The sequence below is a fragment of the Streptomyces sp. NPDC028368 genome (genome assembly GCF_055565615.1).
In genome coordinates, this window is sequence record NZ_JBVHTY010000004.1 from 1 (window position 1) to 55,917 (window position 55,917).

Genomic DNA, 55,917 nt, shown 5'->3' on the forward strand with positions numbered 1-55,917 from the left:
CGACCTGACCGACCGAGCGGTCACCGCGCCGGCACAGCTCGACGATCTCGGCCTTGAACTCCGGCGTGAACGAACGGCGAGGCCGAGGCTTCTTCTTCCCCATGCTCTCCATGATGGACATCCTCCCGGGGCAGAACCCCTGATCTCAGATGTCCGTCAAAGCGCATCAAGCCCAGTGGAACCGTCGATGCCTGCGACGTCGCAGTGACGGCTGGAGCAGTCTGGCAAACGCGCTCCCCACTGTGGAGGCGCTTTCGTACCGATCTGCGGGCTCGTGTGGTCGAACAGGGGTCCTGTTTGGGTGTCCTCGGGACGGTCGGCGCATGAAGGCAGGGCCTCTCGGTAGCTCGGGGTTGCGAAGCTGACCAAGCACCAGGAGGCTCTGCGGTCGCAGTTCTGCGCGTTCGCGCCCGTGGGGTCCAACTCGCATTTTCCGTCGTGTGATTGTCTCGCGCACGTGTATGGCAACGCAGCGGACCGGCCGAGACGCGTACGGCGGTATCCGTCGGACATGACGAACGCGGAGTGGGCGGTGGTCCGGCCGCTGCTGCCGGTGCCGGGCTGGATGCGCGGCCGGGGCGGGCAGTCAGAGGTGTTCTGCCACCGGTCGATGCTCGATGCCATCCGCTACCTGGTGGACAACGGCATCAAGTGGGGGGCGATGCCCGGGGACTTCCCGCCGTGGGGCCGGGTATATGCGTTCTTCCGCGGCTGGCGCGACCAGGCCCTGGTGAAGGATTTCCACGACCGGCTGCGCGCCAACGTCCGCGAGCGTCTGGGGCGGGATGCGGAACCGACCGCCGGCGTGATCGACTCGCAGTCGGTCAAGGCGGACGCCGTCGTCGGCGCGGACAGCCGCGGCTTCGACGGCGGCAAGCTGGTCAACGGCCGCAAGCGGCACGCCGTGGTCGACACCCTCGGCCTGCTGCTGGGCGTGATGGTCACCGCCGCTGATGTCGGCGACCGCACCGCCGCCCAGGTGCTGCTTGAGCGAGTGGCTGCCGTGCATCACCGGCTGGCCCTCATCTGGGCCGACGGCGGCTACACAGGCAGTCTCGTCGAGCACTGCCTGGCCACGCTCGCCCTGGTCTTGGTGATCGTCAAGCGCAGCGACGACACGCGCGGCTTCGTGGTGCTGCCCAAACGGTGGATTGTCGAGTGGTTCTTCGCCCACCTGATGCGCACCCGCCGCCTGACATGCGACTTCGAGCGGCGCACCACCAGCGCCGAAGCGATGGTCTACTGGTCGATGATCCTGCTCATGACCCGCCGCTTGGCCCGGCCGCGCCCGCAGCGAGCGTGAACCGGCCCGGCGCAGGCTCGGCGAGCCAGCCGCGCGCGACCAGGCGTTTCGCCTTCGATCGCAGTGCCTCCACCCGCGCCGGCACCACGTCCATGCCGAACCCTGCGGCCATCTCCTGGCAGTTCAGCGGCCTTGACCGAGCCGGGACCGGTCCGCGAGCGCCTGCAGGATGCGCTGGTAGTCCACAGACAACGCCGACCAGGCCAGCCCTTCACGCCACACCGGCACCTGCGACTTCGGCTTCGCCGCATCCCCAGGCGCCGACTGCGCGTCCGCATCCCGCGGCTCCTCGGTGACTGCCGTATCGGAGGCGTTGCCGCCGCCCGGAGCCAGCACCGTATCGACCCGCCTGCGGGCGATCGCCCACTCCTGCCATTCCTGCTCGGCCTCGGCCAGCTCGGTCTGGATGCGGTCGGCCTCCTCCCGCAGCCCGTCGACTCGACGACGAGCGGCGAGCTCGTGCTGTTCCAGCAGTCCGACAACCGACGGCATCCGCGACCTCCAAGGGAGCGACAACACGACAGGCCACCACTCCCACGGAATCACCGACTCTATGCCTCACCAGCGAAAACGCCGTCCCAGGTTCGGTACGACAACAGCTACTGAGGTGGATGAGCTGGGAGGATCCGTTTCTGCTTTCCCGGTATCGAGTTCACGGGCCCGCAGGTCGGTCAGGCAGGCGTGGGCGGCCATGGCCAGGGTCGCCGGGGATTGCTGAACCCCCGCCGTACCCGCGCTGGCGCCAGTGCAGCACGCTCGACATGGGGCCGGGGGCTCTGGCGAACGCGGAACGGCGCGACTCACGCGGTGCATCCGACTCGGGCCTCGAAACCTGTTCCATCCAGACAGTCCCCAGGTGACGTCCCGTAGCGGTCAATGCTCCAACCTACGGATTGGCGGCGGTCAGGATGGATTCCGCGACGGAGGTGCGTGCGTACAGCACCGATCGTCCGGCTCGATGGGCGCTGACCAGGCCCGCGTTACGGAGCGCGGTCAGGCTTTGAGAGACGCCTGCGGGGGAGAGTCCTGTGCGGCCGGCCAGTTCGGTGGTGGAGGCCGGGCTGGCGAGTTCGGTCAGCAGCAGGGTGCGTGAGCGGCCGAGTACGGCGGCGAGGGCGCCCGTCCCGGTGGTGGGCCGTGACTCCCACAGGGAGCCGATGCCGCGTGCGGGGTAGGCGAGTTGCGGCGGGTCCGGCGGTGTCACCCGGGTGAGCGGGCCTGACCCGGTGAAGACCGAAGGGATCAGCAGGAGTCCGTGGCCTGCTGTCTGCCGGGAGAGGTCCTTGGGCCGGCGGAGCAGTCGTAGCGTGTCGTTGTCCCAGCGCACCGAGGTGTGCAGATCGTTGAGGAGGTGGGCCGCGCCGCGCTCGGCGACCTGCCGTGCCCGGTGGGCGACATCTGCGTCGAGCACCGCCCGGATCCGCGCCCAGTAGGGGGCGAGCGCCAGGTCCCAGTAGGTTTGGATCTCTTCCGCGACGCGGGCGAGGTGAGCTTGCGGCTGCGCGTACAGGGCGCGTGCTTTGGGGCCGAGACCTCCTCGCTGGAGCCTGAGGTGGTCGAGGTCGTGGCGTACGCGGTCGGCGTGAGCGGCCGCGATGCCCTCGAGCTCGGCCGCCAGTGTGGGGGCCGGTCCGGAGGGCGTCGGGTTGAGGAAGTCGGGGACGTAGCCGGACGGGGGGATCAGCTCGGCGAGCCATCCCCGGCCCAGCCCGGTGGCCGCGACGCGTGCCCGTACCTGTTCGATCCAATGCTGGTGCACCGGGTGGACGGATCCCGAGTTCAGCAGCCGGAAGCTGGGCCCGACCTCCCACATGGGCGAGACAGCAAAGCGCATCTGCGCCAGATCCCTTGCCGAGAACAGCAGTTCCGCCACGACGCCCCCGAGGATTCATCTATGCCTGAATAAGTGGAGGCGATCTTACGAGGGACAGATCATTCCGACATGACCTCAGACATGACCTCAGACATGACCTCCGAGATGAGCTCCGACATGACCTCAGAGCCGATCAACGCGGCGGCATCAGGCACCTGGAAGCTCGGAGACCTGGTGGTGAACCGGATCGGCTTCGGCGCGATGCGCCTGCCGCAGACTGGTGAAGCGCTTATCCCGGGCGCCGTCCCGCGCGACCGTGACCAGGCGATCGGCGTGCTCCGCCGCGCGCTCGAGCTCGGTGTGAACCACATCGACACCGCCGCGTTCTACTTTTCGCCGCTGCGCTCCGCCAATGAACTGATCAACCGGGCCCTGGCCCCCTACCCGGACGACCTGGTCATCACCACCAAGGTGGGGCCGGGGCGGGACTCCTCGGGCCAGTGGCAGCCGCATGCCGTCCCCGAGCAGTTGCGCGGCCAGGTCGAGGAGAACCTGCGTCAGCTTGGCCGCGGCCACCTGGATGTGGTGAACCTGCGCATCGTCGGGAGCGCTTCGATCGCCGAGCGCTTCGGCGCGCTCGCTGAACTGCGTGCCGCCGGCCTCATCCGCCACCTGGGCATCTCCAACGTCAACCCCGCACAGCTCGCCGAGGCCCAGGCCATCGCGCCAGTGGTGTGCGTGCAGAACCAGTACGGCATCGGGGTGCGGCCCGACCAGGACGCATTCGTCCAGACCTGCGGGGAGCAGGGTGTCGCCTTCGTGCCGTTCTATGCGGTCGCCGGTTCCGGGCGCGAGGCCGGGGCCAGCGGCAATGACGACCCGAAGATTCTGGCCGTCGCCAAGGCGCACGGGGCAAGCCCAGCCCAGGTCCGGATCGCCTGGACACTGCACCGCGGTCCGCACGTGCTGGCCATCCCAGGGACCGGCAACCCGGACCACCTGGCATCCAACGTGGCCGCCGGCGCGCTACACCTCATCGAGGACGAACTGGCCATCCTCGACTCCCTGCACCACAGGACCGCTGAGTAAGAGATCGCCTCAATTGCTCTGATCAATTGCTCTGATCACTGGAGGCTGTCCCGTAGGGGGTTGGCTTGTGTTTGTGTGGGGTTGTCCTGGAGCCGGCGGGGAGCGTGTCGCCTGTGGGTCCCACAGGTGCACGCTGTCGGTCCTACGTCGTGCCGTTGTCGAGGCTTACCCCAGCAGCCAGCTCGCGGAGGTCGCGGACGGCCAATGGCGCAACTCCACCTGGAGCGAAACCATCACCGGAACCAGCGTCGAGCGCGGTGAGACCAAGATCGGCGTGGTCGGGTTCAGCCTGCCGGACACGGAGAACGCCATGTCGTTCCAACTGTGCGGTCCCACGAAGGAAGCCGAAGTGGACGCCGACCGATTCGCCTGTGTCCCGGTCAAGGCCTCGGACCGGACCGCGAGTTGACGAACGAGTACCCGAGCCGAGGCCGCGTGCGCCCCGCCCGTGCCTAGAGGTTGTCCCGTCCCGTATGGGGGTGGGAGTTATCCGGTGAGGGCGAGGTTGTGCAGGCGGGCGATGCCGAGCGCGGCCTGATGGACGCCGTTGCCCTTGAGCCGACAGTCCTGCAGGAGCCCTTGAGTCGACAGTCCTGCAGGACTTTCCAGTTCTTCAGCCGGGACAGTCCGTGCTCGACGGGCACGAACTCGCCGGTGGACCTTGTGCTCTGCTTCCTGTTCCTGCTGGAAGCTCAGGTGCTGTTGGCCTCGTTGTTTGCGATGCGGGATCAGCAGCTCGGTGCCTTGATAGCCGTCGTCGGCGATCAGCGGGGCCCGCGACAGGCACGGTCCACTCCGGACTCGGTGAATGCCCGGCGGTCGTTGCGACTACTGGGCAGCGGAACGTCGATGGCCGCCATCAGGCGGCTGTTGGCGTTGATGACGACCTGCGGGTTTGTCGAGTACCAGTAGTTCTTGCTCGAGGCCGCGAACGGCGGGCCGGGGAGATCGCCAGCGGTGGCTTCACCTGGCGGCAGCTGCCGGCGCTCTCCGGCCCGTCCGGTCCCGTCCGGACTGACCACGCCGCTGGGCCGCCACCGCTGGACCGTAGAGCGGACGGTGAGATGGCTGTCCGTACAGGCGTACCTGGAGCGACTCGACGAAGCTGCCGCTGCCTTGGCGTCTGGCAGTGGTGACGAGGTGGAAGCCGTAGGTGTCCATCCGACAGGCGGTCGCCTGGGCGTTTTACCGACATGATCCGGCACCGTCCCGGCCGTGTACGCGCGCTTGCTGATCTTGCTCATCAATCGGTTGATTCATCAACGCCATGGCGGGTTGCCGGTTGCGGCGGCGCGGGATTCGGGGCGAGAAGCGGAAACAGCCTGGTGACCGCAGCCACCGCCACAGTGCCCTGGGGGCGTGCGGCCGGGCGGTCGTCCCGGTCGCGGTAGTTGGCGAGCAGATGGCGGATGGACGTGGCGAGTTCGGACATCTCTGCTGGGGTGAGGTGAAGCACGGCGCTGAAGGATTCGTCCTGCTGCCACTCGGCCGGCGCCTGGTCCCGGTGGGCCAGCCAGCGCTGGTAGCTCTCGTCTTCCAGGCCGCGCGCGAGGGCGGCGAACTCTTCTTGCTCTTCCTGGTCGGGCTGGTGGGGAGACTCCCACCGGAGCTGCCACGGCCGTGCCCGGCCGCCTTGGTGGGCTGCTTCTTCGATGAGGCCGTACCGGGCGAGCTGGCGTAGGTGGAAGGAGCAGAGGCCGGAGCTGTAGCCGAGGCGGGCGGCGGCCTCGGTGGAGGTGATGGTGCCGACTTCGGCGAGCAGGTCCAGCAGGGCGACGCGCACCGGGTGGTCGGGGAGGGACTGCCGGGCGCCGTCCGGCAGGGGGCCTGTGGCTGCGGTTTGACGGTTCTCATCGCTCACTTTGCAAAGAGTGCTACTTTGCAAAGGACTTGGCAAGCCGTCTGGGGCAGGCTGGCGCCCTTACCCGACGGATGAAGCGTTTACGGAAGGCGTTGATGACCCATGGCTGTTCGGTTCGGTGACACCTCGCAGGACCGCCGGGTGCGTGTGCAGGGTGAGCCCGTCGAGTCCTACCCGCGGCTCGCGCCGGAGGTGGGCCAGGGTGCGGTGCGCCGGATTACTGTGGTGGGGGAGGAGATTCTGCGCCGCCGGTGCCGGGAGGTCACTCAATTCGGCACACCGGAGCTGTCGAAGCTGATCGACGACATGTTCGCCACCAACCACGTGGCGGAGGGTGCGGGGCTCGCTGCCAACCAGGTCGACGTGGACCTGCAGTTGTTCGTGTGGGACATCACAGACGAGTGGGGCGTCCGCCACGTCGGGCACATCGCCAATCCGGTCCTGGACGAGGTGTCGGCCGAGCACCGCAGGCTGGTGGAGGAACCCGAAGGGTGTCTGTCCGTTCCCGGTCCCTACCGAGTGGTGCCCCGCCTCGACCGTGCCGTCGTCCGGGGTCGCGACAAGGACGGCGAATCGCTGGTGATCGAAGGCAGGGGCTACTTCGCCCGGTGCCTGCAGCACGAGACAGATCACCTTCACGGTCACCTGTATCTGGACCGGCTTGCCCAGAGGGAACGGAAAGCGGCCCTCCGCGAGATGGGGGCCTCCCAGGACGAGGTATTCGCCCGGCGTGCCGCCGTGGCGAAGAGACTCGGCAAGTGACTCGCGTTCTTCCGCACGCACAGGCGCGGCCGCCGGAGGGGACTCCGGTGCCAACTGCTCCAGTTGGCCACTGAGGCTGTGTCTGTTCGTCCGCCTCCTCCGCCTCCTCCGCCTCCTCCGCGTCCTCCTGGCGTGGATCGTGCCGAATTCGTGGTCGTCGTTATGGTGCCGGCCAGTGTGATCTCGGGGTCGTGGGCGACCCGGTGGTACCGCCGTGGCCCCGCGCTCGGCTGACGAGAACGGGGCCACGTATCGGGATGGGGCACAGGGCGGCCGCGGCGCTGCGCAGGTTCTTGGCGGCCAGGGCGAGCCCTTCGGTCTGGGAGTAGGCGGCGTCCTCGTGCTCGATGTTCACGGCCATGCCCGGGGCGATCTCGGCGAGGGCGCGCAGGAACTCGGTCCAGTAGGCGACGTCGTGTCCGAGGCCGACGGCGACGAACTTCCATGCCGGGTTCTCCGGCCAGGTGTTGCACCAGAATCCGAAACCGGTGGGCACCTTGCCGGCCGCGTCGGCGGGCACGCGGGTGAACGGCGTGTCCAGCACGCCACGGATGTCGGCGCCGGGGCAGAGCGTCGCGTCCTTCGCGGCGGCGCGGAACACCAGCGGGCCCAGCCACTTGATGGAGGCCACGAAGTCCATGCCCTGTCACATCAGGTGCGAGGGGTCCATCTCGGAGCCGATGTTCGTCGTCCCGGCCTCGTCGACGAGCCGCTTCAGGGTGACCGGGGAGAACACCGGGTTGATCGCCACCGACCGGCGCCGCGGCTACCGCACCGCTATGCGGCGTCACGGCCTCGATGGCCGCATCCGGATCCTGCGCGGCGACCACACCGAAGCCGCGGGCGCACGAGCCGTCCGTCACTTGCTCGACGGGGGTGACGTGCCCACCGCCGTCGTCGCCTCCAACGGCCAGTGCGCCATTGGCGTCCTGGCGGCCTTCGCCCGAGCCGGGGTCGCCGTTCCGGGCGATGTCTCGGTGGCCGGCTGCGACGACGACAGCCTCTCCAGGCTGAGCTGCTCCAACCTGACCACCGTCAGCCAGGGCGCAGAGGGGCAGGCCCGGTACGCGGTGGCCGCCGCTGTCGAGCGCCTCGACCAGGGGCGCACCGAACCCCTTGAGGTCGCACTCACCCCGCACCTTGGCGTTCGGCCGACGGGACGCCCAGCGGTCAACTCGCCCTGTTTGCCGACGGGAGCCCTTCCGCTTGGGGGCGCCCTGCCAACGTCGCTCCTTAACTGCCGGGCGGCGGTGGGGTGTTCGGCATGTCGCCGGGGCATCTCCCCGACGAGACGATCGATCGTAGGAGTGAACAGCGCAATTCCTGCCCGATTTCGGGCAGAAAAGTGGATGTTCTACGACTCCCGGCCTATGGTGATCGTCCATGATCCCCATAGACGCATTGTGGACTTTCTCCCTGATGGTGGGACTTCTCACCCTCACTCCCGGGCTGGACACCGCGCTCGTGCTGCGCACCGCCGCGCTCGGGCAACGTCGTCGTGCCTGGGGCGTGGTCCTCGGAATCCAGAGCGGCACACTGGTCTGGGGCGCGCTCACCTCACTCGGTGTCACCGCACTGCTGACCGCGTCTCACCTCGCCTACGAGACACTGCGCTGGGCCGGAGCCGCGTACCTGGTGTGGATGGGTGGCAGGCTGTTGTGGGCCACCTGGCGCCGCTCGGTGGACGAGTGCCCGCAGTCGACCGGGAGCGGGGCCGAGGCCAAGACCGGGAAAGGCGCAGGCCACACCCTGCTCGGCGGCTGGCGTCAAGGCATCACGACCAATCTTCTCAACCCGAAGATGGGCGCCTTCTACGTCGCGGTGCTCCCGCAGTTCATCCCCGCCGATGCCCCGCATCTCGCTGCGGGCATGCTCCTGGCCGGTGTGCACATCCTCCTGGCCGTCATGTGGGCCGGTGTGCTGATCACCCTCGCGCACGTGCTCCGCGACCGCCTGCAACGGCCCTCGGTGCGCCGCTCTCTCGACCGCATCACCGGTACGGTCATCGCCGCCTTCGGCCTCCGCCTCGCGCTCGGGGAGTGAGGCGGAGACCGAAGGTGGCGAGAGGGGAGACCGCACGCCGGCGTCTCGATGACCTCCGGAACGCGAACGGTCGCGTCATGAGGCTGGTGTGCGCCTCTGCCGGCCGCGCCGACAACCTCTGAACGGGCAACCAACTCAGGCAACCAACTCAGTCAACCGGCTCAGGCAACCAGCTCACCCGAAGGGAAAGGACGCATACATGGGCTCGCTCCCCACCAGCACGGAGGCCGTGGTCTTCGACTGCGACGGCCTGCTGGTCAACACCGAAGTCTGCTGGACCGTCGCGGAAACGGCCATCTTCGCCGCGCACGGCCACCCCTTCGGCCCCGAACAGAAAGCGCTGGTCATCGGCCGTACCGTGGAAGCCGCGGGAGAGGCCATGGCGGATTACTTCGCACGGCCCGGAGCCGGTCCCGAACTCGCCGCCGAACTCCTCGGAAGAGTCCGCAAGGAGCTGGCCCGGGGCGCCGCCGCCCTCCCCGGGGCAGCGGAGCTGGTACGCGCCTGCCGGGCAGCCGTGCCCATCGCCGTCGCCAGCAACAGCCCCCGGGAACTGCTGGACACGGCACTGGGTTCGGCTGGTCTCGCCGAATACTTCCCCCACTCGTTCGCCGCCGACGAGGTGCGTTCCCCCAAGCCCGCACCAGACCTCTACCTCATGGCATGTGAGGCACTCGGTGTGGCCCCGAAGCATTCCGTCGCCTTCGAGGACTCGGCCACGGGCATCTCCTCGGCGCGTGCTGCCGGGCTTTACGTCGCCGTCGTTCCGTCCCTCCCGGGTGCCAACCTCGACCACGACTGGCTGGGAGCCGGCCTGGGCGAACCCGAATTGCTGGACTGGGCAAGGGAACTGAGCAAGGGAAATGAGAAAGGGAATTGAGCAAGGAAAATGGGATAGGGAACTGGGGGCATGACGCTGTCTGCTGACCCGCCTCTTTGAGGGCACGGGCGGAGGCGGCTCGCCCACGCTCGACCAACTCGCCCTCGCCAGGCTGATCGAGGCCGGCCGCTTCGACCGGCACCTGCGCCGGATGCGGACCACGTATGCGGCGCGGCGCACCGCCCTGCTGGCAGCACTCGCCGAACACGCTCCCGGGGTTGGCGTGACCGGTCTGGCCGCCGGTTTCCATGCGGTCGCCCAGCTCGACGCATCGGCCGACGAGCAGGACGTCATCGCCGCCGCCCGTGCCCGGTCCGTCGGCCTGTACGGAATGAGCACCTGCCGCTCCTCGCACCGGACCGAGCCGGCACAGCTGGTCCTGGGGTTCGGCAACGTCGGCGAACGCGCCATCGCGGCAGGCATCACGGCCATCGCCGACCTGCTGAGGGGCCGGTAGTCCCCGTCACCGGTCCGCCCGAAACCCAGTGACCGCCGGCCGACCTCGTCACCAACTCACCACCGCAGTAAGGATGTTATGGACATCATCGAGGAAGTAGCCCACTCCGGTGCTCGTGTCACCGAGGCCCTCGACACGCTGACCGACGCGGAGGCGCGGGCGCCCTCGGCGCTGTCCGGCTGGACCCGCGGACACGCCACGTCGACCTGAACATCGGTTACCGCACCGCCGACTGGCCGAGCACGTACGTGACATGGGCCCTCGACGACACCGTCGCCGGGCTGACCGCACGCAGCTTTCCCGTCGCTCGGATAGAAGCCACCGACCTCGCCCGATCTTGGGCACTGTCCCCGACCGGGCCCCACATCACCGGTGCCGGCCACGCCCTTCTCGGCCGGCTCAGCGGCCGCGCGACCGGCACCCCTCTCCTATCCGACCGTCCCCTGCCGAACCCGCCCAACTGGCCGCTGCCGCTTGCTCCCGGCTGGGTCTGAGCGTCGCCACTTCCCGAGCTGTGCTTGCGCGGCCCGATCGCCGCGGCCCCTCACCGAGATGCGCAGGCAAGCTCGGTCAGAGGGCCCGGGGGTCAGTCCGTTGCGGTGTTTTCCGCGCGGGACAGGGCGACTTCGAGTACGACCAGCAGTGCGTCCCGGACCGAGCCTGTCTTGCGTGCATCGAAGACGATCAGCGGTACGTGGTCGGAGACGTCCAGCGCCCACCGCACCTCGTCGAGGCTGTGGTGGATCTCGCCGTCGAACGCGTTGACGGCGACGGCGAACGGGATGCCCTTGTGCTCGAAGTAGTCGACCGCGGCGTAACAGTCGTCCAGGCGGCGGGTGTCCACGATCACCAGACCGCCGAGAGCTCCCTCGACCACGTCGTCCCACATGAACCCGAACCGGTCCTGGCCCGGCGTGCCGAACAGGTAGAGCTTCAGCGTCGGGTCGATGGTGATGCAGCCGAAGTCCATGGCGACCGTGGTGGTGGTCTTGCCGGGGGTGTGGGAGAGATCGTCCACGCCCGCCGCGACCTCGGTGATGGCGGCCTCCGTGGTCAGCGGCCGGATCTCGGAGATCGAGCCCACGGCCGTGGTCTTGCCGACGCCGAAGCCGCCGGCAATGACCAACTTGACCGGCAGCGGCGGCTGTTCAACCGCTGTCACGGAGTGTGTCCCGTGAGTCGGGGACGGCACGGAGACCATCAATAACCCTTCGCAGTACGGAAATGTCCTGGGTTGCCCTGGCGTTCGGGACATGGATCGCCAGATGTCCGGCGGCGCGCAGGTCCTCCGCCAGCACCCGGACCACGTTGAGGTGGAGGCGCAGCCGCGCGGCCAGTTCCGCCACCGACTGCGGCCGCCGGCAGGCGGCGACGATGTCGTGTTGTTCGAAGGAGAGCGAGTCCAGGACGGAGAGCCCGGACGATGTCGCCACGACCTGGGTCTCGACCGGGAGCGGTGGGCCGGCGCCGCCCCCCGCCACCCGGCCGGCGGTCAGCAGGAAAGGCCGGATCGCGGGAGCGCGGCCGGCCGGCTCCGACGGCCCCGGGGCTCCGCCCTCCCCCAAGCTCTCGGCTCGTCCTCCACTCTCGGCTTCGCTCGAGCGGGGGGACCCCCATGAGCAGGGGGGACCCCCAGCCTCGTTCGATCCTGATTCACCGGCGGCCATCATGATCCTCTTCTCGGCGCCTGCACCCCTGCCTCCGTGGTGTGGGACGGGTCAGCGGGCCGGTGCGGCGCCGGCGTTGTTCTTGAGCTGCAGCACAAGCTGGGGGGTGAGCGCGCTCCCGGCCCGGTTGGCGAAGAGGGTCATCTCGTAGGCGATGTTGCCGAGCTTCGCCTCCTTGGAGGTCACCACGCCGAGAACGGCACCGCAGCCGATGGCGGACACCAGTACGTGGCCGCCCTCCAAGTCGATGATGACCTTGTTGAGGCCGCCGAGGCCGTAGTTGCCGGACGCACCGGCGGCCAGACTCGTGATGCCCGACACGATCGCGGCGAGCCGCTCGGAGTCGGCCTGCTCGCGCAGTTGGGAGACGGCGATCAGCAGGCCGTCGGAGGACACCGCGATGGCGTCGACGACGCCGGCGGTCTGGGTGGCGAACCGGTCGAGCAGCCAGGTGAAGTCGGCCGCGGCGGCTGTCAGATCCATGGGCTCGTCCCGCTCGGAACTGCTCTTACCTGTCGGCGTCGTCACTGCCCGACTCCTTCCGGGGTTGCTGGTGTGGCGATGGGGCTGAATTGCTCGGGGCAGGAGCGCTCTCTCGCTCCGCCCTGTGTACGGCGGCCTCGAATTCGTCGAGTTCCGAACGGACCGCGTCGGCGTCGACAGGCCGGCGCACGTCCTGGGTCTCCCGGTCGGCCGTTGGGGTGGTCATATCGAGCGTCGCACCCCGTACCCGCCGTCGCAGCGGCCGGCCGGACTGTGCCGGCCGCGGCTCGACCGCGGGGGCGGTCTGTTCCCCGTCCGTACGGCGCGGGAGGCGCCGGGGCAGCTCGCCTTGCCGGGAGGGGGCGGCGGGCCGTCGTTCGAGCGTGACGGCGGGGGCTCGCACCGGCAGGGGTGTGGCGGAGGCCGGCGCGGGCTCGGGTGCGGGCGCGGTGGACTCCTGCTCGGGCGTTGCCGGATGCTCGGCCTCGGCCTCGGCCGCGTCCGCTGCCCCGGACGGTGTGGCGGCGGGGCTCACGGCCAGCAGCAGCGCGGAGGGAAGCCAGACAGTGCCGGTGACCCCGCCGCCCGGTGTACGGCTCAGGGTGACCCGTATGCCCGAGCGCCGGGCGAGGTTTCCGACCACGAACAGGCCGAGGACCTTGGTCGGTACGAGGTCGAGCCGTTCCCGGCGGACCAGCCGGGCGTTCTCCTCGTCGAGGCGTTCCGCGGTCATGCCGAGGCCGTGGTCGATGACCTCGATCAGGGCTCCACCGTCCGAGGTGACGTCGGTGCCGGGCCGGACGACCACTTCGACGGGCGTGTCGGACGGGGAGAACGAGACCGCGTTCTCCAGCAGTTCGGCGAGCATCAGCGTCAGGTCGTCGACGATGTCGGGCCCGACGGTGACCTCCGTCTCGGACCGCAGGGACACCCGCTGATATCCCTCGATCTGGCCGAGCCCGGCCCGGATGACGTTGACCAGGGCGGTCGGCCGGGCCTCCACCTCGGGGTCCCGGATTCCGGCGAGCAGCATCAGGCTGTCGGCGTTGCGCTGGAGGCGTACGGCGATGTGGTCGATGCGGTACATCCGCTCCAGGACGTCGGGGTCGGTCTCCTCGCGTTCCACGGCGTCGATCAGCATGAGCTGGCGTGAGGTGAGGTTGCTGACCCGGCGTCCGACGTTGCCGAACATCTCGGCGACGTTGCGGCGGCTGAGCACCTGCCGCTCCAGCAGCGCCGCGGCGGTGACCTGCACCTGGTTGAACGCCTCGGCCAGGTGGCCGATCTCGTCGTGGACCGGGACGGGGATGGGCCGCGGCTGCAGCGGGGTGCTGTCCGGCGACTCGTCGTCCTCGACTCTGGCGAGCTCCTCGCCGGCCACGTCGACCACCTGCTGGGCGGCGCCGGTCAGGGCCGCCAGGGGACGCACGACCGAGCGCCGGACCAGGACGGAGAAGGTCAGCCAGGAGGCGAAGCCGAGCAGGGCGAGGCCGAGCATCGCCAGCGCGTTGTCCAGGGCGCTGCGGGAGAGACCGTCGGCCCGCGCGGCGATCTGGTCGATCAGGGACCGGGTGATGTCGAGGCGGGCCTCGGCCTGCCGGGTCCCAGCGGTGATCGCCTTGCGCAGCTCGTGCGGGGTCTGGCCCTGCAGCGAGCCCGGATCGATCTGGAGCTCCGCGAACTGGGCCTCGATGCCGTTCTCCTCGGCATCTCGCTCGATTCCGCCCAGGCGCAGGACCTGGTCCGGGTCGGCGATCCTGCCAAAACGCTCTGCCTGTTCCTCGTAGACCTTGTGGGCACCGACCGCACGGGTGTACTCGGTGAGCGCGTTGGCATCCCGGGTCTGGGCGGAGAACACCCCGCTCTCGAAGGCCGCGTGGGCGGCGTCGGCGCGCAGTACCGTGTCGAGAAGGTTGGTGACCGAGGACGACGAGGTGCCGACGTAGCGGTCGAGGCCGATGCCGTCGATCAGGTAGCCGACCGCGGCGGCGTACGCGGGGTCGATCGTGGCGGCCGGAACCGAACCCCGTTCGACCTTGTCGCGCAGCACGGCAAGGCCCCGGATGTACTCGAGGGCCCGCGCCTCTTCCTTCGGCAGGCCCGCCCCGAACGCGGAATGCACGGCGGTGACCTGCTCATCGGTGTCCCGCTGCGTCTGACGGTAGACGGCGGTTGACGGCAGGGCGGCGCCGGGCCGGGCCGACTCCTGCTCCACGGACAGCAGGAGCGCCTGCCGGTGTTCCGCCTGTACGTCGTTGATCAGCCTCGTGACCTGCTCGCTGTCGCGCACCAGCTCCGCGCTCCGGCCGGCGTCCGCGGCCTTCTGCATCTGAGAGGTGACGCCGACGCCAAGAAGGATGCCGACGACGGCGACAGGCGCGATCACCAGAACGTTGAGTTTCCGCCGGAACGGCCACCGGTCCAGAAGGGCGCCCGCCTGCTGACGGAACCGCGGCCGCAACGGTGAACGCCGGGACGGGTCCAGTTCGTGTTGTGGCGGGTCCACTGTGTCCACAGACACCCAGGCCTCCTTACGACGTGCTCCTGAGCGGTGACCGAGGTGGTGTTGTTGCCGACCGCCGACGAGGGGGGAGCGTGACGCTCGCGAATTCGCCTTACATGCGAACATCGCGAAGTTTACTCGCAAATGTGAGCGAAAAGATTCCGCCACACGTCCAACCGGCCGCGAACATTACCGCTTGTGCACGCGCATGCAACACATGACCGTCAATGGCCAAGCGGTATTCAACTCTTTGTCACGTTTGGCCCGTTACTCGTTGCCGTGTGGCGTGCCGGTTGATGAGCGGTGTCCGTAGGGGAGCGGGCGGGGGCCGGCTGGTTCCTCGCCGAGCCCGGCGACGGCGGCGTAGGCCGTACGTCCGGAGGTGGATGCCCCGCGGAGCATCGCCACCCGTAACCTGTCTCCCCCCACCCCAACCCGTATCCTCATCCTGCCCTGCGAGGAGACCCGTGCACCCCACCCGCAAGGCGGCCGTGACAGCCGCCGCACTCCTGGTCATGGCCACCGCCGGCTGCGAATCCGGCGCAGGCACCACCGCATCCCACAGGAGCTCCTCCAAACCCGGATGCCCCACCGCCCTCTCCAGGGCCGAGCAAGCCGTCAAGAAGGCCGAGGCGGTCAACGCACCCTGGAAGGGCCCCACCACCGGACCCAAGGCAGTCCACGGCAAGACCATCGTCTACATCGCCCAGACCCTGACCAACCCCGGCGTTGCCGGAGTCGCCCAAGGCGTCCAGGAAGCCGCCAAGATCGTCGGCTGGCACGCCCGCACCCTCAACGGCCAGGGCACGCCCGGCGGCCTCCGGGCCGCCTTCAAGCAGGCCCTCAGTCTCAAGCCGGACGGCATCGTCATCAGCGGTTTCGATCCCGGGATCGCCGCAGCGGACGTCAAAAAGGCCAATGCGGCGGGAATTCCGCTGATCGGCTGGCACGCCACCGCCGCTCCCGGCCCCAGTAAAGATCCGCAACTCGTCAGCAACATCACCTCCCGGGTCGAGGACGTCGCGAAGATCAGCGCCGACTGGATCATCGCCCGTTCCAACGGCCACGCGGGCGTCGTCCTGTTCAGCGACACCTCGATACCCTTCGCGAAGCGCAAGTCCGATCTGATCAAGAAGGAACTCGCCACCTGCTCCGGCACCAAGCTGCTGAGCTACACCAACATCCCCATTCCCCAAGCCAACAGCCGCTCCATCGGCGAAGTCCGCTCCCTGCTGTCCCGTTTCGGCCGCAAGTGGACCTATTCCGCCGCCATCAACGACCTGTACTTCCGCCACGCCGCCCCGGCCCTGCGCGCCGCAGGCAAGGACGGAGCCGGTGCCCCGTTCAACATCGGTGCCGGTGACGGTGACCCGTCGGCCTTCCAGCGCGTCAACGGCAAGGACTTCCAGGCCGCCACCGTGCCCGAGCCCCTCTCCGAACAGGGCTGGCAGATCATCGACGAGTTCAACCGCGCCTTCGCCGGCGCCCCGGACAGCGGGTACGTCGCCCCTGCCCACATCGCCACCGCCACCAACAGCGGCGGCGCGCTGTCCTGGGACTCCGAGGGCTACCGCCAGGCCTACCGCAAGATCTGGGGCGACTGACGTGCCCCCTGTGGAAGCCCGTGCCCGTGCTCAACAACGATCAAACTCGGTTGCCGGAGACCTGAGTTCTCGTGACGGCCGTAAGGCTAGACGGAGTGACGGGTGCGACGAGACAGAGCTTGACTGACGACTTTTGCGACGACGGTGGGATGGAACAGTACGGCGGGCGAGGCCACCATGTTGGCCACCCGCGCGAATCGGGACCACACCCGTGCGTCGCGAACAGATACCTCGAAGAGGTGCTTGTTGTACCAGTGGGCGATCCGCGCCGTGATGGGCTGGTGGTGTCGGTTCCACATGAGGTCCGAATTGCTCGACAAAGTCCATGGCGTCAGGACAATGCGCGCCACCGCGCGCTGAAATCCCTTGCTGAGACCATCAAGGCCGTTCCCGAGCCGCCTGTGTTTGGTCAGCGTGCGGTGGAGGAGTTCGGCTTCCAGCGCGGCAACGGTCAGGCCCTGCCCATAGACGGGGTTGAACACGCAGACCGCGTCACCGATGGCGATGAGGCGGTCCGGCCAATCCTTGACCTTGTGGTAAAGACGCCACTGGTTGTTGATATTGGTGTAGCGATAGGCCGGCTCTTGGCTGGTGCGGCCTTCGATCTGCTCGGCCAGATGACGATTCTTCAGGCTCTTCGCGAAATCCAGGTAGGCGCTGTGCTCGGTCGGTGGCATCTGGTCTTCGAACCCGAATAACGAGCACAGCCAGCGGTTCCGCTCCACCGCCAGGACGACACCACCCCGGGGGGTATGGGGCGCAAACGTCATCTGGTAGGCGATGTTGAAGCCCGGGTGACTCTCCTCCGGCCGGTCGAATTTCCTTGAGGTGTACGTGATCTTCGCCTTGACCACGCGCTTCTCGGGCACGGAAAGACCCATCTCCGTGAGCCAATTGTCCAAAGCGCTGGACCGCCCCGAGGTGTTGACCACCAGGTCCGCTACGAGTTCCGTTGGCTGCTCGGCGCCCTCCGTCCGGTACAGCACCCGATTCGCTGTGCCGGGGCTGCTCATTTTCAGGCCATCGCACCGAGTGGAAGGAAGGAGCGTCACTTCAGGCAGAGCGAGCACCTTGCCGCGCAGGCGCCGCTCCAGTTCATCCCGGGTGAACGTCTGGACCTCTACGCCCGTCCGATTGCGCGGGGCGAACCCGGCGGGCAGGAGAAAACTGATGTGCTCTCCGTAGTCGAAAACCGGTGCTCCGATGTCTTGCAGTTCCGCGCGGAGACCTGGGAAGAATTTCTCCAGGACTTCCGCGCCCTTCGCCAGCATGGCGTGGGCGTGATAGCCCTGCGGCGCATGCGGGTGGGTACCCGTGCGCTCGTCCACCGAGTCCTGTTCCAGGATGACCACTTCAGAGAAATGATCGGCCAGTACACGGGCCGTCACGAGACCGGCGTACCCTCCACCGATGACGACGGCCTTCCCCCATTTACCACCGCGCTGGACAGCTCTGTTCTTCACAGGCACATCTCTCCTCCGACGAGCATGCCACCCCGCTGCTTGGTGGCAAGACTCGACTTGATCCGTTTGCCGTGGGCGCTGGTGAGGTACCCCGTGACCGCTGCGTCGTACGTCGGCAGCGGGGGCGCACTGCGGCACGACCGGGGTGCGCGACACCACGCTCCACGCTCACTCGGCGCCGCGCGACAGGCCTACGCGTCAAGGAGCGTCCGCCTGACGCTGACTGGCGCGATGGGTTATCCGCCCAGGCTGCGGATCAACCGAGCGGTTGCGCCGCAGCCTCCTCCTCACCGCAAACGTTCTCGGACCGATCTGACCTCCGGATCGCCGTGCGAGCTCGGGGAGGCGGTGTGCTGACCGATGGCCTGGGCGACGTCCTCTGGGTGCGTCAGCTGGGGATGGTGGCCCGCGCCGGCGATGACGGTCACGGTGGCGCGCGGGAGCGTGTCCAGCAGGGCCTGTCCCTCGGGGGTGAGCGGATCGTGGGAGCCCACCACGACGTGCACGCGCCCCGGATACCGCTGCAGCTTGGCCCCGAGGTCGTCCCGCCACTGCGGCTTCGCGGTGGCGGCCAGGAGCCGGGCGGTGGTGCCCGCGACGGTGCCGCGACGAAGATCCGCCACACTCGATCGGAGTGCGCTCGCGTGCGCCGTGGTGCCCGTGAGCCGCTCGGCCAGCGCCTCGGGGCGTACGTGGCTCAGGTACCAGCGGGTCAGGGACACCCACCGAGCAGCGCGAGCCGGATGCGCCTGCAGGAAGAACGGCGATACGAGCGTGAGCTGATCCACCGCGCCGGGATGGGCGGTTGCGGCCTCGACGGCGGCCGCGGCGCCGATGGAGTGGCCCACCAGGTGACGGGCACCGGACTCGGTCACCAGGGTGGTCAGCCAGGATGACCAGTCGTCGCGGCGTCCGGCGCTGATCCCCAGGCCGGGCAGGTCGACGGCGCGGGCGCGACCCAGTGCCGCGATGACCGGCGCCCACGTGTCGGCGTTGACCGGCAGACCCGGTAGTACCACCGTGGGTGCGCCCGGTTCGCCGAGCTCGAACGTCCGCATCCCGCCAGGAGCGATGAACCGCCTGCCGCCCGCGGGGGCGTCGCCGAAGCGGTGCGCCGCCAGGTGGTCGGCCCAGCGGCGGATCGTCTCCGTGGTGTCCGGCATGGTCAGCCCGTGACGGGCGGCGAAGGCATGCGCCGAATCGGTGGGGTACCGGTCGCTCGACAGGAACGTCAAGGTCTCCGGATCGGCCTTGGTGAGCCATCGGGGCAGGCGCTTGACCAGGGGCACCGGGATCCGCGCACGGGGTGCCTTGACCCGGTAGTGCTCCGCGACAAGCTCGAGCACGCCGGGCAGCGCGGGCGTGTCGTCGTCCAGCAGCCAGTACGCGGTGCGCTCGGCGGCCTCGTCGACTGGAAGCTGGGCCATGAACCGGGCGAGGTAGTCGGCCGCGATCACCGGGACGAACGTCCGCGCGTTCCCCGGCACCGCCGCAAGCGAGCCCTGCCAGAGGTCCTTCACACTGGAGGCGAGCCCCAGGTACTGGTCGGACTCGCCGGTGACACTGTCACCGATCACGCTGGCCGGGTTGACGACGGACCAGGGAACGCCCAACTGCTCTGCCTCGGCCCGGAATACGGCGTCACCCTCGACCTTGGATGCCTCGTAGGCGCCCAGCGACCGGTAGGCCGCCCGTCTTTGCTCCTCGCTCCAGCGGGCAGGGCCGTGCCCTCCCACGCGGTACCCGGAGACATGAACCAGGCGGCGCAGGTGCGGCAGTCGCGCCGCGAAGGCGACCACCGCGCGGACGCTGTCGACGTTGGCGCGACGGGCCTCGTCCGCCGGCATCCCGAACCGGTAGGCACCGGCGCAGTTGTAGATCTCAGTGATGGTGATGTCGTCGCTTTCGCCCTCGATCAGCGACCGCTTGGCGAAATCGACCCGGAGGTCGGCGGGAGCCTTGTCGTGCCCGTGCTCGGCCAGCCACCCGGCGAGCCGCCGGTAGGACTCGTGGCTCCGGCTGGCCGTGCTCACCCGGACGCCGGCCTGGCCGAGTGCGAGCACCAGGTGGCGTCCGATGAAGCCGGTCGCGCCCAGCACCAGTGCGTGCCGGTCCGCCGCGCTCATGCCGAGGCCTCCGCATCCTGGTCCAGCAGGACGGCGAGCGCCTGGGCGGCGCAGTGCAGCGGCTCGGTGGATTGCTGGGCACGCGACACGATCACCGCTCCCTCCACCATGCTGACCACGGCTGTCGCCATGGCACGGGCGGCGGGACGAGGACGGCCGTGCGCGACGAGGTGCTCGGTCACCGGCGCGATCCACGACTCGAAGGCGTTCGCGCAGGCGTCCCGCAGCCGCTCGCTCTGCGTACCCATCTCCAGCGTCACCACCGAGACCGGGCATCCCAGTTGGAAGCCGCTGTCGTCGAGCATCCCGGCCAGTACGTCGATCACGCGGCGCACCACCTCGCCCGGTGTGGCCGTCTCCAGCGCCGAGTCGGCGACGAGAGAGCCGAACCGCGCGGCCGCGAGTTCGATGGCCTTCTCGCCGAGCGCCTCCTTCCCCTGGGGGAAGTGGAAGTACAGCGATCCCTTGGGGGCGCCCGCGTGCTCCACCACCGTGTTGAGTCCCGTGCCGCTGTAGCCGTGCCGCTGGATCAGTTCGAGCATCGACTCCGCCAGCCGTGTACTGGTCTTGGCTCCCTTGGTTTCAACCATGGGCAAATAATAGACCGGTCTACATATTTTTCAAGGGGTGTGGTCCGCGTCGTGGCGAGATTGACGCAGGAGTCGTACGGGCGGAAGCGGGGAGAGGCGGCCCGTACGGCGCGGTCGGACATCCCGGCGGAAGAGCCAAGAGGGGAACGGCGCCTCGGGCAGGCCTCAGTTGACGTCCGCGGGCGGGGGCGGAAGGCGCAGGTGTGCGAGGTCGTCGGGGGCGGGGCTGGTGTGGGGCCACAAGGGGGTGGTCTCGGGGTCGGCTGCCGCGGGGGCATCGGTCAGGCGCATGCGTTCACGCAGCCTGCCGTAGAAGTCGGTCGGCCCGAGTCGCGCGACACGCAGGCGCTGGGGAGCCGCGTAGACACCGATCCAGTCCCCCGGATCCAGGACGCCGCGCAACTGGCCGTCGACGCTCACCGCCACGCGGCCGGAATGTCCCAGGACGCGCAGCGCGACGGCCTCGTCGGGTGCGACGACTACCGAGCGGTTGAAGGTCATGTGCGGAGCGACGGGGGTGAAAACGATGGCGTCGGCTCCGGGGGAGATGACGGGGCCGCCGGCGGCGAAGCTGTAGGCGGTGGATCCGGTGGGTGTGGCGACCAGGACGGCGTCGGCGGAGTAGGAGGCGAGCAGTCGGCCTGCCAGGTACACGCCGAGGGAGACCTGCCGGTCGCGCGCCAGTTTCTCCAGGACGATGTCGTTGAGGGCCGTCACGTTCAGGGCCACCCCCCAGTCCAGGGCGACGGCACACTCGTTGCGCACCTGCGGAGGCGGCAGCGCGGGGCCCCGGCCGTAGCGCAGGAGGGCCTCCATCCCCTCGGGGAGTGCCAGCGGACAGGACGCTCGCATCGTCAGCATCAGGCGGGTCTCGACGTCCACTTGGCCACGATGGACGGCGTCCAGGGCGCGCTCGACGTCCTCGGCCGGGACCTCGGTCAGGAAGCCGAGGGTGCCCAGGTCGACACCGAGGACAAGCGCGTCGTTCTGTGCAGCCAGACGTGCTCCGCGAAGGAAGGTGCCGTCCCCGCCGAGCGTGACGATCAGGTCGGGGCTGCCGGCGGCGTCGACCTCCTCCCGCGCATCCCGCCGTTGCTCGTCCTGACTCCACACGTCGATGGCGACGCAGCCGACGTCCTGGCGTTCGCACCACCGTCGGACGACGTCGGCGGTCGCCACGGCGCCGGGACGCCCCCCGTGGACGACGACGCCCACCCGTTGCACGCTCACGCAGCGTCCTCTCCCTCCGGGGCCCTGTTCGCCCGCCGCTGTGGGAACACACGGTCCGGGCCGTGCCCCGAAGACCGATTGCCTCGTATATGGGAGTTTTGTGGCATTCTCGGGGCATCTTAACGGGCGACCTGATCTCCATTGGGGCGGCAGCTCATGCCAAGCGGCGTAATTTCCCGTCGGGCAACCCGCAATCGTGCTGCCGCCTGCCTCACTCTTCAGCGGTCTCCCTCGGGGCGGATGCCCGTTCGTCGGCGCCGTGAGCAGCGCTCTGCGAAGCGGGAGAGATCCCCGGGGCGTCTCGTCGGGGCCCTTCATCACCAGGAAGTTCTCCTTGATGATGCCGGGTGCGTCGCTCTTCTCCACCGGCTTCACCACAGGCCACTTGTCCAGGCACGCGTCCGTGCACGCCGACTTCATCGGCCACGCCGAGTCCTTTTATCGCCCACGTAGCGGTACACCGGCCAGCCGCCCTCCTTCGGATCAGTGGCGGTTCCAGGGCTCCAGGGTTGCGGGAGTGGGGCCATCGGGGCGGACGACGATGCCGTACGCCGCCGCCGTCGGGGTGGACTGGAACGCCACGGTGTGGGCCGGCAGCAGGTGTTCGAGCAGGACGGTCGCTTCGCGGAGCGCGAATTGCAGGCCGAGGCAGGCGCGGGGGCCGATGCCGAAGGGAAGATACGAACCCTGATGGGTGGGGCGGCCGGCCGAGGCGGTGAAGCGCTGCGGGGCGAAGCGCTCGGGGTCCGGCCACAGGTGGGGATCGCGGTGTGTGAGATACGGGCAGACCAGGATGTCGGTGCCCGCCGCTACGGCGTAGCCGGCGAGGGTGTCGTCCTCGGCGGCGTGGCGGGGCAGGAGCCAGGCGGACGGATAGAGCCGGAGCGTTTCATGGATCAGGGCCTGGATGGCTTGGCGGCGTTGCGCGGATCCCTCGCCGCCGGCGGCGAGAGCCTGTTCGCGGGCGGCGGGGTTGTCGTCGAGGAGCAGATAGAGCCAGGTCAGGGTGGTGGCGGTGGTCTCGTGCCCGGCTACCAGAAGCGTGATCAGCTCGTCGCGGATCAGCCGGTCGGTGTACTCGGGGCGTTCGGTGGCGGCATCGACAAGGACGTGCAGCAGGCCCGGACCGTGGGGACCGACGGCCCCGCTGCGGGCGGCCTCGATGGCGTGCCGGGCGACGGCGTCGATCCGGGCAAGGTCGGCGGCAACGGCGTCCTGCGCGTCGGAGGCATCGGCAGGCAGAGTGGGAAGGGCGGCTACCACCGCCGCCACAGAGGCCAGTTCGCGCTCGGTTCCGTCATCGAGGGGGTACCCGGTGAGGGAGCGCCAGATCGTGTCCAGGGCGAAGCGGTGCATCTCCCGCCCGACATCGAAGGTCTGCCCGGTGCGGGCGTACCCCGACCAGCGCCCGGCGGTGGTCCGGGCGGCCTCGGTGATCCGCTGTTCGTAGCGGCGCATCCCGGGACCGGTGAACTGGGACTGCAGCAGGCGGCGTTGCCGCTTCCACGCCGCGCCGGTGGCGGCCAGCACGCCGTCGCCGATCAGCAGCCGGGCGCGGTGCGAGCGCTTGACGTACCGCTCCGGTTGCCGGGCGAGTACGTGGTGGACCGCCTGCGGGTCGGTGACAAGGACGGTGGGGTGCGGCCCGAGGCGGAACGCGGCGATGCCGCCGGTCTGTTCGCGCACCTGGGCCAGCAGATCGACCAGTTCACCCCCACGGGAACGCCATCGCTCCATGAGCGCGGGCTCGGCTTCGGGGACCGGCCGCCCCGCTCCGGGAACGTGCGGGAGGGGGCCGGGGCTGGCTTCGGTGGCCACAGTTCGCTCCTGGTCAACTGCTGGGCTTGGCCCCTGACGGAGGGCGGGCAGCACGTACTGTATGAGAACAGACACAGTTGGTGACAGCCCGCCGCGGCAGGGGCGGCGCCTGAGCGCGATCCGGCAGCGTGCTCACGCGCCGGTCGGCACGGCTGCGCTGCGGAAAATCTCGCCGGCCGGCAGGGCGGTCCAGGGACCCTGTGACTTCGCTGTGGTGTTGCTGGGTCCTTTCCTCGTTCACGCCACTGATCCTTGGCTCCGCGCCGGCACCACCCCTTCGTCCTCCTCTGTGCTGAGCAGGCGGCCGGCTCCCTGGGCCGGCAGGTGACCGCTCTCGCTCTGCCGCTGCTCGCCGTCACCCAGATCCTCATCACCGGAGCCGGCAGCGGCATCGGCCAGGCCTTTGCGCGCCAACTCGCAAGCAGGGGTGACGACTTGGTGCATGGCCGACTGGCCCTGCCACCCTCTACTGGCCCAGGACGTGGCCAGGGCAGTGGAATGGACCCTGAACCAGCCCCCACACGTACGGATCCCGGAAATCCAGCTCGACCCGACCGATGCGGTGTACTGATGCCGTCCAAAGTGGCGATCGATACGGGAACAGGACGGCAGCGGGATGGGAAGAAGGTGCACCCTCGAGGTGAAAAGGTATGAGGCGCTGGTTCCACGGATCCGGGGGAAGCGTGCACGTGGCACGGCGTTGATGCCCGTCACCGCACTGCTGGCCCTCTCACTGGGTGCCACCTGTCTGGTCATGGTCCAGGCTCAGCCGGCGGTCGCGAGTGGCTTTCGGTCGGGGCCGGTGACGCCTCCGGTCCGTACGCCGGGGTCCGTCATACCCGCGCCTGCGAGCATCAGGATCGCTGAGGGGCAGGTCGGCGAGGTCGGGCCCGGTGGGGTCATCACCTACCCGAGCGTGACCAGTTGCCTGACGGTGACCGTCCGCCTCGAGGGCGGTGGAAAGGTGGGCGCGCACGCCAGCTTGTTCCAGGTGCCGGGGGAGTACCGGTCGGACCGGATCCTCGCTGCGGTCAAGCGGCGAGTCGGGGCGCGAGAGGTGCGCGCGGTGGAGGTCAGGGGCGCCGTCGGAGCCTGGGACCCGAGCTACTTCACCAAGGCGATTGAGAGCTACGCGGAGGGCGAGCAGGTACCTGTACCCAGTCAGCCCGACCCGGACGGCCTGGCCACGGTGGTGGCGGACGAACTCGGGGTGCCGCGGGAAGAGGTGACGGTCGTCGATCTTCCCGACGGCGACCAAACGGTGGACTGAGCCGACTGCCGCAGCCCGGTGGACGGGTGCTGCTCGGTGCTACGCCGGACGGGCGCCTGGCCGCGGTCAAGGTGGTGCGCTCGCAGTTCGTGGAGGACGACGGATTTCGTAACGGCCAACTGTGGAGCATTGGCTCACGCAACACTGGCAAATGCCCGTGCTGCGGGGCCCGATCGAGTCGCTCTGAGCCCACGTAGTGGTTGGCCCGGAAGTCCTTCGGGGGTTTGCTTCGGAGCCGGTGTTGTGTCGGGAGCCTGGTCAGATATGCGGGGCAGGCCCCGTCATAGGCCCGGGGCCCGCCCCGGGGAGATCCGGGATGTCCCCGGGGCAGGGTCGGTGATCCGTACGGTCGACGCTATTGAGGCGAACCCTCGAGGGGAATCTCCAAGCGGTGGGTGCTCTCTGTGTCACCGCAGGTCAGAACCAGAGTGAGCGTCAGGGATCGCGCCGTGGGAGCAGGGCAGGGCGCCAGGCTGAGCGAGCCCTCGGTGAACCGCCCGTCCGGGTCGGTGCCGAACGCGCCTCCGTGGTCCAGATACTCCTGTCCCGCGTCGTCAACTCCCTCGACGGAGAAGAAGGTCGGCGGACCCACTGCCGCGAGCGAGCCGTCCGGTTCGTCCCGCCACCTTTCCGGCAGGGGCGGCGTGATCCGGTAGTCGAGCCGGATCGCTTCCGCGGTCGTCCTGAGGCGATGGATGGTCATCTCGTGTTGCCCGTTCAGGACGGAGAGGCTCATGGCCGCCTCCGCCGGGATGCTCCCGTGCCTGCCCTTGCCCTTGCCCATGGCTCGCTCCCCATGCTGTCCCTGGCTCAGCTCGAACCCTTGGGGGGAACCTTGCAGGTGATGTACCGCGTGGCACCGGCCCGGGGGTTGCTGTTGCTCTTGATGAGCCAGAAGAACGTGATCTTGTTCTTGGTCCTGATCGTGTATTTCCTGGCGCTCCCCTTGCGGTTGTACTTGTTCATGCTGGCGTGGAAGTCATAGGTGCTCACCCTGGAGTGCGGCCCGTAGGGGGAGTTGATGGCGTGATTGTTCACCCAGGCGTTGGGCATGGAGACGGTCACGGCCGGACCCAGCTTGGCACGCGACCTGGCGGTCAGCTTGAAGCTCCAGCGAACCGTGCCGCCCGGAGTCCGGTCCCAGTCGACATTGGCGACGGTGTGCTTCCAGACACCGGTGCACTTCTTGTCGGCCGCCGTGCGGGCATGGATGCCCTCGGCGCGTTCCGTCACACGCTTGTACGTGGCCTCCGGGCTCTCGCCTGCCGGAACGGAGATGTACTCGCCGATGTCGTCCCCGCTGGCGCTGGCGCTGGCGCTGGCGCTGGCGCTGGGACTGGTGCTGGCGTCGGTGTCGGCGTTCGCGGGAGTCACTCCGCCCATCAGGAGTGAGGCACCGACTGCGGAGCAGAGTATGAGTGATCGGCGCTTTGTGCCGAGGCTGAGCATGTGTGACCGTCCACCGCTCCTGTTCATTCTCGAGCCTTGAATGGGGCTCGAGATCCGTTTCCGTTGTCGCATGAGGGGAGGCTCTGCGGGGTATGGCGAGTTCCCTTGCGTACATCAAAAAGGCGCTAGCCGGCAGCTCGTCCAGGTCGGAGGTGGTGAACTCAACCAGGAAGCCCAGAGCACCGCCGCGGCCGTAGGTGTGGTTGACGCGCATGGCCCGGGGCCGGCCTGGGGCCAATGTGGGATGGCGGCGGCAGTGGGCTCCGATGGAGGTTTCCGAAGAGACACCGTGCTGATCGTGGACGGCACTCTGGTGCCTACCCGCGATCACGCCATCGCCGAGCAGCCTGAGAACTACCGCTATTCCACCGTCCACCAGGTCGTCATCGACGCCGACAGTCGCCTGAGGTCATGGTCGGTCGGCCACTGCCCGGCAACCGCCACCACTCCGGCGACTGGCAAGAGTCCGGCGCCAAGGCCCGCCGTCGCAATACCACGACGATGGACAGCGGCATCCCACCGAGCCCGATGGCGCTGGCCATGGTGCTGCCGATTCGGCGGTTGTGCATGTCCATGCCCCCTTAGGGCCACGCGATATGACGCCTGCGACTGTACGCCTCGGGACTCGTGTGCACCGTCGTTCCACGGATAGGCGTCGTCAGATGGAGGACCAGGCTGCCAACGGCAAGAAGAAGGGCCGTTGGGGCGGGCGGTTTGTCGCCCACGACGCCGAGCTTTACCGGCAGGGGATCACGGTGGAACGCGCGGCATCAACCGTTGAAGGCGGCGAGGGCGAGACGCTTGCCGATACTCGATGCGGCACTGCTGCTGGATGAGGCCGTACCCACCCCGTAGGCACCGCGCCGGTTCAGGTCGGGGGAGGCGAAGACCCCGCTTATGTAGCCGAGGTCACTGCCCGTCTTGCCCCACAACACCGAGCCGTCGGGCAAGGGGAAGGACATCAGGCCGATGCTGTAGCAGGCAGAGCCCTTGTCGGGACCTATGTTGCAGTTGGAGCCGTCTGCGTACGGGAGCAGCTTGCCGTCGGAGCCCCGGGGCAGTGCGCGAAGCTCGGCGGCCTGGGCAGGGCGCAGCAGACGGCCGTCGAACAGACCGGTGATGAAGCGGTCGAGGCCGGCGGTTGTGGAGATCATGCTGGAGGGATTGCCGCCCTGCTCATTGACGTCGACCAGCTCGCCCTTGCCGTTGGGCACGTATCCGGGCAGGTACGGACGGGGTATCCGCGTGTTGCGGGCCGGCGCGGAGGTGTCGTTCATCTTCAGCGGGGCCAGGACGCGGGTGGTGATCTCCCGCTTGAGGGAGTGGCCGGTGAGCTCCTCGATGAGCTTCCCGGCGACGCGGTAACCGAATGAGTTGTACTCCTGCTTGGTGCCGGGCGCGAAGCGTGGGCCGGGCCAGGGCCTGCCCGCGGGCCGGAGCGTCTGCTGGATCACCTGGTCAAACGTGTAGTAGTCGAAGCGGTTATCGATCACCTCGTCCTGGGACGGCGTGGGTGCACCCTCGAAGTCCTGGGGCAGCCCGCTTGTGTGGTTGAGCAGCTGCCGCACGGTGATGGGCGCGAAGGTGTCCGGCAGCAGACCCGGCATGTAGTGCTGCACCGTCCCGTCGAGGTCCACCCGGCCCTCGGCCGAAAGCTGCAGCAGCACGACCGCTTCAAATGACTTGGCGATGCTGCCGATCCGGAAGTGGGCCTTTTCCTTGACCCGCGTACCGGTGACAACGTCCCCCGATGCGCCCTGCCACGTCTGCCCGTCCTTGCTCACCCGTGCCACGGCACCCGCTGCCCCCTCGCCCGGGTGCACGGCGATCGCCTCCTGCAATGCTCTGGGGTCCAGGTCCGTAGGCGCCTTCGCCGCCTGCGCGGGGCCGACCGCGCCGAACGCCATGGTGCAGGCCGTCAAGGCGGCCACGGCAAGGGCCATGGAACGGCGGTGCATGCGGTCTCCAGCCGGGAAAGAAACAGGGGCGGGTGCTTCGGGAACTGCCAACGACCCTCGCACCCCAAGATCGTCGGGTCATCAGGGGCACCCCTGAGCCACCCCCGAGAAGCCCCTGATGAGGCATCAGGGGCCCGGCCCGGGTCCGAGACGTCCCCACACCCCGCAGCTCAGCTCCCCGCGGTCCGTCACAGCATGACGTGCTTGACCTGCGTGTAGTCGAGCAGGCCGGTGGGGGAGAGGTCGCTGCCGTAGCCGGAGTGGCGTACGCCGCCGTGCGGCATCTCCGACACCGTCGTGCCGTGGGTGTTGACCCAGACGATGCCGGTGTGCAGTGCGCGGCTCGCGCGCATGGCGCGGTCGTGGTCGCGGGTCCAGACGCTCGCGGCGAGTCCCTGGGGTACGTCGTTCGCCATGTCGATGGCCTCGGACTCGTCGGTGAAGGGCTGGACGGTGACCACCGGGCCGAACACCTCGCTCTGTACGATCTCGTCCTTCTGCCGCGCCCCCGCGACCACCGTCGCCTGGTGGAAGTAGCCGGGCCGGGCGAGGGCCGCACCGCCGGTGACGACCTCGGCGTGATCCGGGAGGCGCTTCAGCAGGCCGTGTACGGAAGCCAGTTGGGCAGCGGTGGCGAGCGGGCCGAAGTCGGCGTGAGCGTCGTCGGGGGCTCCGGGCAGGCGCCGTGCTGCCCGATCGGCGAAGGCCGCCACGAAGGCGTCGTGGATCCGGTGATGGACCAGGATCCTGGTGGCGGCCGTGCAGTCCTGGCCGGCGTTGTAGAAGGACAGCGACGACAACTGCTCGACCGCGTCGTCGACATCGGCGTCCTCGTGGACCAGCACCGGTGCGTTGCCGCCGAGTTCCAGGTGGAGCCGCTTGAGGTCGGCGGCAGCCGCGGCGGCGATCTCCTGTCCGGCGCGGACACTTCCGGTGACGGCCACCAGCCGGACATGCGGGTGGGCGACGAGGGAGCGCCCGGTGTCGCGGTCGCCGCACACGACATTGAGCACGCCGGGCGGCAGATGCTCGGCGGCCAGCCGGGCGAGGAGCATGGCCGACGACGGCGTGCTGTCGGACGGCTTGAGGACGACGGTGTTGCCGGCGGCGAGCGCGGGGGCGATCTTCCACACGGCCATCATCAGTGGGTAGTTCCACGGGGTGATCTGGGCGCAGACGCCGACCGGCTCTCGCCGCAGGACGGAGGTGCGGCCCGGCGTGTATTCGGCGGCGGCGGTGCCCGGCAGGTTCCGGGCGGCTCCGGCGAAGTACCGCAGCACGTCGACGATCGCGGGCAGTTCGTCCGCCAGGAACAGGGCGCGCGGCTTGCCCGTATCGGCCACTTCGGCGCTCGCCAGCGCGTACGCCTCCCATTCCAGGGCGTCGGCGATGTGCAGCAGCGCGGCCTGACGTTGCGCCGGAGTCGTCGCCGACCAGCCGGACAAGGCCTTCTGCGCTGCTCGGCAGGCCGCGTCCACGTCCTCGGGGCCGGAGAGCGGGGCCGTGGCGTGCGGGAGGCCGGTGGCCGGGTCGACCAGCCTCAGCGTGGCGCCGGAGGCGGCCGGCACCTCCTTGCCGCCGATGTGGTTGAGGACGGTCGTGAGGCGGTCGGTATCAGCCACGGTGCAGCGCCTCCTCGGCGGCGGCGCGGCCGGTGCGGACGGCGCCTTCCATGTATCCGGCGACCCATTGGTCGGAGCCGCAGACGTAGAACGGCGGTTCGTGGGTGCCGTGCAGCGGGCCGACGGCGGTGACCTCGCCCGGCGGCCACTGGGTGACGTAGCCCTGCGTCCACGGGTCGCTGCCCCACAGCCGCAGGTAGCAGGTGGTCGGCCGGTGTGCCTCGTCGCCGAACATGGCGGCCATCTCGGAGAGGAGCTCGGGGGTGCGCAGGTGGGGCGGGGTGCCGAGCAGGACGCCGTAGCGCTCGGGCGGTATCAGCGCCGACAGGATGCCCTCGCTCTGGGGCCAGGTGCTGCCGAGCACGCCCTCGGACTCGGACAGGCCGTTCAGCCCGTCGGCGCGCCAGAAGGGACGGTCGTAGACGGCGGCGAACTTCGCGGCCGTCGCGTGGCGCTGGCGGTGCAGGGAGGCGAGCCGGGCCTCGCTCACGCCGCTGACGGCGACGGCGCGCAGGGGGCCCACGGGAAGGGCGCTCACCACGGCCCCGGCGGTGAGGACCTCACCGGTGACCAGGCGCACCGCGCAGCGGCCGGGGCGTATGTCCAGGGCGGCGGCGGGGGAGCCGAGCCGGATGCGCGGGCCCAGCTCGCGGCCCATGACCTCGGCAAGCGTCGCCGATCCCGCCGCCGGCCGCAGTCCCTCCCAGTCGTCGTAGTCGTAGTCGCCGGTGCCCGAGCCGGGGACCGCCGCGCTCTTGCGCAGCGCTGCCAGCAGCGAGATCCGCTCGTAGGAGCCACCGGCCAGGGCGAGTTGGCCGATGTCCCACAGGCGGACCACGGCGGGCGTGGCGTGCCGGGAGCGCAGCCAGTCGGCCACGGACAGCCGGTCCAGGGCGCTCGCCTCCGGATGCGACCACGGGTCGTCGGGATCGACGCCGGCGGCCAGTGCGGTGAACTCGGCGCCGAGCCGCTCGTGCAGCAGCGCGTCGCCGGGGCCGAACCAGTGCGGAGGATCGCCGGCCGAACGGCCCTCCGGCGTGGCGCGGGTGATGCGGCCGGGTTCCTGGACGTAGCTGGGGACCAGTTCGAGGCCGAGTTCCTTGGCGAGTTGGAGGTAGGCGGTGTGCCCGTGGCCGACCACCTCGCCGCCCAGCTGGACGGTACGGCCGTCGGGTGTCCGGGTCTGCTCGACCCGGCCGCCGACGCGGTCCCGGGCTTCCAGGACGAGCACGTCGGTGCCGGCGGCCGCCAGATCCCGGGCGGCGGCGAGCCCGGCCAGCCCGGCGCCGAGCACGATCACGTCGTGATGCATCAGCTTCGCTTTCGTCTGTGCGGCAGATTCGTCCGCTGCAGGATTCGGTACGCGGGTGCGGGTGCGGGTGCGGGCGGTCAGGCCAGGACCAGGCAGTGCTCGGGACGCCACCCGAACTCGACCGTCTCGCCGCCGCCCCAGCGGTCCTCCATCCGGGCGCGGTCGGTGTTCTGCTCCAGGACGGACAGCGTGACGCCGGGGGCGAGTTCGATGAGGTAGGTCGTGGTCGGGCCGCTGTAGACGGTGTCGCGGACGACGCCGTGCAGCTTCGACATGCCCGGCTCGAAGTCGGACAGCCAGATCTTCTCGGGGCGCACGGACACGCTGACGGCGGTGCCGTCGACGATGCCGGACCGGGAGCCCACCGGCAGCGCGGGCCCCTGGTCCAGGGCGACCTCACCGTCGCGGTAGGTGCCGGTCATCAGGTTGGAGGTGCCCATGAAGGAGGCGACGAAGCGGCTGGCGGGGTGTTCGTAGATGTCCTCGGGGGTGCCGCACTGCTCGATGTGCCCCTGGTTCATCACGGCGATCCGGTCGGACATGGTCAGCGCCTCGTCCTGGTCGTGGGTGACGAAGACGAAGGTGATGCCCACCTCGCGCTGGATCTGCTTCAGCTCCACCTGCATCTGCCGGCGCAGCTTCAGGTCGAGGGCGGCCAGCGGCTCGTCGAGGAGCAGGACGGCGGGGCGGTTGACGAGCGCGCGGGCGAGGGCGATGCGCTGGCGCTGGCCGCCGGAGAGGGTACGGGGTTTGCGGTCGGCGAGGCCGTCGAGCTGGACCAGCTCCAGCATCTCGCCGACGCGCTGTCGTATCTCGGCTTTGCCGACGCCCTTGCGCTTGAGGCCGAAGGCGACGTTGTCGGCGATGCTCAGGTGGTCGAACAGCGCGTAACTCTGGAAGACGGTGTTGACGTTGCGCCTGTTCGGCGGCAGTGCGGTCACGTCCTCACCGGCGAGCAGCACCGAACCCTCGGTGGGGTCGCTGAACCCGCCGATCATGCGCAGTGTGGTGGTCTTGCCGCAGCCGGAGGGGCCCAGCAGGGAGAAGAAGTGTCCGGCCTCGATGTCGAGGTCGAGGCGGTGGACGGCGTAGGAGTCCGCGTACTGCTTGGAGACGCCGTCGAGCCGGACGGCGGGGGTCGCGTCCATGAGGGTCACTCTCCGGAGAGGATGTCGAGGCCGCCGCGGCGGCCGAAGAGGCGCGGGATGAACAGAGCCAGGGCGATCAGGGCGATGGATCCGGCGAGCATCAGCGTGCCGACCGCGTTGATGGTGGGCTGTACGCCGAAGCGGATCGCCGAGTAGATCCGTACCGACAGCGGCTGGGGATCGACGCCGGTGGTGAAGTAGGCGAGGACGAAGTCGTCGAAGACGAGTGCGAAGATCAGTACGGCGGAGGCGAGCACGGCGGGCAGCAGGGCCGGCAGCGTCACCAGACGGACCGCCTGCCAGCGGGTGGCGCCGAGGTCCATCGCGGCTTCCTCCACCTCCGGGTTCAGCGCGGCGACCCGCGACCGGAGGACGACCGTGACGTAGGAGATCGAGAAGGTGATCTCGGCGAGCATCACCGTGCCGGTGGACAGGGTCACGCCCAGGCCCTTGAACAGCAGCATCGACGCGACGCCCGTGACGATCTCCGGCGTGATCAGCGGCACCAGCATGATCAGGCCGGCCAGCGAGCCGAGCCGGGTGCGGCAGCGGACCAGGCCGAGTGCGAGCGCCACCCCGAGGACGACCGAACCGGCCATCGCCACCAGCGAGATCCGCAGGCTGGTGCCCAGCGACGAGATGAGGACGTCGTCGTGGACGAAGGCGTGGTACCAGCGCAGGCTGAACCCGCCGAACACGGTCAGGGACTTCTTGGAGTTGAAGGAGAACAGGGCCACCACGGCGATGGGCAGGTAGAGCAGCGCGAAGAAGAGCCCGGTGACGGCGAGGAGGATCCGGGGTTTGCGGTCGGCTCGGCCGCGCCGTGCGCGGGTCCGGGCGGCCGGGCGGGCCGGACGGGCCGGGGTGGTGGCGGAGGGCCGGCGTAGCAGGGTCATCGGCCGGCCTCCGCCTCGTCCTTGCGGGTGCGCCGCAGATAGCCGAACATCCCGATCAGCAGGACCAGCATCAGCAGCATGGTGAGCGCGGAGCCCAGCGGCCAGTTCTGGCCCTGGAAGAACTTGTCCTGGATGAGGTTTCCGATCATGATCTGGTCCGGTCCCCCCATGAGCTGTGCGCTGACGAAGTCGCCCATGGCGGGCAGGAAGACCAGGACGAGTCCGGCCGCCGCGCCCTGCCGGGTCGCGGGCAGGGTGACGAAGAGGAACGTGCGGAACGGGCCGCCGTACAGGTCGCGGCCGGCCTCGATGAGGGAGCCGTCCAGCCGTTCCACCGCCGCGTACAGCGGGATGATCATGAAGACGACGAAACCGTAGACGAGTCCGGCGACCACGCCGATGCCGGTGTTGAGGATCTTCGTGCTCCCGTCGGCCAGTCCCACCGCGCGCAGCACGCGCAGCACGGGCCCGTCGTCGGAGAGCACCACCGACCAGCCGTACATCCGTACCAGGTAGTTGGCGAAGAACGGCACCACGATCGCGGCGATCAGCGCGTGTTTGTAGCGTCCGCCGTACCGGGCGATGGTGTACGCCACCGGGTAGGCGATCAGCAGGCAGATCGCGCAGGTCAGCAGGGCGTAGCCGAGGGATCGCGCCAGGACCTCGGTGTAGGCGGGGTCGGCGAGGGCACGTACGCCGGACAGGTCGAAGCCGAAGCGGGGGTTGCCGAGGGGGTCGGTGGTGCCGACCGCGAGGACGGCGACCAGTACCAGTGAGGCGATCAGGAAGCCGGTCATCCACAGCGTGCCGGGCAGCATGAGCCAGGTCCACATGCGGGTGCCGTCGGCGTCCGGGCCGCGGCGGCGGGCGCGGGAGGAGGGGCGGAGCAGTGTCATGTCAGCCCGCCTTCACATGGGTCCAGGCGGCGTCGCGGGCGTCCTCCGCGGCGCGGCTGCCGTTGCGGAAGAACAGGTCCGCCTTCAGGTCGTCCTCGGTGACGAGGCACTCGGGGAAGGGTTTGACCAGGTCGGCGTAGATCTTCTCGGAGCCGGCCACCGGCATCGGGTAGCCGATGTACTCGATGTTCTTCTTCACGTTCTCCGGCCGCAGCATGTAGTCGATGAACAGCATCGCGGTGCCGGGGTGGGGAGCGTTCCACGGGATGGCGTAGCAGTCGGAGTTGATCGGAGCGCCCTTCTTGGGGGCCTGGAAGCCGAACACGGAGGGGTCCTTGGCCTGCTGGAGCATGGCGGCCATGTCGCCGCTCCACGCCTGCGTCATGAGCGCGTTGCCGTTGAGGAGGTTGTTGTAGCTGTCGCTGGAGAAGCCGCGCAGTCGCGGTCGCAGGGTGTCCAGCAGGGAGGTGATGCGATCGAGGTCGCCGGTGTTTCCGGTGCTGACTTCCAGGCCGAGTTCGAGGGCGCCCATGCCGAGGACCTCGTCGCGGTCGTCCAGCAGGAAGACCTTGCCCCTGGCCTTGTCGCTCCACAAGTCCTTCCAGGACCCGGTCAGTTCGCCGATCCGGTCGCGGCGCCAGCCGATGCCGGTCTTGTACGCGGTGAAGGGGACGGTGTGCGCGGAGCCGGGGTCGTACCAGGGGTCGGCGAAGTAGGTGTAGGTGCCGAACACGGCGTGTGCGCGGGTGAGTTGGGAGTGGTTGATGCGGCGCAGCCGGCCGCCGCGGACCAGGCGCTGGGCCCATTTGGCCGTGGGGAAGATGATGTCGTAGCGGTTACCGGCGTTGAGCTTGGCGACCATGCCTTCCATCGAGTCGAAGTTCGACTGGATGACCTTGACGCCGTACTCCTTCTCGAAGCCCTTGAACACGGACGGGTCGACGAAGTCGGCCCAGTTGAAATAGACGAGATCGCCGTCGACGCGCGCCTTGACCGGGGCGAGCTGATGCGCGTCGGGTGTTTTCGCGGGCATGAACCCACAGCCGCCGGCCGCGGCGCCCAGCAGGCCGCAGGCGCCTGCTCGCAGCACGGCGCGTCGGGTCGGTGGGGGTACCTCGGGGGACATGGAGCGTCCTCTCCGTCGAGGAACGGCACAAGTCCAGGGCGGGACCGGTTTGGTCGGCTCACGGAGGCCCTGACTCCGTAGTGAAGACCGGTCTGGGGAGGGTGCGTGCGTGCGTCAGCGGGGGTGGGGTAAGCCCGACGCGAGGCGTACGGCGTGCGGGTGCGGCGCGGCCGCCGTGCGCGAGGGCGTCACTGCGCGTCCCCGTCCAGGTCGTCCCGGACCCGGCGGGCGAACCAGCCGACGGCGGCCTCGCGGGCGGAGAGCGGACCCGGCTCGAAACCGGGCGTACTCAGACCGGCCTGCACGCTCTCCACCAGCTCGGCGTCCTCGTCGTTGGTGACCCAGCCGATGTGGATGTTCAGCCGCCGGGCCAGCCTGGTGCGGACGCTCTCCCCGGGCCGGGTGTAGAAGGCGCCGGGGATCGCCGCCCGGTCCTGGGCGGTGGGCAGGGCGGTCCATGCGAGCACGTGGTCAGGGTAGAAGTCGATGAGCGTGTTCGGATAGATCACGGCGTACCGCCATACGCGCCGGTCGGCCTCGGTCAGCCCCGGCATCGGGGTCGCCAGCCGCTGGTAGAGCCGCTCGGTCCAGTTCGAGGAGGGCTTGTCGCGCAGCGGGGACTCGAATAGGACGTAGTTCTCCTGCACGTCCACCGTGTACGCCTGGTAGTCCAGCAGCCGCATGAGCGCGGGGTGGGCCACGGGGACGTGGTAGCCCTCGAGATAGTTGTCGACGATCACCTTCCAGTTGGCGTTCTGCTCCTCGCCGCCCTTCAGGTCGTGGATGCGGTACTTGCCGACGGGTACGAGGCCGGGCCCGGCGTAGCGGCCGACGGCCTCGGCGAGCCCGGCGCAGCTCTCGGCGAGCGGGACGGCGTCGAGGTCGAGGTTGACGAAGACGAAGCCGAGGAAGGACTCCACCTTGACCGGGTGCAGCCCGAGCCGGGGCTTGTCCAGGCAGGGGATCCGGCGGGCCTCGGGGGCGCCTACGAGCCGCCCGTCCAGTTTGTAGGTCCAGCCGTGGTACGGGCAGCGGATCGCCTTGCCCGAGGGCTCGGGTGCGCTGACCAGGCGGGTACCGCGGTGCCGGCAGACGTTGAGGTGGGCGGCGAGCCCGCCGTCCTCGGTACGGACGACCAGCACCTCCCGGCCTGCGGCGGTGGCGGCGAGGCGTGCGCCGGGGCCGGGGAGGTCGGATTCGTGGCAGACGAGCTGCCAGGACCTGGCGAAGATGCGCTCCGTCTCCGCCTCGGCGATGGCTGGATCGTTGTAGTAGCGCGCGGACAGCGCTTCCCCGGGATGCTGCTCGGGAGGCGGCCCCGGCGGGGCAGGGGCGTGGGTGGCTGTCCGGGGAGTCGAGGGGTGCATGGGGTCCTCCTCCGCGCCGCGAGGGCGGCGATGGGCGGTGAGGCTGCGCGCGGAATGGGCGGCAGGTGCGACCTGTGTGGCTTCCGGACCTGCCGGGATCCGACTGACTAATTGGTTAGTCAGAGTGTGCCCGGTGTGGGATCAAGTCAAGACTTGTGGGCTGACTAATTGGTTAGTTAGTCTCGTGGCAGGCGGATGGCCTGGCCCGCAGACGGCCGCCCAGGTGCATTCCGTGAGCCCGCGGACACCGTCCGCACCACACCGGGCGTCCGGATCCGGACGCCTCCGGTCCGGCAGGTGTCGGCCCAGGCGGACCCCACACACCGATCCGGACACTCTCCGTCCACGCCGTGCACGGCCCCCGGCCAGGCACCCCGCACAGTTCCCCGCCCCTCTTCTCACGGCGCCGGAGCATCCCCGTCCACGCCATTGCCGCGCCACCCGTCTGCGGACCACCCGGAGACGGTGCGCCCCCGGAGGCACGCATGAGCGCTCGCCGAAGTCTGGTATGGCTCGGCCTCACGCCCGAGCCCGAACAGGAACTGCCCGCTGCGGTGGCCGCCCTGCGAGCCCCGGCGGACGACCGCCTGCCGTCGGCCCTCGTCGCCGCCGAGCGGCACCGCGTCGAGCGGCTGGTGCTGCGCGGCACGCAACGCGGCTGGCTGCGCTACCTCGGCGAAGTCACCGCCCTCGTCGTCGAGGCCGCGGCGGGATCCGCCACCGCCGATCCGCGGCCGGCCCTGGTCGCCGGAGAGGTCGTCCTCGACCACCACCGCATGCTGATCGGCCTGCCCGGGGCCGGCTACGCGCGGACCGCCACCCAACGGCGGGATCTGGAACGGGCGTTGGCGCAACTGCGAGCCGGCCACGGCACTGATTCCGCCGGCCACTCCGAGCCCAGGAGCACCCTATGACCGGCGTGTTCTCCCTCCTTCCCGAAGGACGGCACGGCCTGCTCGTCCCGCCGTTCGGCGGTGGCGAGGATCTCGCCCGCTACCTCGCCGTGGGCGGTTACGCGCCACTGCCGGTGCCCGACCGGTTGCTCCACCGGATAGCCGCCGCGGGGCTGCGCGGCCGAGGCGGGGCCGGTTTCCCCGCCGCCGTCAAGCTCCGCGCCGTCCGCGACGCACCCGGTCGGCCCGTCGTCGTCGCCAACGGAGAGGAGGGCGAGCCGGGTTCCGTCAAGGACCGCTGGCTGCTGCGCCACCGACCGCACGTGGTCCTGGACGGCCTCAGGCTGGCCGCGGCCATGACCGGCGCCGAACGCGGCTGTGTGTACCTCTCCGACGCCCCGGCCGAACACGCCGTCCGACAGGCGCTCGCCGAACGCCCCCCGGACCTGCGCGTCGACGTCGTACGGGCGGAGCACGCCTACGTAGCGGGGGAGGAGACCGCGGTCGTACGGTGCATCGACGGCGGACCGGCCCTGCCCACGGCGAAACCGCCGCGCCCCTTCGAAAGCGGCGTTGGCGGCGCGCCCACCCTCGTCGCCAACGTGGAGACGCTGGCCCGCGTAGCGCTGACGCACTCGCGCCCCGACGCCGCGGCTGTTGTCGCCGGTACCCACCTGGTGACTGTCTCCGGTGCTGGTGCCAGTGCCGGCACCGGAGTCGGAGCCGGTGTCGGCGCGCTGGTCGAGGTGAGCGCCGGTACGCACCTGAAGGTCCTCGCCGACCTGGGTGGGCACGGCAGGGCCGAAGCGGTCCTGCTGGGCGGCCTGTTCGGCGGCCTGCACGGTGCGGGCTGGACGGACCTTCCGCTCGACCACGACCGTCTCCATGCGGCCGGCGGAGCGCTCGGCTGCGGAGCGCTGCACTTCGTGCACCCGCAGGACTGCCCGGTCGCCGTGGCCACTGAGGCGGCGGCCTATCTGGCGGCACAGAGCGCCCGGCAGTGCGGGGTATGCGTCTCCGGCACCGGGGCGCTGGCCGCAACCCTCACCGCCGTCGCACGCGGCGAGGCGAGCGACGACACGGCCGACAAGCTGCGCCGCTGGTCGCGGCAACTGCCCGGCCGCGGGGCCTGCGGGCTGCTCGACGCCGCCGCCCGCATCGTCGCCACCCTCCTCGCCCACTTCCCCGACTGGGTCGACGCCCACCGTGGTTCCGCCTGCCCGGCGTGCCTGGACCCGGCGCCCGAGGACGGGCGCCGGTTCACGGTGCCGGTGCCCTGACCCACACCCCCACCTCGCCGACCGAACCCGCCGCACCGAAAGGACCGCACCATGAAACTCCTGCTGGACTCCACCCGCTGCCAGGGCTACGGCCTCTGCCAGGAACCCGCCCCCGAACTGATCGACCTCGACGAGTGGGGCTACGCGCAGATGCGCGGGAACGACGTCCCGCAGGGGGGCGAGGAAGCCGCCGCGGATGCGGTGGCCGCCTGCCCGAACTCCGCCCTGCGGCTGGTGAAGTGACATGGGACGCGACCTGTCCGCTCTCTTCGACCCCGTCTCCGTCGCCGTCGTCGGAGCCAGCGACGACCCGGCCAAGTACGGCCACGCCATCGCCGCGCAGGCCATCCGCGCGAACGGCCGGCGCCCCGTTCACCTGGTCAACCGTCGCGGAGGCACGGTGCTGGGCCGTACCGCCGCCCCCAGCCTGAGCGCGCTCGGCGAGCCCGTCGACCTGGCGGTGGTCTCCGTGCCCGCCGCCGGCTTCGAGGACGCCGTCGGCGAGGCCCTGCGGTGCGGGGCACGGGCGATCGTCGCGATCACCGCCGGCTTCGCCGAGACCGGCGACGCGGGGCGGACCCGCCAGCACGCCGTCGCCGAACGCGTACGCGCCGCGGGTGCCGTGATGATCGGACCCAACTGCCTTGGGCTGGCCGACAACACCACCGACCTCTTCCTGGCCTCCGACACTTTCACCCCTGGCGGCGTCGCGCTCCTCAGCCAGAGCGGCAACCTCGCCCTCGAACTCCAGCTCCGCTTCGCTCCGCACGACCTCGGCTTCTCCCGCTTCGTCTCGCTCGGCAACCAGGCGGACGTCACCCTCGTCGACCTGCTCGCCGACTGCGCCCGGCACGAGGGCACCCGCGCCATCGCCGTCTACGCCGAGGACTTCGCCGACGGACGTGCCTTCGCCGAGGCAGCCGCCGACGCCGGGAAACCCGTGGTCCTGCTCACCGCCGGCCGCGGCGACGCCTCCGCACGCAGCGCCCAGTCGCACACCGGAGCGCTGACCACCTCGGCCGACGTGGTGACCGCGGCGTGCCGCGACGCCGGTGTGGAACTGGTCGCCACCCCCCGCGAACTCGCCGTCGCGGTGGCGGCGTTGAGCGGTACGCGTCGGACGGCGGCCGCTCGCCGGGTCGCCGTACTCACGGACGGCGGCGGCCACGGCGTCGTCGCCGCCGATGCCGTCGAGGCGGCCGGGCTGACCGTGCCCGAATTCCCGGAGCCGACCCGGCGGCACCTGCGGGAGGTGCTGTGGGACCAGTCGGCCGTCGCCAACCCGGTGGACCTCGCAGGCATGGGCGAGCAGGACCCCGGCTCGTACGCGGAGACCGTTGCCGCGCTGCTGGCGGCCGGAGAGGTGGACGCCGTCTTGATGACCGGCTACTTCGGCGGCTACGCGGCTGCCGGCGGCGGCCTCGGGGGAGGCGGCGCCGTGCTGGCGGAGGGCGAGCGGGCGGCCGCGCGCCGCATCGCGGCCCGTCACCGCGCCAGCGCGAAACCCCTGGTGGTGCAGTCGATGTACCCCCAGTCCCCGAGCTGCCGCACCCTTCGGGACGCCGGCATACCGGTCTTCGCCGACACCGAGGACGCCGCCCGCGCCCTTGCCGTCACGGCTCCGCGCGCGGTGCGCGCCGGCGTCACGCCCCTTCCCCCGCCCGCGCCACCGCTGCTCAAGAGCGGCTACATGGAAACCCGCGGGGCCCTCGAAGCGGCCGGACTCGTCTTCCCCGCCGCCCGCGAGATCCACGACGAGACCGAACTGCTGGCCACAGCCGAGGAGTTCACCGGACCGTATGTCCTCAAGGCCCTGCATCTGCTGCACAAGTCCGACGCGGGCGGTGTGGCGCTGGGCCTGGCCGGACCCGCCGAACTGCGCGCCGCCTTCCGGGAGATGCACGCCCGGCTCGGCGCCTCCTCCTACTCCGTGGAGGCCATGGCGGACCTCACCGACGGCGTCGAGCTGATCGTCGGCGTCAACCGGGATCAGCGTTTCGGCCCGGTCGCCATGGTGGGCCTCGGCGGAGTGCTGGCCGAGGCACTGCACGACGTCGCCTTCACCCTGGCCCCCGTGCCCGCCGGCTGCGCCCTGAGCCTGCTGCGCGGACTGCGCACCGCCGCCCTGCTCGACGGAGTGCGCGGCCGCCCGCCTGTCGATGTCGCAGCGGCCGCGAGGGCCATCGAGACGGTCACCACATTCGCCGCCGCCCACCCCGAGATCGCCGAAATCGAGGTCAACCCCCTTCTCGTACGCCCCAGCGGCGCCCTCGCCCTCGACTCCCGCGCCGTACTCGCCTGACCCACCCCGCACACCGTCCCCCTGACCGAAGAGGCCCCCATGGACATGCGCTACACCCCCGAGCAAGCCGACCTGAAGCGCCGCGCCGCCGAGTACGCCCGACTGCTGATGCGTTACGAGGACCAGTCCGAGCAAGCCGGCGGACCTCTGCCGCAGCAGCTCGTGACCGAACTGAGCCGGGCCGCGATGGAGGCCGGCGTCTACGCCATCAACATGCCTGCCGAGTGGGGCGGGGCCGGCCTCAGCCTCCTCGACCAGGTCATCGTCGAGGAGGAATTCGGCAAGGTCACCAACTGCCTCTGGGACATCCCCTGGCGGCCCGCCAACGTCCTGGCCCAGGGCGACGAGCGGCAGCGGGAGAAGTACCTGCTGCCCGTGATCCGCGGCGAGAGGTTCGACGCGTTCGCCGTCACCGAGCCGGGCGCGGGCTCGGACCCCTCCTCCGGCACCTCCACGGCCACCCGCACCGACGGCGGCTGGCTGCTCAACGGGGAGAAGTGGTTCGTCACCTGCGGCGACATCGCCGACTTCCTGCTGGTGCAGGCCGATGCCGGCCCCGAGCGGCTGCCCACGCTGTTCTTCGTGGACAAGGCCGCGCCCGGAGTCGAGATGACCCGCGTGCCCCACTTCATGCACTCCGCCGTCAACGGGCACCCCGAGTTCACCTTCACCGACGTCTTCGTCGCCGACGAGGACGTGCTCGGCGGCGTCGGCAACGGCTACGAGCTGACCAAGGAATGGTTCACCGACGAACGCCTGATGATCGCCGCACGCACCGTCGGCGCGGCCGAGCGCGCCCTGCAACTCGCCCGTGACTGGGCCGTGGAGCGGGAGCAGTTCGGCGCACCGATCGCCTCGTACCAGCTGATCCAGGGCATGCTCGCCGACTGCGCCGTGGACATCGCCGTCAACCGTGCCTACACCCACCAGGTCGCCTGGGAGGCCGATCAGCCGGGCACCGACCGCAAGACCCTGCACGCCAAGGCCTCCACCGCCAAGCTCGCCGCCAGCGAGGCCGCCGGCCGGGTCGCCGACCGCTGTCTGCAGATCTTCGGCGGCCGCGGCTACGACCGCACCTATCCCGTCGAGCGTATGTACCGCGAGCTGCGCGTGGACCGGATCTGGGAGGGCACCTCCGAGATCCAGCGTCTGATCATCGCCAACGAGCTCATCAAGCGCGGTACCCGAGCCCTGGCCCTGCCCACGCCCTGAAACCTTCGCCCGCCGCCCCTGCCCACCCCTCACCCGCACAGCGAGGACTTCCATGGACTTCCGTCTCACCCCGCGCCAGGTACAGCTCAAGGCCGACGCGCGCGCCCTCACCGACTTCATCGCCGCCTACGAGCTCCCGTGCGAGGAGGACAACGGCCTGCCCGCGAGTGCGCACGCCAAGATCCGCGACGCGGTCCTGGACGCGGGGCTGCAGGCCGTCAACATGCCCGCCGAATGGGGCGGCGCCGGACTCACCATCGCCGAGCAGGTCACCGTGCAGGAGGAACTGGGGCGGCTCACCGGCGCCCTGTGGGACATGGTGTGGCGGCCCGCCAACGCCCTGCGGTTCTGCACCCCCGAGCAGCGGGAGCGCTTCCTCATCCCGGTGATCAAGGGCGAGCGGCGCGACTGCTACGCGGTCACCGAGCCCGGCGCGGGTTCGGATCCGCAGAACCTGGCCACCACCGCGACGAAGAACGACCAGGGTTGGGTGCTCAACGGTGAGAAGTGGTTCGTGACCGTCGGTGACCACGCCGACTTCATGATCGTGCTCGCCGCCGCCGGGCCGGACCGCGCACCGACCCTCTTCCTCGTCGACAAGGACACCCCCGGCATCGAGATGACGCGCGTACCGCGTTTCATGCACACCTTCGTCTACGAGCACCCCGAGTTCACCTTCACCGACGTCCAGGTCGGCGAGGACGCCGTGCTCGGCGGCATCGGCGAGGGGTACGACATCACCCGCTCCTGGTTCACCGAGGAGCGGCTGATGATCGCGGCACGCACCACCGGGGCGGCCGAACGGGCACTGGAGCTGTCCCGTGACTGGGCCGTGGAGCGGGAGCAGTTCGGCGCACCGATCGCCTCGTACCAGCTGATCCAGGGAATGCTCGCGGACTCGGCAGTCGACATCGCCGTCAACCGGGCCTACACCCATCAAGTCGCGTGGGAGATCGACCAGGCCTCGGCCGAGGACCGCAAGACCCTGCACGCCAAGGCGGCCATCGCCAAGCTCTCGGCCAGCGAGGCCTCGGGCCGGGTGATCGACCGGTGCCTGCAGATCCATGGCGGCCGCGGCTACGACCGTTCGTACGCCGTCGAACGGCTCTACCGCGAGCTGCGCGTGGACCGGATCTGGGAGGGCACCTCCGAGATCCAGCGTCTGATCATCGCCAACGAGCTCATCAGGCGCGGCTCGGGCGTCCTGGACCTGCCCGTCGCATGACGCCCGGCGGCCGGGGCCGTCACGCGCCCCGGCCGCGGCCGGCCGTAGCCGGCATCAACCGGGTACCGGACGACCGCCACAGATCGGAGACGAAGACGGATGACCGATATCACCGATATCGCTGATGTGACCGATGTGACCGACGTGACCGACATCGAGCGTGTAGGGGTCGTCGGCTGCGGCCTCATGGGCGCCGGGATCGCCGAGGTCTGCGCACGCGCCGACGTGCCGGTAACGGTCGTGGAGCGCGACGCGGAGGCGGCCCGCGCGGGCCTGCTGCGCATCACCCGCTCCCTCGACCGCGCCGCCGCACACGGCAAGCTCAGCGCCGAGCGGCGCGCGGCCGCCTCGGCCCTGATCACCGTGGTCGACCAGATCGAGGCACTGCACGACCACGGCCTGGTGATCGAGGCCGTCGCGGAGGACGAGGGCCTGAAACTCGACGTCTTCGCCCGCCTCGACTCCGTGGTCACCGGCGACCGCACCCTCCTCGCGACCAACACCTCCTCCATCCCGGTCATCCGGCTCGCCGCCGCGACCACCCGCCCCGACCGCGTCGTCGGCGTGCACTTCTTCAACCCCGTACCGGTCCTGCGACTCGTCGAACTCGTCCCGTCGCTGCTCACCTCGCCCACCACCGCGGCACGGGCCGAGAGCTTCGTGACCGGCACTCTCGGCAAGGAGGTGGTCCGGACCCGGGACAAGGCCGGGTTCGTCGTGAACGCGCTGCTCGTCCCCTACCTCCTGGCCGCCATCCGCATGGTGGAGTCGGGCAGCGCGACCGTCGAGGACGTCGACCGCGGCATGGTCCTCGGCTGCGCCCACCCGCTCGGTCCGCTGGCCCTGACGGACCTGATCGGGCTGGACACCACACGGGCCATCGCCGAGTCGCTGTACGCCGAGTTCCGCGAACCCCAGTACTCGCCGCCGCCTCTGTTGTCCCGGATGGTGGAGGCCGGCCTGCTGGGGCGGAAGTCCGGGCGGGGCTTCCATGCGTACGACAGCCAGCCGGAGCGCGAGCGGGTGACACCGGCGAGTCAGCGGTGAGGGAAGATGGTCATGGCATCCGCCCACCGAACGAGGGGAGCCGCAGGGTGTCCACCAAGGCGCGCACGGCAGACACGCGCGAGCGCATCCTTACCGCGGCGTGCGAAGCCATCGCCGACATCGGCTTCGAGAAGATCCGGATGCGCATGGTCGCCGAGCGGGCCGGTGTGTCGACGGCGCTGCTGCACTACCACTTCGACACGCGCGAGAAGCTGTTCACCGAGGCGATGACCCACTCCTTCGCCAACACCGCCCTGGACGTCGAACGCGACGCGGGGACGGCGCCGGCGGCGGTCATCCTGGCCCGCATCCTGCGCAACCTGCTGCCGACCGATCCCCAACTGCACCAGGACTGGCGGCTGTGGCAGGAACTGTGGGTCCGGGCGCTGCGCGACGAGACCACCCGCGTCTTCGCCGTGGACCTGTACGCGCAACTGCACGCCTGGGTGGCCGAAGCGGTACGGCGCGGCATTGCGTCGGGTGAGTTCACACCGACCGACGTGGACGACCTCAGCACGCTCGTCCTGTCCCTGAGCGACGGCTACGGCATCCGCCTCATGCTGCGCGATCCGACGGTCACCCTGAGCACGGCGCTCACGTCCATCTGGCGCCTCGTGGCCGCAGCGCTGGGTCTGCCGGACACCATGCCGACGGACTGAGTTCCCCGGTGTGCCGACCGACCGCGGAGCCGGGGAGGAGAGGCGCTGCCCTCGATTCCGCGACCATGCCTCCCGCACCGGCCCGTAGCCGGGGCACACGGCGTTGACCAACCGGGCCCTCGCCGCGCGACCACCGGCTGAGGGCATGGCGCGTCGTCCTCTCGGGGGTCAGGCCGGGCGTGGGATGTAGGCCAGGCCGTGGGCGCCGGGTTCGCCGAGCTTGGCGATGTCCAGCCGGGCCAGGCCCTGCAGCGTCTCCAGGTCGACGATGTCGACGGTGGACGAGGCGACGCAGGCCACGTAGGCGATCCGGCCATCGGGCGACGAGGTGATGGTCAGCGGGCAGAGCCCTACCTCGAGCTCGCCCAGCTGCTTGTGGGTCTCGGCGGAGAACACCCTGAGGCGGCCCGGCGCGTGGCGTCCGAGCCGGGACACCGGGTCGGGTTCCATAAGCACTTCGCCCGCGAGCAGCATTCCCGTCGACGTCAGGTGTACCGGCAAGACGACGTTCTCCGTGGGCAAGGTGTCGACGACGGAGGCCGTCCGGGCGTCGATGACCCGGATTCCCATGGCCGGCCGCTCCTCGGCGGCGCCGGAGAAGGAACCACCGTAGTAGGGCGAGGCGACGAAGGCCCGCGTGCCGTCGGCGGAGACGGCGAGTCCCTCGCTGCCCGGCACCTCGACCTTCGCGGTGAGGGTTCCCCGTTCGAGGTCGACGACCGACACGAACGGCGCCTCCTTGTTGGTGGCGTAGCCCGTCCTTCCCGCCGGATCGATGGCGAACCAGTGCGGGCCGGGCGCGTCCGTGTCGATCCTGCCCAGGGGTCGACGGGTCTCCGTGTCGATCACCACGACACCGCCGGGCCGATCCGCCGAGCTCTCCACGCTGACGTAGAGGCGACGGCGCGCCGTGTCCAGTGCCAGCCCGTGCGGCCCGTGTTCCGGGGCGAGGTCGACGACCTCGACGATGCGGCGGGTGTCAGGGTCGATGACGGTCAGCTCGGTGCGTCGGCCGCTGTTCGCGTGGTAGTAGCCCGAGTGATACGTCGTGGTGCACCACAGCAGTCGCTGCGTCGGGTCGAAGCACAACTCGTGTGGTTCGGCGGGGAGTTCGAGCGTATCGATGTGCCGGTCGGAGGCGGCGTCGAAGAACGAGACCGTCGGTCCGCTCTGACTGACCACGGCCAGGACATCGCCTTCTCGGCCGGCGCGGGGGGAGTGCTGCACAGAGGGCTCCTTGAACGGGGTGAACGGGATGTCACGCTGAGCGTTTTCGCGGACATCTCCACTCTCCGCACGAGAGGGTTCCGCGACAATGCAAAGATTGGCATCCAATCATTGACTCAGGCGTAAAAGTGCAGGTCAGGAGCATCACTCAATGGATCTCAACCTGCTGCGAGCCCTGGACGCCCTACTCCAGGAGCACAGTGTGACCCGCGCCGCGGAGCGACTCGGCACGTCGCCCGCGGCAGTCAGCCGTACCCTGGCCCGGCTCCGCCGCGCCGTCGGTGACCCACTGCTGGTCCGCGCGGGCCAGGGCATGGTCCCGACCCCGCGAGCCCTGGAACTCCGGGAAGAGGTGAGCGCGTTGTTGCGCAGCTGCGACAACGTCCTGCGGCCCGGAGCCGGTTTCGATGCCGTGCACCTCCAGCGCACCTTCACCGTGCAGGCCACCGACCTGCTCCTGGTGGGGCTGGCCGGGACCTTGACCGACCGGATCCACACGGAGGCCCCGCACGTGGACGTGGTCTTCCTGCCGGAGGCGATAGAGGGCGGCCCCGCGCTGCGGCAGGGCTGGGTGGACGTCGAACTGGGCGTCCTGGGACACCTGGACCCGGAGATCCAAACCCAACAGCTCACCCGGCTGCCTCTGGTCGGCATCGCCCGCAGCGGTCATCCCCTCTTCGACGGACGGATCGACGCCCGCCGTTTCGCCGCGGCCGACCACATCGGCATCTCCCGGCTCGGCAAGCGCCTCGGGCCCATCGACAGCGCGCTCGCGGAACGTGGGCTGCGGCGCCGGATCGCGGTCGTCGTACCCAGCCATACGAGCGCGATGATGCTCGCCCGGCACACGGACCTCGTTGCGCTCACCCTGTCCGACTGGCTCCCCGGCACCACCGCTGCACTGGGACTGCGCACTTTCCCCATCCCCCTCGACCTGGCACCCCTCGACCTCGGAATGGCCTGGCACCCCCGCAACTCCACCGACCCAGGACACCGCTGGTTCCGCGACCACTTGGCGGCGGCGGTCCTGGCCCCGTCCGGGGCGGGGGACGACAGCTCTCAGGGGAGCGTGACGTCGTAGGGGCGAGGGCGGGGTGGGGCGGCATGCAGGCCAGGCGGGTGTGGTCGGTCAGAGCTGTGTGCAGGCGAATCTTCCCCGGGGGCGTTGCGGCCCGGCGCATTTCTCATGCGGAGGGTGTTGGTCTCGGGAGGCGGTTCACGAAGTCCACGAGCAGTTCGCAGAACGCCGCGGGTTGCTCCAGTGGTGCGAGGTGGCCTGCTGCGGGGATGACCGCGAGGTCGTCCGCGTCGAGTTCCCGGGCCAGATCCGCACCTCCGCGGAAGAAGTCGGGCATGTCGTGCTCGCCGACGCCCACCACGGCCGGGGTGGAAAGTGCGCGCAGCGCGGCCGGGTCCTTGCTGAGCGGGTCCCTGGCCCGGGGCGGCTCACCGTGGGCGAGCTGTGACTCCAACTGGTTGCGGAGCATGTCGGCCGCGTGTGCTGTTACGTCGTCGGATGCGCCGTCAGAGGTCCACGCTTCGAGCCCCGCCCGTACCGCTGCGTCGATGTCGCCGGCGTCAAGCGCTGTTCGTTCCCTGTCCCAAGCTGTCTGGAGACGGGTGGAGGGTGCTTGGTCATGCGGCCGGTAGCCCACCAGGAACAGGCCGTCGACCCGGTCAGGCGCAGTCACTGCCACCTGGAGGGCCACCAGCGCGCCGAGTGAGTTCCCGGCCATCACGAAGCGGTCGACCCCTAGCTGGTCGAGTGTGTCGAGGACGTCTGCCCATGGCGCCACCACGCGCTGGTCCTGCACGATCGCCTGGCCATGACCGGGCAGGTCCAGGGCGATCGCACGGATACCGGCTTGGGCGAGGAGCGGCAGGTGCGTGCGCCACATGGTCCGATCCGTGGGCCGGGCGTGGAGCAGTACCACTGCCCGTCCTTGGCCTGCCTCATCAGCCGGCAGAAGCATCAATCGAGTCCGTTCTGGAGAAGGCGAACGAGAAGGAGAGAGGGATCCGGGGTCACCGTGCGGCGGCTCTCATATGGCGTGGGCGAGTTCGTCGATCTCCTGGTCGTTCAGGCGCAGTTGGGCCGCCGCCCACCGGCGCCCAGGGGATGAAGCCGATGCGTTCCCGGGCGCAGTGGTCGAGAACGTCGGCGGAGCCGCGGTCGGTGAGGTTGTAGCGGTTTTGGACGGTGGCGATGTCGGCGATCCGCCGTGCCTGCTCGATCTGGCCGACGGTCACCTGGGACAGGCCGATCGCGACGATCTTGCCTTCGTCCTGGAGGCTCTTCAGTTCACCGACCTGGTCCTCCAGCGGCACTTCCGGGTCGACCCGGTGCAGCTGGAACAGGTCGATGTGGTCCAGGCCGATGAGCACCTCGTCCGGGTAGCGGTGGAGGGCTTCCCGGATGATCTCCTCGCTGACGTATGGTCCGTAGGAGTCGGCGGTGTCGATCAACTGGACGCCGAGTTCGACGGCGCGGCGGACCACGCGGATGCACTCGTCGCGGTCGTCGGGTTCACCCCACACGCCGAGCCCGGTGAGCCGCATGGCGCCGAAGCCGAGGCGGGCGACCTTCTTTCCGGCGATCTCGAAGCTACCGGCAGCGTGGGCGACGGGATCGGTCATGAGTGGATATGTCCTTCCTCTGAAGCGGTGCTCTGCTCAGCCGGCCTGCGCAGCAGGATCAGGCCGTCGCTGCTGGCGCTGCCGGGTTCGGCGCTGTAGACGGACAGGTGCTGACCAGGAGCGCTGGTGACAGCCAGCGCCTCGAAGTGCAGGCGCAGTTCACCCACCTGCGGATGCAGGAAGTGCTTGTCCTCGTGTGTGCGCGGGCGGACCTCGTAGCGTGCCCACAAGGTCGCGAACGCAGGGCTGTGGACGCCGAGTTCGCCGACCACACGCTCGATGCGCTCGTCATCCGGGAACTGGGCCGACGACGCGCGAAGGTTGTTCACCGCGATGCGCGCCGCCCTGTCCCAGTCTCCGTAGAACTTCCGGGCGTACGGATCCAGGAAGATCATCCGAAGCAGGTTGTCGTAGCGGGCGAAGCCGCGGTACAGCTCCTGCGCCATCGCATTGGCGGCAAGGACGTCCTGGGAGGCGCCGACCACGAATGCGGGCAGATGGCGCAGGCTGTCCATCAGCCGCAGCAGGTCCGGGCCGACTGCCGTGGTTGGCGCCACCGACGGCCAGGGAGTGGTCAGCCCCAGCCGGAACAAGTGGGCGGTCGCGGCATCGTCCAGCCGCAGTGCACGAGCGATCGCCTGGAGCACCTGCTCGGACGGATGCCGCTCGCGGCCCTGTTCGAGCCGGATGTAGTAGTCCGTGCTCACCCCGGCGAGCAGCGCCACCTCGTCCCGCCGCAAACCGGGCACCCGGCGTGAGCCGTCGTCGGGGAAGCCGACATCCCGCGGCATGGTCGTATCGCGGCGAGCACGCAGATAGTCACCGAGTTTGTTGTCACCGTCCATGCCGACCAGGCTAGGCAGGACAACGGGCGAGTGAATGGGTGTGATGCACCCACCCGAGCAGGCCGGCGCTCCTCACCTGGCACTCTTCCGGTCGCCCGCACTTGCGCACAGGGCCTCCAGCCGGTCGGACGATGAGTCAGGAGTCGGCGAGGCGCGCCGGAACGATCCCCCACCGACGGGGGCTTCACGTAGGCATACGCAGGCCAGGAGCGCTGAGTGGGCGCAGTGCACCCTCCCATGTCCACCGCGGTGCTCCTAGCCTCGACGGCGTGAACGGCAGCAACAACACCGACCGCACAACAGCGGTCGCGGCAGAAGCCAGAAGCAGTGCGGGGTCCGGCGCCCAGGCCTGGCGCGACCGCTCGACCGACCCCTGTCCCGCTCCGACCCAGGAGACCACTCATGCCTGAAACGCTCGCCAGTGCCGTCATCCCAGCCGATGCCGCAGCAGTGTGGCGCACCCTCCGCGACTTCGGCGGCCTGGCCAACTGGCAACCTGCCGTCGCGCGTAGCGTCCTGCGTGACGGAGACGCACCTGACCGCGTCGGCAGCGTCCGTACCCTGCTCATGGCGGACGGTGAATCCGTGGTGGAAACCCTCGTCGCACTTGACGACCATCAAAGATCGCTGACCTACGACATCGCCCGCTCCCCATACGCCATGCGCGCGTACCGGGCCACCATGCGGGTCCAGCCGCTCACCTCCACCGGCGAAGCGTTCGTCAGCTGGTCGGCGGTGTTCGATTGCGAACCCTCCGCGGCCGACGAACTGACAACGTCCTTCCGGGACGAAATCTTCGCGACGGGACTACGCGCGCTGGCCGGGCACTTCGCTGCGTCCTGAACGTTGGCGTGGGCCCGAACAGGGGAGGTTGCCGCCGCCAGGCGCGGCAGAGGGCTACCCGCCATGCTGCGCCCGGACCGGTACCCCGCGTCGCTGCTGTCAGAGCGTGGCGGCCACCTTCGCGTCGGCGTAGTGGTCGCCGGCCGGGGTCACGATGCTCGCCGCGGCCTTGACGTGATCCCCCTTGTGGAACGAGGACCCCGGCTGCGGCCGCAGGGTCAGCCGCGCGACGTGCTTGTCCGCGTCACAGACGAGCTTGCTGTTGGGGAAGGTGCCGGTGGCTATGGACGGGTGCCCTCCGTTCACCTGGGCCGGCTTCGTCACGGTGGCCTTCACGTGCACGTCGGAACCAGGGTCGCAGGAGTAGGTGACATCGGCCTTGATGACGGGCGCATGCCGTGTGTCGAGGGCGACCTTGCCCAGGGCGATGGAGTTGGCCTTGGCGGCGGCCGGCGAGGCCATGGCAACCGCGCCCGCGGTGAGCATGACGGCGGCGACGACGGTACCGGCGACACGGTGGCTGACGCGAGATGGCTTCACGGGATACTTCCTCCGTTTTGTGTTGTCGAGTGCTGTGCTGCACCTGTTTTGACTGCAACCGGTGGCGCTGGGTTGTCTCGTCAGCGCAGGCAATCCTGATCTTCGAAGGCCGGCGCAGGGGGATTCCTCGCCGTCCGTCGGGTCAGGGTGACGCAACCGAGTAAGTGCCCACCCACCGTGGCCGGACCGCTTGACGCAGCATCGGACCGTACGCGGCCCCAGCGTGCGCGCGACCGGCCCCCAGCGTGCGCGCGGCCGCAGCGGCCATCCAGGGCGTTTCTTTCCGATCATCCGATCGTTGGTCCAGCTGTGCCATGAGCGATGCCCACAGGCATGGACCGACGGCGGTCCAGTGGCGGTGGTGCCCCCACGGCGCGGCTGGCGGCCACAACCTCGCGCTCGTTATTTATCCGAACCTTCCCTGCCATGCCTGTTCCCGAGGGCATGTGAACGGAGAGCCCCGTGCGAATGACCGACATCCAGGGTTGCGATGTCCGGCCCGGCCGTGTCGTGGAATGGACGCTGCATCGGACCAGCGTCGAGGCCGCGATGAGTTCGCCGGATGATTCCCGCCCGCCCGCGTACGTACAGGAGTCCCACGTCCGAACTGCGCGATCGGTACGCCAAGACGGCTTGTTCGTACCGACCTGGCTTGGCACGGCATTCGATATCCCGGGACAAGTCGATCTTGACGTTCTCCACGGCGCGCTACGGGACTGGACACTTCGACACGAGACGCTGCGCAGTGGTTTCCGCTGGGTCGGCGACGAAATGCGACGCTTCACGCTGGACGCCGATGCCGTCGCGCTGCACCGCGAAGACATCGGCACCTTTTCCGACGCGGCGACGCTGACCCGGTACCTGCAGGACCGCTTCGACGTCGCAGCGAACGCGCTCACCTGGCCGAACTTCATTTTCACCGCGGTCGTCAGGGATGACGGCACAAGCGTCTACATGGCGTTCGACCACAGCAACGTCGACGCGTACTCCATCCACCGCATCACCGCCGAGATCCACGAGCTCTACGCGGCCGGCCTCGAAGGCCGTGCCGTGGATGCGCCACCGGTCGCCAGCTATATCGACTTCTGCGCAACCGAACGCACGGAAGCCGACCGGATCGACGACAGGCACGAAATCGTCGCCCGCTGGCGGGAGTTCATCGCCCAATGCGGCGGGAAGCTGCCGAACTTCCCCGTCGACCTCGGCCTGGCCCCCGAAGGGCCGCTGCCCACCCAGAAGTTCATGCACGAGATGCTCGTGGACGACACGGACGCGGAAGCCTTCGAGGAATACTGCCGTCCGTACGGCGGAAGCCTGGTCGGCATCCTCGCGGCCGTCAGCCTCATCGTCCGTGAGATCGGCGAGCAGGAGGTGTACCGCACCGTGGTGCCGTTCCACACCAGGGTGAAATCCCAGTGGTCGGGTTCCGTGGGCTGGTACGTGGGTGGCGCGCCGATCGAGATTCCCGTGGCGCAGGCGCCGGATTTCGACAGCGCACTGAAGAGGGTCCGCGCCGCGCTGCGGGAGAACCGGCGAATGTCACGGATGCCCATCGCGCGCGTGCTCCGTCTGCTGGGTTCCGACTTCCGGCCCACGTCTCCGGACCTGTACTCGATCGTCTCGTTCGTCGACGCGCGCGGCGTCCCGGGGTCGGAACGGTGGCAGGACCTCAAGGCGTACGGGCTGATCCGGGTTTCGTACGGCGACCAGGTGTGCGCGTGGGTCACCAGGCTCCACGAGGGTCTGCAGTTCGCCAGCCGCTATCCAGACACCGGCATCGCGTCCAAGAACATGCGGCTGTGCGTCGAGAGGCTCCGGGAACTCATGGTTGAGGTAGCGCGAAAAGACTCGGCCGTGCGCGTCTGACGAGCTTGTGCACGGTTGGCGGTGCGCGTCGAGACCCTGATCGTTGATCACGGTGCCTGGCGGGGCACCGGGCACGGCAGCGATCACCGAAGCCGGCGGATAAGGATGTCGGCGCGGCCGTGCCGAGGGGGCGGCCCGCTCCTGCGAGCCGCCCCCTCGGCCGGAGCCTTCAGTCCGTGGTGATGGCTCGGGCAGCCTCGACCAGGACCTTTCCTCCATCCTGACCGGTCATCACGACCCGTGACAGCCAGGGACCCTTACGGTCGTAGGCATGGGTGACGGCCGCCTCGCTCGTCTCCCGCTGCGTACCGTCGCCGAAGTACCAGTGGTAGCGGTACCCGACGGCGGGCGGCTTTCCGTTCACCGTCACCGACATGGGCACCTCACTGCCGACGTGCGCGTTCTCCGGGATGTTCAGCTGCGCCCGGGGCCCCTGCCGGGGGAGGTGGAACCACTTGCGGACACTCGGGTTGAGGAGAAAGGCGTCGGCGTACTGCCGGGCGCCCTCGATGTCGGGGTGACCGACCGCCGCGCTCAGGCACTGCAGAGGCGTTGCGCTCAGCTCGGGACAGGCCCGCGTGCGCAGCGGGAACGCCGGGTCGGTCACCGGCGTGTTCCAGACCTTGGAGTCCCGGGTGAGAAGGGCATTGTCCACGGTGAACAGTCCGTCGGCCGCAGCCGCGTACGGACCGTCCGTGGAAGCCTTGTTGGCGGCGGCCGCCGCCTGATGGTAGGCGGCATTGGCCAGTTGGGTGTACTGCTCGTAGCGTTCGGCCACGCTGCCGAGGGCGCTCTTGCAGGAGGTCAGCCGTGCCCCGGCGACTCCCGGGATCGAACAGGTCCTCACCGGGATCGGAGAGCTGCTGCGGCTCAGCGCGTAGTAGAAGTCGGCCACGATCACCTTCGGCCGCCCCGGCAGGGAATGGGCCTTCTCGATCGCCGCCTGCATCCCGCGTCCGCCGTATCCGACCTTCGCGCCGCTGAAGTAGGGCACGTCCTTGGCCGGGTTCTCCGCTGCCGCGCCGATGCCGGAGCACTCGCGCTTCACTGCCTTGGGCAGGTCCTTCGAGCCGGGGGTGATGCCGACGCCGATGCCGAAGAAGGGGTCGAGGTCGTTGATGCACCCGTTGATCACGACCAGATCGAGACCGTAGCGGCCCGCCCGCGCCTGCGCGCCCGCCTTTTCCAATTGGCAGAACACGTCCGGCATTTGCTGGGTGACCTCGCCGAACTCCATCTCCCCGTCGCCGTCCGGGTCCTGCTTCTCCGTCGTGTGCAGACAGGCCGCGTCATTGTTGCCCGCGGGCAGCTCGGGCGCATCGAGCACCGCGCCGGAGATCGAGTAGTCGAAGTGCTGGACGCCCCGGCCGGTCTTACGGCCGAGCAACTCACCTGTCAGATAGGGAAACTTCTGGTCGTGGTCCAGGCCCTGCCCCCAGACCACGGAGTCACCGACGGACGCCACCCGCACCGGGTGGCACCCCCGGCGTACCGTGTCCCGCCAGACCTTGCCGTAGTGGCCCGGCGCCGGGTCGCCGGGCGAGGCGGCGATGCGGGCGTCGACCTGTAGGGCGGTCTCGGCTGCGGGCACCTGGTTGTAGGGGATGCTGAACTCCGCCGTGCCGACGTTGGCTGCCATGGTGAGGCGCCCGCCGGCCAACTGCTCCTGGCCGGCGCGCACGCGCCACTCCACGGTGGCCCCGGCCTTTGCCGCGGCGGGATCGTAGACCTCCACCCGGCCGTGCACGGCTCCGCTGCACACCGGATTCGGCGTCAAGTCCACGTCGAGGACGAGGGGGAACGCGGATCCCGGCAAGACGCTGGTCTGCGCCGCGGCGGGGTGCCCGCCGAGGAGCTGGCCGAGGAGCACGGCGGCCGCGCCGGCCGCCGCGAAACGCCTCGCCGCGAACGAGCGACGGGCCACGCCCGGCCCGCTCGCAACGGAACCCGCGCCGGTGCCCGTCCGCCTTGGCACGACCCGCCGCGCCCACGCTAATCTCACGCCAACACCCCTGTTTTCGCTGTCGTTTCGGTCTGTGCGGAGTCGACTGAACTCCGCATCGGTAGGGATGATGGCAGTCGGGAGACCGGCATGGACTGCGAGCGGGGTCCCATGCTCAGTGAAACTGATCACTTACCCGCAGTTACGGGCCGCGGTGCGGCTTGCGCGAGCTGGTTTGTGGGTGAGTTGCCTGGTCATGAGCGTGATGGCTGCCGATTTCGTAGTGGGCGCAGGGACGCCACCATCTGACCCCTCGTCAGCTAGTTCCCAGACGCGATCATCTCGTCGGTGTTGCGCCAAATTTGGCGCACGGAGCGCGATCCGAGCCTCGGCGACATTGCCTTTCATTGACATGGATTTGGGTATCCCTTTACGTTCGGGGGGTGCGGCATCAGTACAGGTCATCGCCGCATTCCCCACACGCTCCGGGAGGTCCCACATGGAACTGCTCATCAAGAAGATGGCCCAGGACGACGTCTGGCAGGGCTGGCTGGCCGCCAACTCGGCGCAGCAGGCGGCGAAGGACGGCTGCATCAGCGCCGCGCCCAAGTCCGGCTGCATCAGCGTGGCCCGGAAGACCGGCTGTATCTCCTGACGGTCACC

General features: G+C 69.7%; 50 protein-coding genes and 5 pseudogenes. 25 read left to right on the forward strand and 30 right to left on the reverse strand.

Going from position 1 to position 55,917, the window contains the following annotated elements:
• The first annotated feature begins 511 nt into the window (after positions 1-511).
• Complete coding sequence (locus ACZ4S3_RS10265) at positions 512-1,303, forward strand: IS5 family transposase (protein ID WP_467929765.1); 792 nt, start codon at positions 512-514, stop codon at positions 1,301-1,303.
• Here the strand turns inward: ACZ4S3_RS10265 and ACZ4S3_RS10270 are convergent.
• Positions 1,260-1,795, reverse strand: a pseudogene (locus tag ACZ4S3_RS10270) (hypothetical protein). The gene ACZ4S3_RS10265 and the pseudogene ACZ4S3_RS10270 overlap by 44 nt on opposite strands.
• A gap of 394 nt (positions 1,796-2,189) precedes the next feature.
• Complete coding sequence (locus ACZ4S3_RS10275; protein ID WP_467931502.1) at positions 2,190-3,137, reverse strand: winged helix-turn-helix domain-containing protein; 948 nt, start codon at positions 3,135-3,137, stop codon at positions 2,190-2,192.
• Positions 3,138-3,293: 156 nt separating this feature from the next.
• On the opposite strand from ACZ4S3_RS10275, the gene ACZ4S3_RS10280 reads away from it, so the two are divergent.
• Positions 3,294-4,205 carry an oxidoreductase gene (locus ACZ4S3_RS10280; RefSeq protein ID WP_467931506.1) on the forward strand — a complete coding sequence of 304 codons (912 nt, stop codon included), beginning with the start codon at positions 3,294-3,296 and terminating at the stop codon, positions 4,203-4,205.
• A gap of 486 nt (positions 4,206-4,691) precedes the next feature.
• On the opposite strand, the pseudogene ACZ4S3_RS10285 reads toward ACZ4S3_RS10280, so the two are convergent.
• Positions 4,692-5,134, reverse strand: a pseudogene (locus ACZ4S3_RS10285) (transposase family protein); the annotation flags it as partial.
• Between the two features lie 314 nt (positions 5,135-5,448).
• Positions 5,449-6,066 (reverse strand): helix-turn-helix domain-containing protein, encoded by a 618-nt coding sequence (locus ACZ4S3_RS10290; RefSeq protein ID WP_467929769.1) that lies wholly within the window; start codon positions 6,064-6,066, stop codon positions 5,449-5,451.
• A gap of 102 nt (positions 6,067-6,168) precedes the next feature.
• Between ACZ4S3_RS10290 and def the strand changes: the two genes are divergently transcribed.
• Positions 6,169-6,828 carry a peptide deformylase gene (def, locus tag ACZ4S3_RS10295; protein WP_467929774.1) on the forward strand — a complete coding sequence of 220 codons (660 nt, stop codon included), beginning with the start codon at positions 6,169-6,171 and terminating at the stop codon, positions 6,826-6,828.
• Positions 6,829-6,988: 160 nt separating this feature from the next.
• On the opposite strand, the gene ACZ4S3_RS10300 is transcribed toward def, so the two are convergent.
• Entirely contained in the window at positions 6,989-7,468 is a 480-nt protein-coding gene (locus ACZ4S3_RS10300; protein ID WP_467929778.1) for a hypothetical protein, read from the reverse strand.
• A 139-nt stretch (positions 7,469-7,607) separates the two neighbouring features.
• Between ACZ4S3_RS10300 and ACZ4S3_RS10305 the strand changes: the two are divergent.
• The 5 genes and pseudogenes from ACZ4S3_RS10305 to ACZ4S3_RS10325 all read left to right on the forward strand — a co-directional run.
• Positions 7,608-7,919: pseudogene (locus tag ACZ4S3_RS10305) on the forward strand (substrate-binding domain-containing protein); the annotation flags it as partial.
• Positions 7,920-8,211: 292 nt separating this feature from the next.
• Positions 8,212-8,871, forward strand: a complete 660-nt coding sequence (locus ACZ4S3_RS10310) for a LysE family translocator (RefSeq protein ID WP_467929782.1) — start codon at positions 8,212-8,214, stop codon at positions 8,869-8,871.
• A gap of 199 nt (positions 8,872-9,070) precedes the next feature.
• Complete coding sequence (locus ACZ4S3_RS10315; protein ID WP_467929787.1) at positions 9,071-9,751, forward strand: HAD family hydrolase; 681 nt, start codon at positions 9,071-9,073, stop codon at positions 9,749-9,751.
• Positions 9,752-9,902: 151 nt separating this feature from the next.
• Positions 9,903-10,208 carry a hypothetical protein gene (locus tag ACZ4S3_RS10320; RefSeq protein ID WP_467929792.1) on the forward strand — a complete coding sequence of 102 codons (306 nt, stop codon included), beginning with the start codon at positions 9,903-9,905 and terminating at the stop codon, positions 10,206-10,208.
• Positions 10,209-10,286: 78 nt separating this feature from the next.
• Positions 10,287-10,418 carry a hypothetical protein gene (locus ACZ4S3_RS10325; protein WP_467929796.1) on the forward strand — a complete coding sequence of 44 codons (132 nt, stop codon included), beginning with the start codon at positions 10,287-10,289 and terminating at the stop codon, positions 10,416-10,418.
• A gap of 376 nt (positions 10,419-10,794) precedes the next feature.
• On the opposite strand, the gene ACZ4S3_RS10330 is transcribed toward ACZ4S3_RS10325, so the two are convergent.
• From ACZ4S3_RS10330 to ACZ4S3_RS10345, 4 genes are all read right to left on the reverse strand, one after another.
• Positions 10,795-11,409, reverse strand: coding sequence for a GTP-binding protein (locus tag ACZ4S3_RS10330; RefSeq protein WP_467929801.1), 615 nt, complete (start codon positions 11,407-11,409; stop codon positions 10,795-10,797).
• A complete protein-coding gene (locus tag ACZ4S3_RS10335; RefSeq protein WP_467929805.1) occupies positions 11,357-11,773 on the reverse strand; it encodes a DUF742 domain-containing protein in 417 nt (138 codons plus the stop codon). The genes ACZ4S3_RS10330 and ACZ4S3_RS10335 overlap by 53 nt, the downstream gene beginning before the upstream one ends.
• 153 nt (positions 11,774-11,926) lie before the next feature.
• Positions 11,927-12,358, reverse strand: a complete 432-nt coding sequence (locus tag ACZ4S3_RS10340) for a roadblock/LC7 domain-containing protein (RefSeq protein WP_467931510.1) — start codon at positions 12,356-12,358, stop codon at positions 11,927-11,929.
• 25 nt (positions 12,359-12,383) lie between these two features.
• Positions 12,384-14,744: a sensor histidine kinase gene (locus ACZ4S3_RS10345; protein ID WP_467931515.1), complete on the reverse strand. Its 2,361-nt coding sequence runs from the start codon at positions 14,742-14,744 to the stop codon at positions 12,384-12,386.
• Positions 14,745-15,328: 584 nt separating this feature from the next.
• Between ACZ4S3_RS10345 and ACZ4S3_RS10350 the strand changes: the two genes are divergently transcribed.
• Positions 15,329-16,465, forward strand: a complete 1,137-nt coding sequence (locus ACZ4S3_RS10350) for a substrate-binding domain-containing protein (RefSeq protein WP_467929810.1) — start codon at positions 15,329-15,331, stop codon at positions 16,463-16,465.
• 86 nt (positions 16,466-16,551) lie between these two features.
• Here ACZ4S3_RS10350 and ACZ4S3_RS10355 read toward each other — a convergent pair whose 3' ends face one another.
• The 5 genes from ACZ4S3_RS10355 to ACZ4S3_RS10375 all read right to left on the reverse strand — a co-directional run bounded on the left by ACZ4S3_RS10355 (position 16,552) and on the right by ACZ4S3_RS10375 (position 23,692).
• Entirely contained in the window at positions 16,552-17,928 is a 1,377-nt protein-coding gene (locus ACZ4S3_RS10355; protein WP_467929814.1) for an FAD-dependent oxidoreductase, read from the reverse strand.
• A gap of 287 nt (positions 17,929-18,215) precedes the next feature.
• The gene (locus ACZ4S3_RS10360) at positions 18,216-20,054 is read right to left on the reverse strand and encodes an alpha/beta fold hydrolase (protein ID WP_467929818.1); all 1,839 of its coding nucleotides are present in this window, start codon (positions 20,052-20,054) and stop codon (positions 18,216-18,218) included.
• Positions 20,051-20,644 (reverse strand): TetR/AcrR family transcriptional regulator, encoded by a 594-nt coding sequence (locus tag ACZ4S3_RS10365; RefSeq protein WP_467929822.1) that lies wholly within the window; start codon positions 20,642-20,644, stop codon positions 20,051-20,053. The genes ACZ4S3_RS10360 and ACZ4S3_RS10365 overlap by 4 nt, the downstream gene beginning before the upstream one ends.
• 165 nt (positions 20,645-20,809) lie before the next feature.
• Positions 20,810-21,874 carry an NAD(+)/NADH kinase gene (locus ACZ4S3_RS10370; RefSeq protein WP_467929824.1) on the reverse strand — a complete coding sequence of 355 codons (1,065 nt, stop codon included), beginning with the start codon at positions 21,872-21,874 and terminating at the stop codon, positions 20,810-20,812.
• 483 nt (positions 21,875-22,357) lie between these two features.
• A complete protein-coding gene (locus ACZ4S3_RS10375) occupies positions 22,358-23,692 on the reverse strand; it encodes a cytochrome P450 (protein WP_467929829.1) in 1,335 nt (444 codons plus the stop codon).
• Between the two features lie 442 nt (positions 23,693-24,134).
• Here ACZ4S3_RS10375 and ACZ4S3_RS10380 point away from each other — a divergent pair, with 442 nt between their 5' ends.
• Positions 24,135-24,263: a hypothetical protein gene (locus ACZ4S3_RS10380; protein WP_467929834.1), complete on the forward strand. Its 129-nt coding sequence runs from the start codon at positions 24,135-24,137 to the stop codon at positions 24,261-24,263.
• Between the two features lie 132 nt (positions 24,264-24,395).
• The gene (locus tag ACZ4S3_RS10385) at positions 24,396-24,962 is read left to right on the forward strand and encodes a hypothetical protein (RefSeq protein ID WP_467929839.1); all 567 of its coding nucleotides are present in this window, start codon (positions 24,396-24,398) and stop codon (positions 24,960-24,962) included.
• A gap of 355 nt (positions 24,963-25,317) precedes the next feature.
• On the opposite strand, the gene ACZ4S3_RS10390 is transcribed toward ACZ4S3_RS10385, so the two are convergent.
• Positions 25,318-25,746 carry a hypothetical protein gene (locus ACZ4S3_RS10390; protein WP_467929844.1) on the reverse strand — a complete coding sequence of 143 codons (429 nt, stop codon included), beginning with the start codon at positions 25,744-25,746 and terminating at the stop codon, positions 25,318-25,320.
• A 26-nt stretch (positions 25,747-25,772) separates the two neighbouring features.
• The gene (locus ACZ4S3_RS10395) at positions 25,773-26,336 is read right to left on the reverse strand and encodes a hypothetical protein (protein ID WP_467929849.1); all 564 of its coding nucleotides are present in this window, start codon (positions 26,334-26,336) and stop codon (positions 25,773-25,775) included.
• A gap of 349 nt (positions 26,337-26,685) precedes the next feature.
• On the opposite strand from ACZ4S3_RS10395, the pseudogene ACZ4S3_RS10400 reads away from it, so the two are divergent.
• Positions 26,686-26,972, forward strand: a pseudogene (locus ACZ4S3_RS10400) (IS5/IS1182 family transposase); the annotation flags it as partial.
• Between the two features lie 209 nt (positions 26,973-27,181).
• On the opposite strand, the gene ACZ4S3_RS10405 reads toward ACZ4S3_RS10400, so the two are convergent.
• The 8 genes from ACZ4S3_RS10405 to ACZ4S3_RS10440 form a co-directional block, all read right to left on the reverse strand.
• On the reverse strand, positions 27,182-28,369 hold the full coding sequence (locus tag ACZ4S3_RS10405) for a serine hydrolase domain-containing protein (RefSeq protein ID WP_467929854.1): 1,188 nt from the start codon (positions 28,367-28,369) through the stop codon (positions 27,182-27,184).
• Between the two features lie 188 nt (positions 28,370-28,557).
• Entirely contained in the window at positions 28,558-29,991 is a 1,434-nt protein-coding gene (locus ACZ4S3_RS10410; RefSeq protein ID WP_467929859.1) for an aminobutyraldehyde dehydrogenase, read from the reverse strand.
• Complete coding sequence (locus ACZ4S3_RS10415) at positions 29,984-31,303, reverse strand: flavin monoamine oxidase family protein (protein ID WP_467929863.1); 1,320 nt, start codon at positions 31,301-31,303, stop codon at positions 29,984-29,986. Before ACZ4S3_RS10415 ends, ACZ4S3_RS10410 begins: the two co-directional genes overlap by 8 nt.
• A 77-nt stretch (positions 31,304-31,380) precedes the next feature.
• The gene (locus ACZ4S3_RS10420) at positions 31,381-32,451 is read right to left on the reverse strand and encodes an ABC transporter ATP-binding protein (RefSeq protein ID WP_467929868.1); all 1,071 of its coding nucleotides are present in this window, start codon (positions 32,449-32,451) and stop codon (positions 31,381-31,383) included.
• 5 nt (positions 32,452-32,456) lie between these two features.
• Positions 32,457-33,347 carry an ABC transporter permease gene (locus tag ACZ4S3_RS10425; RefSeq protein ID WP_467929872.1) on the reverse strand — a complete coding sequence of 297 codons (891 nt, stop codon included), beginning with the start codon at positions 33,345-33,347 and terminating at the stop codon, positions 32,457-32,459.
• The gene (locus ACZ4S3_RS10430; RefSeq protein WP_467929876.1) at positions 33,344-34,243 is read right to left on the reverse strand and encodes an ABC transporter permease; all 900 of its coding nucleotides are present in this window, start codon (positions 34,241-34,243) and stop codon (positions 33,344-33,346) included. Before ACZ4S3_RS10430 ends, ACZ4S3_RS10425 begins: the two co-directional genes overlap by 4 nt.
• A gap of 1 nt (position 34,244) precedes the next feature.
• Entirely contained in the window at positions 34,245-35,369 is a 1,125-nt protein-coding gene (locus ACZ4S3_RS10435) for a polyamine ABC transporter substrate-binding protein (protein WP_467929879.1), read from the reverse strand.
• A gap of 188 nt (positions 35,370-35,557) precedes the next feature.
• Positions 35,558-36,736, reverse strand: a complete 1,179-nt coding sequence (locus ACZ4S3_RS10440) for an aromatic ring-hydroxylating oxygenase subunit alpha (protein WP_467929884.1) — start codon at positions 36,734-36,736, stop codon at positions 35,558-35,560.
• Positions 36,737-37,221: 485 nt separating this feature from the next.
• Here ACZ4S3_RS10440 and ACZ4S3_RS10445 point away from each other — a divergent pair, with 485 nt between their 5' ends.
• The 8 genes from ACZ4S3_RS10445 to ACZ4S3_RS10480 all read left to right on the forward strand — a co-directional run bounded on the left by ACZ4S3_RS10445 (position 37,222) and on the right by ACZ4S3_RS10480 (position 45,354).
• The gene (locus tag ACZ4S3_RS10445; RefSeq protein WP_467929889.1) at positions 37,222-37,650 is read left to right on the forward strand and encodes a hypothetical protein; all 429 of its coding nucleotides are present in this window, start codon (positions 37,222-37,224) and stop codon (positions 37,648-37,650) included.
• Entirely contained in the window at positions 37,647-38,909 is a 1,263-nt protein-coding gene (locus tag ACZ4S3_RS10450; protein WP_467929893.1) for an NADH-ubiquinone oxidoreductase-F iron-sulfur binding region domain-containing protein, read from the forward strand. Before ACZ4S3_RS10445 ends, ACZ4S3_RS10450 begins: the two co-directional genes overlap by 4 nt.
• Before the next feature lie 51 nt (positions 38,910-38,960).
• Entirely contained in the window at positions 38,961-39,152 is a 192-nt protein-coding gene (locus tag ACZ4S3_RS10455; protein ID WP_467929896.1) for a ferredoxin, read from the forward strand.
• A gap of 1 nt (position 39,153) precedes the next feature.
• A complete protein-coding gene (locus tag ACZ4S3_RS10460; protein ID WP_467929900.1) occupies positions 39,154-41,211 on the forward strand; it encodes an acetate--CoA ligase family protein in 2,058 nt (685 codons plus the stop codon).
• Between the two features lie 39 nt (positions 41,212-41,250).
• The gene (locus ACZ4S3_RS10465) at positions 41,251-42,423 is read left to right on the forward strand and encodes an acyl-CoA dehydrogenase family protein (RefSeq protein ID WP_467929904.1); all 1,173 of its coding nucleotides are present in this window, start codon (positions 41,251-41,253) and stop codon (positions 42,421-42,423) included.
• A gap of 52 nt (positions 42,424-42,475) precedes the next feature.
• Positions 42,476-43,648, forward strand: coding sequence for an acyl-CoA dehydrogenase family protein (locus tag ACZ4S3_RS10470; protein ID WP_467929908.1), 1,173 nt, complete (start codon positions 42,476-42,478; stop codon positions 43,646-43,648).
• A gap of 99 nt (positions 43,649-43,747) precedes the next feature.
• A complete protein-coding gene (locus ACZ4S3_RS10475) occupies positions 43,748-44,695 on the forward strand; it encodes a 3-hydroxybutyryl-CoA dehydrogenase (RefSeq protein WP_467929912.1) in 948 nt (315 codons plus the stop codon).
• Positions 44,696-44,742: 47 nt separating this feature from the next.
• Positions 44,743-45,354 (forward strand): TetR/AcrR family transcriptional regulator, encoded by a 612-nt coding sequence (locus ACZ4S3_RS10480; protein WP_467929917.1) that lies wholly within the window; start codon positions 44,743-44,745, stop codon positions 45,352-45,354.
• 168 nt (positions 45,355-45,522) lie between these two features.
• Here the strand turns inward: ACZ4S3_RS10480 and ACZ4S3_RS10485 are convergent, their stop codons facing one another.
• Positions 45,523-46,581 carry a YncE family protein gene (locus ACZ4S3_RS10485; RefSeq protein WP_467929921.1) on the reverse strand — a complete coding sequence of 353 codons (1,059 nt, stop codon included), beginning with the start codon at positions 46,579-46,581 and terminating at the stop codon, positions 45,523-45,525.
• Positions 46,582-46,732: 151 nt separating this feature from the next.
• Here ACZ4S3_RS10485 and ACZ4S3_RS10490 point away from each other — a divergent pair, with 151 nt between their 5' ends.
• Positions 46,733-47,662, forward strand: coding sequence for a LysR family transcriptional regulator (locus ACZ4S3_RS10490; RefSeq protein ID WP_467929926.1), 930 nt, complete (start codon positions 46,733-46,735; stop codon positions 47,660-47,662).
• A 103-nt stretch (positions 47,663-47,765) separates the two neighbouring features.
• On the opposite strand, the gene ACZ4S3_RS10495 is transcribed toward ACZ4S3_RS10490, so the two are convergent.
• The 3 genes and pseudogenes from ACZ4S3_RS10495 to ACZ4S3_RS10505 all read right to left on the reverse strand — a co-directional run bounded on the left by ACZ4S3_RS10495 (position 47,766) and on the right by ACZ4S3_RS10505 (position 50,063).
• Entirely contained in the window at positions 47,766-48,554 is a 789-nt protein-coding gene (locus ACZ4S3_RS10495; protein ID WP_467929931.1) for an alpha/beta fold hydrolase, read from the reverse strand.
• Between the two features lie 91 nt (positions 48,555-48,645).
• A pseudogene (locus tag ACZ4S3_RS10500) lies at positions 48,646-49,218 on the reverse strand (aldo/keto reductase); the annotation flags it as partial.
• Positions 49,215-50,063, reverse strand: coding sequence for a helix-turn-helix transcriptional regulator (locus ACZ4S3_RS10505; protein ID WP_467929936.1), 849 nt, complete (start codon positions 50,061-50,063; stop codon positions 49,215-49,217). The pseudogene ACZ4S3_RS10500 and the gene ACZ4S3_RS10505, both read right to left, overlap by 4 nt.
• 269 nt (positions 50,064-50,332) lie before the next feature.
• Here ACZ4S3_RS10505 and ACZ4S3_RS10510 point away from each other — a divergent pair, with 269 nt between their 5' ends.
• Positions 50,333-50,473: a hypothetical protein gene (locus ACZ4S3_RS10510; protein ID WP_467929941.1), complete on the forward strand. Its 141-nt coding sequence runs from the start codon at positions 50,333-50,335 to the stop codon at positions 50,471-50,473.
• Positions 50,466-50,906: an SRPBCC family protein gene (locus ACZ4S3_RS10515; RefSeq protein WP_467929943.1), complete on the forward strand. Its 441-nt coding sequence runs from the start codon at positions 50,466-50,468 to the stop codon at positions 50,904-50,906. The genes ACZ4S3_RS10510 and ACZ4S3_RS10515 overlap by 8 nt, the downstream gene beginning before the upstream one ends.
• Before the next feature lie 99 nt (positions 50,907-51,005).
• On the opposite strand, the gene ACZ4S3_RS10520 is transcribed toward ACZ4S3_RS10515, so the two are convergent.
• Positions 51,006-51,446, reverse strand: a complete 441-nt coding sequence (locus tag ACZ4S3_RS10520; protein ID WP_467929948.1) for a hypothetical protein — start codon at positions 51,444-51,446, stop codon at positions 51,006-51,008.
• Between the two features lie 468 nt (positions 51,447-51,914).
• Between ACZ4S3_RS10520 and ACZ4S3_RS10525 the strand changes: the two genes are divergently transcribed.
• Complete coding sequence (locus tag ACZ4S3_RS10525; protein ID WP_467929950.1) at positions 51,915-53,312, forward strand: condensation domain-containing protein; 1,398 nt, start codon at positions 51,915-51,917, stop codon at positions 53,310-53,312.
• Positions 53,313-53,481: 169 nt separating this feature from the next.
• Here ACZ4S3_RS10525 and ACZ4S3_RS10530 read toward each other — a convergent pair whose 3' ends face one another.
• Complete coding sequence (locus ACZ4S3_RS10530) at positions 53,482-55,236, reverse strand: PKD domain-containing protein (protein ID WP_467929955.1); 1,755 nt, start codon at positions 55,234-55,236, stop codon at positions 53,482-53,484.
• Positions 55,237-55,753: 517 nt separating this feature from the next.
• Between ACZ4S3_RS10530 and ACZ4S3_RS10535 the strand changes: the two genes are divergently transcribed.
• Complete coding sequence (locus tag ACZ4S3_RS10535) at positions 55,754-55,909, forward strand: hypothetical protein (RefSeq protein ID WP_467929959.1); 156 nt, start codon at positions 55,754-55,756, stop codon at positions 55,907-55,909.
• Positions 55,910-55,917: the final 8 nt, after the last annotated feature.

What these genes read in the sequence shown, in the direction of transcription:
- ACZ4S3_RS10445 (WP_467929889.1), top strand. Translation starts at nt 37,222, where the DNA reads ATGAGCGCTCGCCGAAGTCTGGTATGGCTCGGCCTCACGCCCGAGCCC.
- ACZ4S3_RS10465 (WP_467929904.1), top strand. Translation starts at nt 41,251, where the DNA reads ATGGACATGCGCTACACCCCCGAGCAAGCCGACCTGAAGCGCCGCGCC.
- ACZ4S3_RS10280 (WP_467931506.1), top strand. Translation starts at nt 3,294, where the DNA reads ATGACCTCAGAGCCGATCAACGCGGCGGCATCAGGCACCTGGAAGCTC.
- ACZ4S3_RS10420 (WP_467929868.1), bottom strand. Translation starts at nt 32,451, where the DNA reads ATGGACGCGACCCCCGCCGTCCGGCTCGACGGCGTCTCCAAGCAGTAC.
- ACZ4S3_RS10460 (WP_467929900.1), top strand. Translation starts at nt 39,154, where the DNA reads ATGGGACGCGACCTGTCCGCTCTCTTCGACCCCGTCTCCGTCGCCGTC.
- ACZ4S3_RS10505 (WP_467929936.1), bottom strand. Translation starts at nt 50,063, where the DNA reads ATGGACGGTGACAACAAACTCGGTGACTATCTGCGTGCTCGCCGCGAT.
- ACZ4S3_RS10330 (WP_467929801.1), bottom strand. Translation starts at nt 11,409, where the DNA reads ATGGTCTCCGTGCCGTCCCCGACTCACGGGACACACTCCGTGACAGCG.
- ACZ4S3_RS10390 (WP_467929844.1), bottom strand. Translation starts at nt 25,746, where the DNA reads ATGGGCAAGGGCAAGGGCAGGCACGGGAGCATCCCGGCGGAGGCGGCC.
- ACZ4S3_RS10300 (WP_467929778.1), bottom strand. Translation starts at nt 7,468, where the DNA reads ATGGACTTCGTGGCCTCCATCAAGTGGCTGGGCCCGCTGGTGTTCCGC.
- ACZ4S3_RS10325 (WP_467929796.1), top strand. Translation starts at nt 10,287, where the DNA reads ATGGACATCATCGAGGAAGTAGCCCACTCCGGTGCTCGTGTCACCGAG.
- ACZ4S3_RS10490 (WP_467929926.1), top strand. Translation starts at nt 46,733, where the DNA reads ATGGATCTCAACCTGCTGCGAGCCCTGGACGCCCTACTCCAGGAGCAC.
- ACZ4S3_RS10470 (WP_467929908.1), top strand. Translation starts at nt 42,476, where the DNA reads ATGGACTTCCGTCTCACCCCGCGCCAGGTACAGCTCAAGGCCGACGCG.
- ACZ4S3_RS10435 (WP_467929879.1), bottom strand. Translation starts at nt 35,369, where the DNA reads ATGTCCCCCGAGGTACCCCCACCGACCCGACGCGCCGTGCTGCGAGCA.
- ACZ4S3_RS10405 (WP_467929854.1), bottom strand. Translation starts at nt 28,369, where the DNA reads ATGCACCGCCGTTCCATGGCCCTTGCCGTGGCCGCCTTGACGGCCTGC.
- ACZ4S3_RS10385 (WP_467929839.1), top strand. Translation starts at nt 24,396, where the DNA reads ATGCCCGTCACCGCACTGCTGGCCCTCTCACTGGGTGCCACCTGTCTG.
- ACZ4S3_RS10275 (WP_467931502.1), bottom strand. Translation starts at nt 3,137, where the DNA reads ATGCGCTTTGCTGTCTCGCCCATGTGGGAGGTCGGGCCCAGCTTCCGG.
- ACZ4S3_RS10380 (WP_467929834.1), top strand. Translation starts at nt 24,135, where the DNA reads ATGGCCGACTGGCCCTGCCACCCTCTACTGGCCCAGGACGTGGCCAGG.
- ACZ4S3_RS10340 (WP_467931510.1), bottom strand. Translation starts at nt 12,358, where the DNA reads ATGGATCTGACAGCCGCCGCGGCCGACTTCACCTGGCTGCTCGACCGG.
- ACZ4S3_RS10475 (WP_467929912.1), top strand. Translation starts at nt 43,748, where the DNA reads ATGACCGATATCACCGATATCGCTGATGTGACCGATGTGACCGACGTG.
- ACZ4S3_RS10425 (WP_467929872.1), bottom strand. Translation starts at nt 33,347, where the DNA reads ATGACCCTGCTACGCCGGCCCTCCGCCACCACCCCGGCCCGTCCGGCC.
- ACZ4S3_RS10310 (WP_467929782.1), top strand. Translation starts at nt 8,212, where the DNA reads ATGATCCCCATAGACGCATTGTGGACTTTCTCCCTGATGGTGGGACTT.
- def (WP_467929774.1), top strand. Translation starts at nt 6,169, where the DNA reads ATGGCTGTTCGGTTCGGTGACACCTCGCAGGACCGCCGGGTGCGTGTG.
- ACZ4S3_RS10440 (WP_467929884.1), bottom strand. Translation starts at nt 36,736, where the DNA reads ATGCACCCCTCGACTCCCCGGACAGCCACCCACGCCCCTGCCCCGCCG.
- ACZ4S3_RS10365 (WP_467929822.1), bottom strand. Translation starts at nt 20,644, where the DNA reads ATGGTTGAAACCAAGGGAGCCAAGACCAGTACACGGCTGGCGGAGTCG.
- ACZ4S3_RS10455 (WP_467929896.1), top strand. Translation starts at nt 38,961, where the DNA reads ATGAAACTCCTGCTGGACTCCACCCGCTGCCAGGGCTACGGCCTCTGC.
- ACZ4S3_RS10360 (WP_467929818.1), bottom strand. Translation starts at nt 20,054, where the DNA reads ATGAGCGCGGCGGACCGGCACGCACTGGTGCTGGGCGCGACCGGCTTC.
- ACZ4S3_RS10515 (WP_467929943.1), top strand. Translation starts at nt 50,466, where the DNA reads ATGCCTGAAACGCTCGCCAGTGCCGTCATCCCAGCCGATGCCGCAGCA.
- ACZ4S3_RS10525 (WP_467929950.1), top strand. Translation starts at nt 51,915, where the DNA reads ATGACCGACATCCAGGGTTGCGATGTCCGGCCCGGCCGTGTCGTGGAA.
- ACZ4S3_RS10315 (WP_467929787.1), top strand. Translation starts at nt 9,071, where the DNA reads ATGGGCTCGCTCCCCACCAGCACGGAGGCCGTGGTCTTCGACTGCGAC.
- ACZ4S3_RS10320 (WP_467929792.1), top strand. Translation starts at nt 9,903, where the DNA reads ATGCGGACCACGTATGCGGCGCGGCGCACCGCCCTGCTGGCAGCACTC.
- ACZ4S3_RS10535 (WP_467929959.1), top strand. Translation starts at nt 55,754, where the DNA reads ATGGAACTGCTCATCAAGAAGATGGCCCAGGACGACGTCTGGCAGGGC.
- ACZ4S3_RS10415 (WP_467929863.1), bottom strand. Translation starts at nt 31,303, where the DNA reads ATGCATCACGACGTGATCGTGCTCGGCGCCGGGCTGGCCGGGCTCGCC.
- ACZ4S3_RS10450 (WP_467929893.1), top strand. Translation starts at nt 37,647, where the DNA reads ATGACCGGCGTGTTCTCCCTCCTTCCCGAAGGACGGCACGGCCTGCTC.
- ACZ4S3_RS10430 (WP_467929876.1), bottom strand. Translation starts at nt 34,243, where the DNA reads ATGACACTGCTCCGCCCCTCCTCCCGCGCCCGCCGCCGCGGCCCGGAC.
- ACZ4S3_RS10495 (WP_467929931.1), bottom strand. Translation starts at nt 48,554, where the DNA reads ATGCTTCTGCCGGCTGATGAGGCAGGCCAAGGACGGGCAGTGGTACTG.
- ACZ4S3_RS10265 (WP_467929765.1), top strand. Translation starts at nt 512, where the DNA reads ATGACGAACGCGGAGTGGGCGGTGGTCCGGCCGCTGCTGCCGGTGCCG.